Origin of the sequence: Brachybacterium timonense, from assembly GCF_900258505.1 — a bacterium.
GTDB classification, from domain to species: domain Bacteria; phylum Actinomycetota; class Actinomycetes; order Actinomycetales; family Dermabacteraceae; genus Brachybacterium; species Brachybacterium timonense.
Map to the genome: position 1 here is coordinate 346,028 of NZ_LT984895.1, position 57,671 is coordinate 403,698.

The window sequence follows — 57,671 nt, forward strand, 5'->3', positions numbered from 1 at the left end:
CGGTCGGGTGGCAGGAGATCGGCTGAGTCAGCTCACAGCGAGTCCTGCCACGCCTGGTACAGCGCAGCGAATCGGCCGCCGGCCGAGACCAGCTCCTGCGGGGAACCGTCCTCGACCACCCGACCGTCGTGGACGACCAGCACGCGGTCGGCGATCATCACCGTGGACAGGCGGTGCGCGATGATCAGCGCGGTGCGCTGCCCCAGCAGCTTCGTCAGACCCTCCTGCACCATCCGCTCCGAGGGGATGTCCAGCGAACTGGTGGCCTCATCGAGGATCAGCACCTTCGGGTCCGCCAGGAAGGCGCGGGCGAAGGAGATCAGCTGGCGCTGACCGGCGCTGACACGTCCGCCACGCTTGTTCACGTCGGTGTCATAGCCGTAGGGGAGGTCGGCGATGAAATCGTCGGCGCCGATCGCGGCGGCTGCCGCCTCGATCTCTTCGCGGGAGGCACCGGGACGCCCCAGCTCGATGTTGTCCGCGACGGTGCCGGAGAACAGGTACGCCTCCTGGGTGACCATCACGATGTTGCGGGTCAGGTCCTCCATGGAGATGTCCCGCAGGTCCACGCCGTCCAGCGTCACCTGGCCCTCGCTCGCGTCGTAGAAGCGCGAGATGAGCTTGGCGATGGTCGACTTGCCGGCGCCGGTCTGGCCTACCAAGGCCACTGTCTGCCCCGCAGGGATGTGCAGGTCCAGCGGCTTGAGCACGGTCGGGCCGTCCTCCGAGTAGCGGAAGGAGACCTGTTCGAAGTCGATCCGTCCGGTGGCCTCCGCCATCGGGGTCGGATTCTCGGGATCCTTGACGTGGGGCACCTCGGCCAGCAGGGTCGAGATCTTCTCCAGGGCAGCGGCGGCGGACTGGAACGTGTTGTAGAAGTTCGCGATCGCGTCGATCGGCATGAAGAACTGGCGCGAGTACAGCACCAGCGCCACCAGCACGCCGACCTCGAGGTCGCCGGCCAGCACACGGAAACCGCCCACGACCAGCACCACCGCGATCGTCGCGTTGCCGAGGATGCGCAGCGCCGGCTGGTAGATGCCGAAGATCATGATCGAGCGCAGCGAGGCGTTGCGGTAGTCGTCGGTGAGGACGTCGAAGGTCTTCTCGTTGCGCTCCTGCTTGCGGAAGGCCTTCACCGCGCGGATGCCGCTCATGGCTTCCACGAAGTGCACGATCATGCGCGCCGAGTGGGTGCGGATCGCTCGGTACTCCTCGCGGGAGCGTTTCTGGAACCAGATCGTCAGGAACACGCCGGGGATCAGCATCAGCAGCATGACCACACCGGTCACCCAGTCCATGCCGACGATCAGCACGACGGTGAACACCATGGACAGGGCGGAGCCGATCACCACGTTGACACCGGAGTCGAGCAGCTCGCGCAACGCCTCCATATCGGAGGTCTGGCGGGAGACGATACGGCCCGAGGTGTAGTGCTCGTGGAACTCCAGATCCTGCTTCTGGGTGAAGCGGAATACCCGACGGCGCAGGTCCAGCAGCATCCGCTGGCCCACCACGACCGACTGGCGCACATAGCCGAAGGTGAGCACGCCGCCCACGATCGCGGCGCCGGTCAGCAGCGCGGCCGCCATCAGCGCGGGCAGTTCGTCGCCGCGGGCGAGGGCGGGCAGGCCGGTGTCGATGCCCCAGGCGATGATCGCCGGGCCCGCCACGGTCGCGAGCTGAGCGATCACGACCATGATGCCGATCCACAGGAACTGCCACTTCACGGGCTTGACGAGGGAGCCCAGCAGACGCAGGGAACGTCGGCGTGAAGCGCGGTTCTCCTCGGCGGTGAAGGTCTGCTGGCCGTCCTGGTTGTGGTCCTGTTCGGCGGGTTTCTGCGTCGTACCGGTGTTCATCGCTGTCCCGCCTGCCCCTGCAGAGCGCTCAGGTTCAGCTCGCCCGTCAGTGTCTCGATATCCCGGTCGCGCCGGGCCTCCTCCTCCTGGTTGGCGATCACCCAGCGGTACCGGGCGGAGGTGCGCATCAGCTCCTCATGGGTGCCGACGGCCTCGACCTTCCCGTGGTCCAGCAGGGCGACGCGGTCGGCGAGGGCCACGGTGGAGGTGCGGTGGGCGACGATCAGCGTGGTGGTGCCGTCGAGCACCTCTCGCAGGCGCTCGGTGACGCGCTCCTCGGTCTTGGTGTCGAGTGCGGACAACGGATCGTCCAGCAGAAGCACCGTGGGTTTCGCGGCGATGGCGCGGGCCAGGGCCAGGCGCTGGCGCTGACCGCCGGACAGGCTCATGCCCTCCTCGCCGATACGGGTGTCCACTCCCTCGGGGAGGTCGTGGACGAAGCTGGCATCGGCAGTCTCCAGAGCGAGCTCCAGCAGCGCCTCGCGCTCCTCGTCGCTCAGGGACTCGTCGGCCCCCAGCAGCACGTTCGTGCGCACCGAGTCGGAGAACAGGGTCGCGTCCTCGAAGGCGACCGCTGTCAGGCGGCGCAGGTCCATCAGGTCCATGTCGCGGATGTCGACACCGTCGATGGTGATGCGACCGCCGGTGACGTCGTACAGGCGCGGCACCATCTGCAGCAGGGTCGACTTGCCGGAGCCGGTCACGCCGACCAGGGCCATCGTCTCGCCGGCCCGGATCTCCAGGTCGGCGCCGTCGATGACGTCGCTGACATGGTCGGGAGCATCGACGTAGCGGAAGTGGACGTCCTCCAGGCGCACCACACCCTTGGCATCGGCGATGCTCACGGGGACGGGCTTCTCGGGCGAGGTGATGGTGTTGACCTCGTCCATCACTTCATAGTGGCGGTCCAGAGCGGTCACCGTGTTCACAGCCTGACCGAAGAGCATGCCGAGCATCTGCACCGGACCGATGATCAGGGTGGCGGTCGCGAAATAGGAGGCCAGCTGGCCCACGTTCATGTCGCCGCGAGCGGTCAGGTGCAGGCCCACGAAGAGGCTCACACCCAACGCGAACTGGGGGAGCATGAACATGAACATGTTGAAGCGGGCCATGGCGGTGGCCTTCTGCACCTCGGTGGTGCGCAGCTCCTCGGCCTGATGCGTGAAGTCCTCGAGCGCGGTCGGGCCACGGCCGAAGGCCTTCAGCACCCGGATGCCCTGCACGGACTGCTCGATGGTGGTGGCGAGGTCGCCGTTGAGGTCCTGCGAGCGCCGGGAGAGCACCGAGTAGGTGCGGTTGAAGCGGAAGGCGATGATGCCCACCGGCAGTGCGGCGAGGAAGAAGATCAGGGACAGGATCAGGTTCGAGCGGATCAGCAGGAACATGCCGACGATGATCGTGACCGTGCTGGTGGTCAGCATGATCATGCCGAAGGCGACCCAGCGGCGGATCATCGAGATGTCGGAGATGACGCGCGAGAGCAGCTGGCCGGAGCCCCAGCCGTCATGGAACGACACTGGCATGTGCTGCACCTTCTTGTAGAAGTCGGTGCGCATGGTGCGTTCCACCTGGGTGGAGGGGGAGACCGCAAAGGTGCGTCGCAGCCAGATCATGGCGGCCTCGGCCAGACCCAGGGCGAGCACCACGGCGCCCGCGGTCCACACGGCGGCCGCGGTCGGGTCGGTGTTCAGACGGTTGACGATCACCTCGAGCACCTGCGGGATGAGCAGGGCGAGGATCGACGCCGTCAGGGCGCTGAGCAGGCCCAGATAGAGGCGGAAGCGGATGGGACGGACCGTCTGCCACAGGCGGCCCATGGTCGCGAGCATGGGTGGGGTGACCTCGGGGGCGAAGAGGAGGAGTGTGGGCGGGCTCACTAGCCTATCCCCGTCGGGGCGCCTGCGCCTGCCCTGTTCACCCTGCGGATAAGGAGGTCAGCCTCGGGGGGTGGCTGCCCGAGGAGGGGTGGTCAGTCGGCGTCGTCGGCGATCCAGTCGCCGTAGGCGGCGTCTGACAGCAGGGCCGACGCTCCTGCCGAGACGGCAGTGACCGTGAGCACTGCCGGCCATGCGCCGATCTTCTTGGCGAGCGGATGAGAGAGCCCGAAGCCGAGCAGATAGGTGGCGCCGAGCGCCGCGGTGGTCGCGCCACCGGTGCGGGCGAGCCAGGTACGGCCGGCCCAGAGCCCGGCTGCGGCCAGCACCACGCCGCCGAGCGGCCTGATGCCGGTCTCGCGTGCGGTCAGCCAGCCGCCGATGAGGCCGACGGTCACGACCGGGGCGGTGCGGACCTGCTCGGCGGGCTTGAGGGACATACCGGAGCTGCGCGTGGTGCTCATGGGGCGAGCGTAGCCCGTGAAGCCCGTTGAAGCCTCGCCGTGAGGGGCCGGCGCTCGTAGTGCCCCGCAGGCCGTGCCGTGCGCTGCTGTGCGGCAGACTGTGTGCAGATCCCACGCCCAGGAGGCCCCGAATGATCCGCATGCGCACCGACGTCTTCGCCGAGTCCCTCGGCATGGGCACATCGATGGTGGTGCTGTACCCGCAGGCTGCTGCCGGGATCGGCATGGACGGCAGTGACAGTGCGGGCGGGCGCGACGGCGTGCCCGTGCTCTACCTGCTGCACGGTCTGAGCGATGACTGCACCATCTGGGAGCGCCGCACCGCCATCGAGCGCTACGCCACCGAGAAGGGCATCGCCGTGGTGATGCCCGAGGTGCGCCGCTCCTTCTACGCCGACGAAGCCGTCGGCGAGAACTATTGGACATTCGTGAGCGAGGAACTGCCCGCCCTGGTGGCGAGCACTTTCCATGTCTCTACGGCGCGTGAGGACACCTTCGTGGCGGGTCTGTCGATGGGTGGCTTCGGCGCGTTCAAGCTCGCCCTGAACCACCCGGACCGCTTCGCCGCGGCGGCGAGCCTGTCAGGGGTGCTCGATGCCCGCGGTTTCCATCAGGGCGAGCACGGCGGTCATCTCGCCGAACGTGTGTGGGGAGGCAAGCCGCTGGAGGGCACGGCCGACGACCTTATCGGCCTGCTCGAGCAGGCCGACCCGGCGGTGCTGCCGCAGCTGTTCGTGGACTGCGGCACCGAGGACTTCCTGATCGAGCACAACCGGCGGTTTCTCGCTGCGGCCGAGGGCAGGGGTGTGGAGGTCACCTCTCGGTTGCGTCCCGGCGCCCACACCTGGGACTTCTGGGACACCGGCATCCAGGACGTGCTGGACTGGCTGCCGATCCGCGGCTGAGCGCTTCGACCGACGGAAATCCACCGGGGTCATCCGAGTGGCCCGGCGCCCCTAGGCACGGCGCAGACACGCAGAGGAACCGGAAGCGCCGGTCGGAGCCGGTCCCATGCCCGCGGGCACGGTGCATACGCGCTCAGAGCGCCGCGTACAGCGCCACCACAAGCAGTGCGATCAGGACCAGCGCCCCGGTGACCACTGTGGTGATCGACGGGCGGCGCAGAGCCGCGACCTGGAGCTTGGAGCCCTCCGCCTGGACAGCGGCGACCCTGCGTGGCCGCTTCTCGTCCAGCAGGCGCAGCACGGCGTAGACGGTCGCACCGGCGAGCCCCAGCATCAGCGCTGCCAGGATGAGGGCGAGCGAGGGCGGCAGCAGGGGGATCAGACCGAGGATCCCGAGTGTGACCGCCGCCGAGAACACAGTGGTCAGTACTCGCAGCGGATGCATGTCGCGGGCAATCAGCCGGTACCCATCCCACGCCAGGGAAGCGGTCAGGACGAGCCCGACGACCACGGGAACGTAACCGATGAGGGTGCTCATGCAGACACCTCCTTCGTGAGCAGACCGATCGCGAGCTCGTCCAGACTCAGCGCGGTCGCAGACATCAGCATCACGCCGCGCCCCGTCTCCGGCACCCAGCCGCAGAACGAGGCGAAACCACCGGTCATTCCGTTGTGCCAGTGGATCGTCGGCTGGTCGTCCCAGAGCAACTTGACCCAGCACATCGCCGTGTTCTCGTCGGGTTCCTCGAGGAGGACCTCGGTGGCTGCTGACGCCCCGGGCGCCGATCCGTCGATCATGCCCGTGAGGAACACGGTCATATCCGCGGGCGTTGACCGGATGCCGCCGGCGGGCGCGACCCCGCCGAGCGTCCAGTGACCGCTTCGGTGCCCCTGGCGGGTGTGACCTCGCACCGCGCTGTCGCGCAGTCCCTCGGGAGTCACCGGGACATAGGTGGAGCCCATGTCCAGCGGGTCCAGGATCCGCTCGCGCAGCAGGCTCACGTAATCCGTGCCGGCGGCGAGAGCGAGCAGCTGCCCGAGCAGGCCGACCCCCAGGTTCGAGTAGGCCGGCTCTCCCCGATCCGACGGCTTGAGGTCAAGGGCGCCGTCGATCACGTCGTCCACGTCCTGGAAGCCGTGCGGGTCCTTGCGCAACATATTTCGCCACGTCCCGCCCAGCGCCGCGCCCGGGGTCGCCGGAGGCAGACCGGCCGTGTGGGTGGCGAGCTCCTGCAGCGTCACATCCGCGATAGCGGAGCCGCTTGCACGCTCGCCGAGCACATCCTCGACGGTGGTGTCGAGGCGGAGTCCGTCCTTCTCGATGCCGAGCGCGAGGAGGTTCCCGGTGAAACCCTTGGAGACCGAGCCGATCTCGAACTCCGTCGTCTCCTCGACACCGAAGCCGGCGAAGCGGATCGAGCCGTCGGTGTCGATCAGCGTGACCGCGACGCGGCTGTGCCCGTCCAGGTGCTCGCGGACAGCCTCGGCGAGAGCCTCGTCGCCATTGACCTCGCCGAGGCTGCGGGGGCGAGGGAGGGCCAGTGCTCCTGTGCCGAGGATGGCGGCGAGACCAACACCCCCGATGGTCAGCGCCGTGCGGCGGCTCACGGAGTCGGCGGGGTCGGGAGCGGGCCCGGAGTCGCCCGTGCGCGGAGCATGTTCGGTGCTGTCCTCATGGGCAGAGGAGGGTTCGGTCGATTCGTCGGGGGCGGTGTCGTGGTCATGGCGATCGGTCACGAGGCCTCCAGTGCGGTGATGATGGTCAGAAGGGAGCATGTGCGTGCGGGCGGGATGCTCCAGGTGCCGCGCTGTGGCGAGGTCACCCAGCCGCCGGCCTGGAGCGCGGACAGGTGGTGGTAGGCGATGCCTGTCGAGCCCAGGTGCAGCAGGTCGACGAGCTGGGCGACGGTGCGGTCCTCCTCCAGCAGCAGACGGAGGATCGCCAGGCGCAAGGGGTGTCCGAGGGCGTTCAGGGGATCTGCGAGCTCGCTCCAGTCCTGGGCGAGGAGATGATCTGTGGGACGGCCCCACTGGTACTCGAAGCGACCACGTTCCACGGTCGCAGCCACGGCGTAGACGACCCCGCCGCGGTCGGGAAGCTGTGCCTTGAGTGTTTTCAGCGCCCAGAGGGGGGAGCTCGGGGGCTCCTTGTCCGGGGTGGTGTCGACCGCTGGCTCGTTGGTCTTTCGGGCCTCTCCGTCTATGGCGCCCGCCGCTGGGGCGGAGCTCACAGACGGGACCTTGAGCGTGATCGCATCGGAGGGTGCGGTGCCCGTGATCGCTGCTTCATCGAGGCGTTGCTCCACAGCGGCGAGCCTGGCTTCCATCTGTTCGAGCTGCTCGGAGAGCTTCGTGATCGTCCTCTCGCGCTTCTTCTCGCCCATGCTCACCGCCCTCTCCTGCCCTGTTCGCACGTGACGACCCTGATCATATTCCAAATAATCGAGAAGTTCGGAAAAGTTCAATGGGAAACGTTCTCGCAGGTAGTAGAGATGCTGTCGGACGCAGTGTCGGCCCGGTGCCCACACCGGGGACTTCTGGGACCGCGGCATCCAGGACGTGCTGGACTGGCTGCCCATTCACCGGTGACCGGCGCGCCGCCTCGACACAGTCGAGGGTTGGTCGACGATGAGCCGTGGCGCAGCAGCACGGTGCTCAGCGGTTGAGGATCCGCGCCGCCTTCGAGCGTGTGACCTTCTTCGAGGCGGCGATGATCGCCAGCACCACGTATGTGATGGGGCCGATGAACGCGACCCAGGCGCTGAGCGCGATCAAGAGGATCGTCGCGGGGAGCCACTCCTCGGGGATGTAGCCGCGGTCAACGGCCCACGGGTGCACGCCGAACAGCAGTGTGAAGAAGCTGATCATCAGCACGATGTTCGCGGCCCCGAAGAGGATCGCCCGTCCGCCCAAGCGTCGGGCGACCCGGTTGCGTCGTGCGACGATCGCGCCCGCGATGATGCCTGCGAGCGACGGCACGAGCAGGGAGAGGCCGGGAAAGCCGACGAGGGCGAGGAAGCCCAGGATCCATGGGAAGCGCCCGTCGTTCTTCGGTGAGGTGGGGAAGTGCGCCGGAGTGGGATGGGCGGGGAACCGGGCGGCACCCTCCTGGGGAATGCGACCCGGTTGTCCGGCCTGTCCCGGCGGCTGGACCGAGCCTGGTCGTGCGGCAGAACCCGGGTACGGAGCCTGCTGTGGCACCGGTGGATGCTGCGGTGTCGGTCTCGTGTGGCGCACGCGGCCACAGTAGCCGAGTCGATGCGACTGCCCGTCGCGCTGCCGTGGATCACTACGCGTGGTCGCGACACCGGCGGGGAGTCGTCGACGTCAGGTCCGGTGCGCCGCCGCCTGCAGGTCCAGCAGCTGGCCGACGGTCGCACGCATCTGCACGTTCTCGCCCACGATCACCAGGGGCAGTGCCGGGCGACCGCCGTGGTTCGCGAGCAGCTGCGCCGCCTCGTGATCCTGGTGCACGTTCACCCACACGATCGATTCGTGACGGTTGCGCAGAGCAGCCTGCATCCGCGAGGACAGCGGGTCTCCCGGGGCCCACAGCACGATCGCGGTGTCATCGCTGCGCTCGGACATGGCCTGGCGGAACGGGGTGTGCGGGCCGCGACGCAGAGGGCTCGTCCAATACCCCATGAGCAGTGCGAAGGCGGCGAACACAACGGCGGCCACGTCCTGCCCCATGAGCAGGAGTAGAGCGGCGACGGCCAACCCGCCCAGCAGCATGAACGACGGGCGCAGCCAGGCGCGTGCCGGGATGCGGCGTGCACGGGTGGTGGCGTCGGCGGGCGGGGGAGTCATCCGTCCAGGGTAGTCAGCGTCACCGGGCAGAGCGGTTCCACAGCGGTGCAGGGGTCGTTCCGCAGCCTGGCAGTGAGCGCTCAGTCGTCGGCTGTCTTCGCAGCGGATGCTTCGCGTTCCCTCGTCACACTCACGAGGGCGTCGCGCAGCGCGGCCACCGCCGGGATCGCCATCGCGCCCCGCCGGTTCAGCAGTCCGATCGTGCGGTCCTGCAGATCAGGTAGGGCGCGGGCGATGACCTGCTCGCAGCCGTATCCCTCCAGGGCGATCTGCGGCAGCAGTGTCACGCCGCCGCCGTGCACGATGAGGCGCTGCGCCACCGTTGAATCGTCGGTGGAATGGCGGATGTTCGGCTCGAAACCGGCCGTGCGGGCGCTGCTCAGCAGGTTCGCGCGGCAGCGTTCACAGCCAGCGATCCACTGCTCCTCGGCGAGGTCGGCGAGCCGCAGCCCGGGATCCTGCGCGCGCGGATGCGCCGCGGGCAGCACGGCGAGCACGGGATCGCTCGCGAGCGGCGTCCACTCCAGGGCGCCGCCCTCCTCGACTGCGCCGTCGGGGTAGCGGAACACCATCGCCAGGTCGATCTCCCCGTCGTCCAAGGCACGAATCGCATCCGGTGGTTCGAGCTCGTCGAAGGTCACCGTCAGATCCGGTGCGGACTCGTGCAGGCGGGCAAGCGCCGGCGGCAGCAGCACCGCGGCGGCCGACGGGAAGGTGCCGAAGCGGACCGTGCCGCGGCGCAGAGCAGTGAGATCGGCGAGCTCCTCACCGGCGGCTTCGAGCTGGGAGTGGATCGCTTCGGCGTGCACTGCGAGGCGTCTGCCTGCCTCGGTGGGTTCGACGCCGGTGGAGGAGCGCAGCAGCAGCTGGGTGCCGACCTCCTTCTCGAGCGCCGCAAGGTGCTGCGAGACCGCAGGCTGGGTCCACCCCAGCTCGCGGGCAGCGGCACCGAGCGAGCCTTTGCGCACCACGACGCGGAAGATGAGCAGCCGACGCGGATCCATGGGGCTCATCGTACGGGCGTCGCGGCGCGGGCGACGGCGTCGGCGAGCACCACGTCACCGAGACCGGAGCCGAGATTCTGCGCGACCAGCAGCCCGTCGGGTCGCCCATCGCGCAGCAGAGCGCCGGTCGCAGCGGTAGCGCGCGGGTAGTCGGCGCTGAGTTTCACGGGGCGCAGCGCCTCGAACTGTTCGGGGTCATCGGCCACGACCGTGCCGGTGCTCGCCACATCGCGCCCGGCAATGGTCGCATAGTCCAGCGGCAGCAGCGTCGCATCAGGCGCCACCTCCTGCGGCGAGAGCGCGAGCCCGTCGAGCCCGATCGGCAAGCCGGAGATGATCACCCCGGCGCCACGGAGCGCGCTGACGCGATCGGTGGTGGTGCGCAGTTCGAGGTACGGGGTGTGCCGAGCGCACCAGGTGACCAGGTCATCGAGCGCCTCCTGGCGCCTGCCCCACACCGTCAGCGGGCCGCGACCCAGGGCCTCGATCACGCGGGCGTGCGAGCGGGCCTGCACGCCGGTGCCGAAGAACACCGCGGGCCGATCATCCAGGGCCAGGCTCGCCCCGGTCACCGCCGCGGTGCGCAGTGCGGTGAGTTCTCCGGCGGCCATGGTCGCGCGAGTGGAGCCGTCGGCGCCTGAGAGCACCATCAACCCGTCGATCATCTCGGCGCCGCGCTCACGGTTCGACGGCGTGATCACCACCCATTTGACGCCCAGCAGCCCCCGCTCCGGCCACGCCGCCGGCATCGCGTTCGCGAACCCACCCTCCTCGTGCACGACCTGCGACTTCGGGGTGACCGACGCGCTGCCGTCGGCGAGCGCGAGAAGTGTCTCGCGCATGAGATCCACCGCCTGGGCAGGCGAGGGGAGATGTTCGTGGACCTGGGCATCGCTGAGGTGCATCATGCCTCGACGCTACCCAGGAACGCGCCGCGGCACAGGAACCGACCACCATCTGCACCGTGATCCACGGAACTGCGCACCGCTGTGACCAGGTCTAGAGTGCTGGAATCATGTGCCGACTGTTCGCTCTCCACGCTGACCGCCCTGTGACCGCTGACCTCTGGCTGCTCGAGGCGCCGTACTCCCTCGTGCAGCAGTCGCGCTTCAACGCCGACGGCACGGGGCTGGGCTGGGTGGATGAGCAGGGCCAGGCGCAGGTGCTGAAACGGCCCGTCGCTGCTTACCGGTCCGAACGCTTCTCGCAGCTCGCCGCGACGCTCCGTTCCCGCGTGATGATCGCTCATGTGCGATTGTCCTCCGGCACCGTGCACACCGTGGAGAACACGCACCCGTTCCTGCAGGACGGCATCATCACCGCTCACAACGGCGTTCTCGAGGTCACCGACGCGATGCGCCGTCGTGTCACCGAGCTCGGCGCTGCCCGGCTGATCCACGGCTCCACCGACTCTGAGTGGATGTCTGCTCTGGTCACGGCGGAAACCGAGCGGTGCGGCTCGCTGCGCGACGGTGTCGCAGCGGCGCTGGAATGGATCGGTCAGAACGTGCCGGTGTATTCGGTGAACCTGCTGGCTGCTCGCGGTGAGGAGTTGGTGGCGGTGCGTCTGCCCGCGAAGAACGAGCTGTGGGTGCTCGACCGTCGAGCCAGCAACGGGGACGGTGGCGCCGGCGAGGGCAGGCACGAGCTGGAGCAGTCCTCCTCCTCACTGCGCGCCCGCTCCGCAGACCTCGCCGACGTCGGATCTGTGGTGATCGCCTCCGAGCCGATGGATGATGACTCAGACTGGCGCCTCATGGACTCCGGCGAGATGCTGCACCTGGACGGCGAGGGCCACCTGGAGCGTTCCTTCCCCTTCGGCCAGCTCGCGAAACCACTGGACATCGAGGATCTGGGGCTGTCGGCCGCTGCCTCGCAGGCACACGCCGCGCAGGCGCGCGCCCACGAAGCACGTCGCGCCGCGCTCGCCGCCCGGCGCTGAGACCGTTCAGCTGCGGATCGCGTCGATCACCTTGATACGGGTGGCGACGATCGCGGGCAGCGCCCCCGCGAGGATGCCCACCAGGGTCGCCGCACCCATCCCGACCAGCACCGCGCTCATCGGGAAGGGCGGTGCCTCCACGAGCCCCGCCTTCTCGAACTGTTCGATGATGATCGGCAGCCGCAGCAGTGCCACGGCGAGTGTCACGCCGATGGCGCCGGCGATCACGGTGGCGACCACGGACTCCATCATCACGCCCACGAAGATGCGTGCGCCGGTGGCCCCGTAGGAGCGTCGGATGCCGATCTCGCGGATCCGGTAGCGCATGGAGACCAGGGAGATGTTCACCAGGCCCATGGCGCCGAGGATCAGCACGAGCCCGGCGATGCCCGCGATGGCGTAGGAGAGGTAGTCGATGATGTCGGCCTCACCGGCCCAGTCCATGGTGTTCTGGATGCTGACGTCGCCGTCCGGTCCGGGATCGAGCGCGGCCGCCAAGTGGTCGGCCACAGCGAAGGAGTCCTCCGGCGGCACCCAGGCGCTGATCTGCTGGACCTCCGGGGCGCCCTCGGCGCCGGGCAGGCCGCTCGCGGTCTCGAACAGCACCATCGCCTCCATACCCTGAGGCGGCCCGAAGATGCCAGGCACGTCCTTGACCACGCCGATGATCACGGCGCGGGCGGTCTCCGTGGTGCCTTCGGGGCCGTGCAGGCTCACCGGGACCCCGTTCCCGAGCGGAGGGGAGCCGATCTCCTCGTACATGCTCTGGTTGACGACCAGCGCCGGGGCGAGCCGATCTTCGTCCGCGGCGGTGAACCATCGGCCCTCCAGCAGCTTCACGCGGTACATGTCGGCGTAGGCCGGGTCCACGGCCTGCACGGGCAGTGCCCGCACGCCGGTGGACATCTGCACGCGGGTCGAGGTCTCCGAGGACCGGGTCCAGTGTGTGACCTGCAGGGTCTCGAACTCGTCGATGACCTGGGCGGTGTCGTTCGTCCCATCGGCGCGGTGGACAGCGACCTGGATCACGCCGGCTCGTCCGCTCTGTGCCTCGGTCATCTGCTCGAAGGTGGCCTTGAACAGGGACCCGGCGCCCAGCACCGCGGTGAGGGCGAACACGGAGAAACCGACACCGATCAGTGCGAGCATGATGCGGTTCTTGTTCACGCGCAGCTCGCCGTAGGCCTCGACGATCGAGGCGATCAGGCCGGTCATGCGATCACCTCCGTGGGCGGTTCCTGGCCGGGATGCGGTGCGTGCGACGCGCCCTGAGCGCCGTGGCGGACACCCGGGCCGGCCTCCGCCACGCGGGCGCGGCCGGCGCGGATCCCGGCTGTCGCTGCGAGGGCGCCGCGGGCCTGGTCGGTCTCCTCCAGCGGCGTGAGCACGCCGGTGTCCAGCAGGTAGGCGCGGTCCGAGAGCGCGGCGACCTGCAGGTCGTGGGTGATGGTGACCAGGGCCGCTTCCGATTCGCGGGCGATCTCGTCCAGCAGCGACATGACGGCTTCACCGGTGGTGACGTCGAGGGCCCCGGTGGGCTCGTCGGCGAGGATCAGGCGCGGGCGGCGCACCAGGGCGCGGGCCACGGCGACGCGCTGCTGCTCGCCGCCGGAGAGACGGTTCGGTGTCTGGTCGGCACGGGCGGACAGACCCACCCGTTCGAGCATCTCCATGGCGGCGCGCCGACGGTTTCGGAACTGGGCGGCGGTGCCGTACAGCATCGGCATCATCACGTTCTCCAGGGCACTGCGGCCATCGAGCAGGTTGAACTGCTGGAAGACGAAGCCGATGCCGGCGCCGCGCAGGCGCGCCCGGCGGCGGTCGGAGAGCCGTCGTACGTCGAGGCCGTCGAACAGCAGCTCCCCGCTGGTCTGGCGGTCGATCAGACCGAGCTGATTCAACAGCGTGGTCTTGCCGGAGCCGGACCGGCCGACGATGGCGATGTGGTCGCCGGCATGCACGTCACAGGTGACGCCTCTGAGGATGTGCAGTTCGGATCCGTCGGGCAGCCTGACCGAGCGGGTCAGATCCTGCAGCTGCAGGAGCGGGGCGCTCGTCACCACGCCTCCACTCCGTCGGTGCCCCCGTCATTCGGGTCGGTGACGCCGGGGGCCACCTCGAGAATCTCCTGGCCTTCCTCGAGTCCACTGATGACCTCGATCAGCTCGCCGTCGCGCAGTCCGAGCTCGACCGGGATCTCGGTGGGCTCGCCGCCGTCGGCCGACGGGGCGTACACCGTGGCGGACTTCCCCTCACCGATCACAGCGGTGGTGGGGACGGCGAGCACACCGTCGCGAGAGCCGAGGTTGATGGTGATGGGAGCCTTGAGCCCGGGCACGACGCGCACGTCCTCGGGCACGGGGCAGCGCAGCGAGGCCCGCGAGGTCTCGCCGGCTCCGGGGAGCGGCTCGCCCCACTCGTCGTACGCGCCCTCGGGGACAGCGGGGGTGGCATCCTCATCGTCCTCGGTGTTCTCGGAGATCGACGGATCCTGGCAGGTGATCGGTTTCTCGGACGTGGGCAGCTCCGCGGTGGCCTCGATCGTCGTCTCCAGCAGCTGCAGCTGCTGCTCCGGGGTGAGGGAGGCGCTGATCGAGTAGGTGCCGGGGGACAGCGTGGCGACGGTGTCGCCGGTGTTGAGCTGCTGGCCCTCGGTGACCTCGAGGCCCGAGATGATGCCACTGCTGCTGGCACGCAGTGTGAAGTAGTGGTACGTGGGTCCGCTGGGAGCTGGCGCCGCGGCGTCGTCGCCGCCCGCGCCGTCGGCGCCCGCCTCGCCGTCGACGCTTGGGACAGGCGCCTCGATGATCTCCGGCTCCGCCTCGACCTTCACCTGCAGGATCCGGTCGCCCTCGTCGACGACGTCTCCATCCTTCCGCCAGATCTTGTTGACCTCACCGGTCTTCGTGGCGCGCAGCGGGGTGCCGGGATCGGGTTCCACTGTTCCGTCGAGTTTGAGAGTGGAGGAGAGGTTCACCTTTTCGACGGTGGTGACCTGGCCTTCGATGACGGCGACGCCTGGCTGCGCCGTGGGGCCTTCCTCCTCGCTGGTGAAGAAGGCGATCTTCACCAGCGCCGCGGCGATCACAGCGGCGACCAGGAGCCAGAGCGTGGGCAGGACGATGCGGCGGAGCACGGTCATGGCGGCCTTTCGGATGGCGTGAGGTGCACAGCGCAGTGCACAGGCCCGGGACGGGCCGAGGCACTATTTCACACCTGCCCAGGTCCCCGTGGCATCCGACAAAAGTCGTGTTCGTTCCGCGGGACCAGGACCGACAACGTCGAGGACGTCGACACCGACCGCAGAGTCTCGCTCGTCCCGCAGGACGGGGGAGTACCGCATAGGCTCGGAATATGGCTGTCACTGCTTCGACTCCCGACCCGACCGAGGACACGACGCCTGCGGCGACCACGGAGATCTCTGCGACACCCTCGGATCGCAACCAGGTGCCTGACGAGCTGCTGCTGACAGGGCTGCGCCAGCGGATCCTGGAGCGCCGCCTCGGGGTGCGCGCCATCCACGTGCATCGTGAGGGGCGCCGTGAGGTCTCCCACCGCTTCGTGGACGATACGATCGAGAACCTCTACTCGGTCTCCAAGACCGTGACTGCGCTCGCCGTCGGCATCGCCGCCCAGGAGGGGCTGCTCACGGTCGAGGATCATGTTCTGGACCACCTGCCGGCTCCGTCGGGCGGGGCCGGTGCCGGCTGGGATCGGGTCCGGATCCATCACCTGCTGACCATGACCTCGGGTTCCCCGATCACGGTGTTCCTCGATGAGCAGCGCGAGCATCCGGACCTCACGGCGCTGATCCTCGGCACCGATCTGGTGCGCGAACCAGGGAAGGCCTTCGAATACTCGAACGGATCCATCTACCTCCTGTCGCGGATCATCCATGAGCATGTCGGGCAGTCGATGCGTGACTGGCTGATGCCGCGCCTGTTCGAGCCGCTCGGAATCCTCAACCCGCAGTGGTTCACGGATCGCTGCGGCATCACCTGGGGCGCCACCGGGTTGAACCTCAAGAGCGGTCAGATCGCCCGTATCGGCCGTCTCTTGCTGGATCGCGGCTCGTGGGAGGGCCGCGAACTCGTGCCCGGCACCTGGGTTGATCGGATGCACGCCGATGACACCTGGGTGTCCACAGGCGACCGGGTCGAACCCGAGAGCGCTCGCTATGGCTACGGCGTGTGGGATTGCAGCATTGACGGCGCCTGGCGGGCCGACGGTGCCTACGGGCAGATGCTGCTCGTGCTGCCTGAGCAGCGGGCGATGGTGGCGATCACCTCGCACCTGGAGGGCCGCCCCGGCGCGGACATCATCCGGGCCGTGTGGGAGGAGCTGCTGCCGTTGCTGTGAGCGCGGGTGGACGGTCATCCGTGCTCAGAGCGTGTCGGGTCGTGCTCGGCGAAGCGCTGTTGTGAGCGAGGGCGCGGCGCAGGAGAGCTACTGTCGGCTTCCGGACCGCCGCCGGGTCGCATTGGACGTCACAGGCTTGCGATGCGGGTGATCCCGATGGAAAGTCGTGAGAACGCCCCGGGATCCGTGCAGGTCGCCTGCTGGTACTAGCTGGGCGGTGCGTAGGATGAACGAGTCCGTCTCTGCCGAGGTGAATGGTGCCCGTGTGACCATTGAAGAGTTTCTGCGGTTTCTGCTGCGCAATGCCCTCCTGCTGGTGGTAGCGATCCTGGTTGGCGCTGCCGCCGGCTACGGCTATTCACATACGAAGCCTGAAGTTTTCGAGGCATCGGCGCTGGGCTATGTCTCCGCGAGCGGAGAAACGGACCCGGACGGCAATGCGATCACGCAGGCCAGCTCGAACATGCAGTTCCAGTACAACAAGGCGCAGTCGTATCTTCCACTGTTCAACACCCGCGCCGTCGGCCAGAACATTGTGGATTCCACCGGCCTGCCGATCAGCCCCGATGCTGCTGCAGCCTCGCTCCGCGCTTCCTTGGACCCCAACGCCCCGATCATCACGGTGACTGCCACCGCTGGCACCTCTCAACAGGCTCAGCAACTGGCCAACGCTGCCGTGGAGGCAGTCGCCCAGGAGGCTGAACGCCTCGAGACGGGCGGCAATGATGCGGCGCAGGCACAGGTGGTTCTTGTGCCGTATCAGACCGCTAATGCTCCGAGTGCACCGATTGCGCCGGACCGACGGAAGTTCCTCGCGATCGGCGCGGTGGCTGGTCTGGCCATCGCGCTCTCCATCGCGTGGCTGCGCGCCCGCAACGATTCCCGCATCCGTACGGTGAATGACCTTGAGCGTGCTACCGGCATTCCTGTGCTGGGCGTGCTTCCCGCCGGGAAGGATCTCGGGAGGAACAAGGGGACCGGCGTGCTCGTGCAACCCTGCGAGTTCCGTACCCGGGAGGCGCTGCGTAAGCTGCGCACCAACCTGCGTTTTGTGGATGTCGATAACCCTCCACGCTCTGTCGTGGTCACCAGCTCCGTGCCCGCAGAGGGCAAGTCCACCGTGGCGGCGAATCTGGCACGCGTGATCGCCGCGTCTGGGCAACGCACCTTGCTGATTGACGCCGACATGCGTCGTCCCGTGCTTGCCGCCGCCATGGAGGTGGATGACGCAGTGGGCCTGTCCCAGCTGCTCGTCGGCAGCGTGAGCGCGCAGGAGGCGCTGCAGCGTGTCGAGGCTACGCGGCTGTGGGTGCTGCCAGCAGGGCAGATCCCGCCGAATCCGTCAGAACTGCTCGGGTCACGTCGCATGCATGACCTCGTGGCGGAGCTGAGTGAGAGGTTCTTCGTGATCATCGACGCTCCGCCGGTGTTGGCGGTGACCGATGCGCAACTGCTCTCCCGCCACACCGACGGCGCGATTCTCGTGTCGGTTCCGGGAAGGACGCGCGCCGAGGGCATCCGTAAGGCCGTCGACTCGGTGCAGGGCGTCGGCTCCACGGTGTACGGGCTGGTCATGAACCGTGTAAGCACCGGCCGTTTGAAGCGCATAGCTTACGGCGATGCCGAGTATGGCTACTCCTCGTACGGTAGCTACACCTATGGGGCCAGCAAGGGATACGCCTACGCGGTCGTCGAGCCAGACACCGATGCTGAGGTGCTGCCCGATGCGCCCGTCGAGGCCGCACACGAACCGCTCGGGGAGGCGCACGGAGAGCAGGCCTCTTCAACTGCTGGGTCCCGTCCGGATGGGCATGCTGCTCCTATCGCCTCGACGAGCCCCAGCTCGGCATCTGACGCACCCCGTCGGCGTCGAGCGAAACGGGCTGCGATGCCGAACGACAGCGAGTCGTGATGCTTGCTCTCGCTGTCATCATCCCGGTGCACGGAGCGATTGATCCGGTTCTCCCCCTGCTGGAGGCCCTGATCGGCCCCGACGTAGCACAGGAGGATCGTCCCGCACAGGTGATCGTCGTCGATGATGCCAGCCCGTGTCGCGTTCCAGCCGATGCCCTGCCGCGCGGTGTCGATCTGGTGCGGCGTGAGCACAATGGCGGCTTCGGGGCTGCGGTCAACACAGGGTTGCACGCCGCGGCCTTCCCCCAGGCACTGGTTCTGAACTCCGACCTGATCATCCCCCGCGGGTTCGCGCGTACCCTGCTCGAGCACGGCGCGCCCTGGCAGCCAGCGGTGGTCGGCTGTCGTGCCGGCACCCCGGACGGGACCAGCGGCTGCAGCGCGCGTTTCACGCCGAGGATCTCTCACCAGGTTGTGGAATGGCTGGTCCCGTTGGCATCGCAGCATCACCGGCCGGTGATCCAACGCGCTATGGGGAACGACGTCGACTCCGACGCCGCCACCGGAGTCGTTCCTGTGGACTGGGTCTCCGGGGCCGTGATGCTGCTGCCCGTCGCGGAAGTACTGGCCATCGGCGGCTTCGACGAGGGGTACTTCATGTACACCGAAGAAGTTGATCTGCAGCTGCGCCTGCGTCGGGTAGGAGTGCCGACGCTGCTCGATGCCGACGTGGTTGCGGTGCACGAGGGAGGCGGCTCGTCGGGCGGTGAGGCGCGTCGGCGCCTTTGGCTCGTTGGCGCACGCATGCGCTACGCCCGCAAGCACCAGAATGTGCATCTGTTGCGTGCTGGCCTGCTCAGTGCGTCTGTCGTGAACATCGTGTGGAACACGGGCCGCCGGCTCTTCGGCCGTGACGTGAATCCCGTAGCGGTGTTCCGCGAGGAGACCACACTGATCCTCACCGCCGGCAAGGAACTGCCCCGATGACCGCCGCCACCAGACTGCTCCTGATCTCGCCCACCTTCCACGGGTACTGGCGATCGATCGAGGATGCCTTCGCGCGCCGCGGCTACGAGACCAGCACGATCCGATACGACGCATACGACACGGCTGTGGACAAGCTGCGGCTGAAGGCCACTGTGGAGCTGCCGGAGAAGCTCGGGCGGGGCGCTGCCCGCAGGGCGGCGGAGACGCGTCGGCTCACCGATCGAGTGATCGAGGCACTGCGCACCGTGCAGCCCGACAGGGTCGTGGTGATCAAGGGGGATGCACTCGACCACCGTTTCTGGGACGCGCTCGGTAACACTCCACGGATCCTCTGGCTGTACGACGATCTGCACCGCCACGACTACACGCTGGACTTCCTCCGGCATGTGGGGCCCATCGTGGACTATGCCCGCTCCGAGACCGATCGCCTCGCCGCCGAGGGCGTCGACGCGCATTTCGTGGCGAACGCCTTCGATCCACATCGGGTGTCCCCGCCCACCCGCCGCACCGGCGAGGTCGTCTTCATCGGCTCCGGCTACGCGAACCGGTACGAGATCCTCAGCGAGCTCGCGGCGCGCGGTCTTCCTGTGCACGCCTGGGGGAGGGATTTCTCCCGCCACCCGGTGGACCGGCTGCGCACCTTCTCATGGAAGCGGCCTGCTTTGGCGGCGTCACGCGAGGTCCCGCTGGACCGTGCCTACGAGATCCACGCCGAAGGGGCGGCGGCCGTGGCGATCCACGGTCGTCAGGAGGGACACGCGATGCGCACCTTCGAGATCCCTGGGATGGGTGGCGTGCAGCTTGTGGACCGTGAGGACGTCGATCAGTTCTACGACGTCGGCATCGAGGTCGCTCTCTGGCGCGACGTCGATGAGTTGGAGGAGCTGGCCCGGCGTGCGGTCGAGGACCCCGTCTGGGGAGACCGCATGCGAGAGGCCGGGCGGGCGCGCACGCTTGCGGAGCACACATTCGATCACCGGATCGCGGAGGTGGATGCCCTGTGGCACTGATCCATGCGACGAGTCTCGAGCGCTGGCAGGACTGGCAGCGTTCCCGTCATCCGCTGCGTCGTGCCAAGCACAGCACGCTGGATGCGGTGCGCCGTCTACGAGGCCGTCACGAGCATGAGCCGGAGCGCTACGCGCTGCACTCCGTGGACGGGGAGGGGAAGGAGCGAATCCTCATCGCGGTGGACTCCGTGTCCCCGACGTCCCGGGCGAGCCTGCTCACGGCGCTGCCGTACCTGCGCAGCGGCGTGGACATCCTCGCCCCCGCAGACGTCGAGTTGCCGGAGCTTGCGGGTCGAAAGGCCGCGCGCACCGAGCTCGCCGATGCCGAGGCGCTGACGGGACGAGGCATCAGAGCGATCACCTCTCTCGGCTGGCATCTCGGTGCGGGGCGTTTGGCGCATGACTGGGCCGCGAGCCACGGGATCGCCTCCACGATCGTGCAGCATGGCGCCCTGACCCCGTACGCACCGCCGCTACCGCCAGAGTCCACCCTGTTCGCGTGGACCATGGAGGATGGCAACTTCTACCGTTCGAGCCGCCGCGACGTCGACGTGCGCGTGATCGGCTCGCAGCTGCTCTGGCAGGCGTCCCGGGAGGATGTGCGGGCAGGTGCCACGGCGAGTGCGCAGGAGCACCCGGATGAGGACCGGTTGGTGTTCCTGGGGCAGATGCACGGCGCGGAGCTGCCGCGCCGCATCACCGCCGGTGCGGCCATCGATCTGTGCCGGAAGGAAGGCGCTCTATACCGACCCCATCCGATGGAGACCGACGTCGTCTCTCGCACGACCCACCGGGCGATGCAACGGGCCGGCATCGAGTTTCAGGACTCCTCGATCCCGCTGGCCACTATGTCCAACCCGGTGGTGGCGGTGTTCTCCACCGGCGTGCTGGAGGCCGCGGTGCGCGGCGTCCCCGCTTGGGTCCACGCCCCGAAGGCGCCCGTGTGGGTGGAGGAGTTCTGGGATCGCTATCGGATGTCCCGCTTCGGCGGCTCCGAGCCGACCCGCGGACCCGAAATCGGCGCCGACGAGCCGGCCCGACTCCTCGCCCAGCATCTGGAAGGTGTCGCATGACCGCTCTCGCTCTGATCCCCGCCCGAGGCGGGTCCAAGGGGATCCCCCGTAAGAACCTGCTGCCCGTCGGTGGCCGCCCGCTCATGACCTGGACCATCGCTCAGGCTCTGGATGCGGGGGAGGACGTCATCGTCGCCGTCTCGACGGAGGACGCCGAGATCGCGGAGGTTGCCCGCGCTCACGGGGCTCGCGTCATCGACCGCCCCGTCGAGCTCGCAGCGGACACCGCCCCCACCGAGCCGACGATCCTGCACGCCATGGACGTGATCGAGGCCGAGGGCGTGGAGCTCGACGCGGTGCTGCTGCTGCAGGCCACCTCGCCTGTACGCAAGCCAGACACCATCCGTCGGGCACTCGCCCAGTTCCGGGCAGGCACCGCGGACTGCCTGGTCGGCGTGGTCCCGAACTCTCCGTTCTACTGGCACCTGCCCGAGGGCGTCGGCGAGTCAGCCAGGGCTGACTATGACGTCACCGCACGGCCCCGCCGCCAGGAGCTCACGCCCCACCAGATGCACTACTTCGAAAACGGGTCGCTCTACGTGACGGCTCCCCACATCTACCGCACGTGCAAGAACCGAATCGGCGGACGCGTCGACCTGTTCGTGCTCGACGAGATGGAGGGCGTGGACATCGACACGCTCACCGATGTCGCCGCAGCTGAGAGCATGCTCGCCCGCATGGGATGGAGGACGTCATGATCTTCGAACGGGCCATCTCCCCGTACACGATCGACACCGAGGCGTCCGTGCTCGAGGCGCTCGGACGGATCAACGACAATCGAGCCCGTGTCGTCTTCGCCGTCGACACCCACGGCGTCGTCCAGGGTGCCCTCACCGATGGCGATGTGCGCCGCTGGCTGGTCGCGCAGACCGCCCCGGACCTGTCCCGGCCCGTCGCGGAAGCACTGAACTCGTCGATCGTCTCCGTGCGCGAGGGCACCCCGGTGGATCGCATCACCGCTATGTTCCGTCCCGGTGTGGACCGTATTCCCGTGGTCGATGACCGCGGGCGGCTCACCGCGATCGCGAGCCCCGGCGACCACACCCTCACCATCGGGCGCCACACCATCGGCGCAGGCCATCCCGCCTATCTGATCGGTGAGATCGGCAACAACCACCAGGGCGACGTCGAGCTCGCCAAAACCCTCGTCGATCACTGCAAGGCGGCCGGGGTCTCCGCCGTGAAGTTCCAGCTGCGCGAGATGAGCGCCCTGTACCGCTCCGGCTCCGGCACCTCCAGCGAGGGTGAGGACCTAGGCCCGCAGTACACGATGAACCTGCTGGCCAAGTACTCCCTCGGTGTCGAGGACATGTACCGGGTGTTCGACCACTGCGCGGACGTCGACCTTGACGTGCTGTGCACGCCGTGGGACATCCCCTCGGCCGACGCCCTGCAGCGCTACGGCATCCCCGGCTACAAGATCGCCTCCGCAGACCTCACCAACCATGAGCTCCTTGCCCATGTGGCCGACTTCGGTGCCCCAATGATCGTCTCCACCGGCATGAGCACCGAGCAGGAGATCACCACCTCAGTGTCGGTGCTGCGCGAGCACGGCGCCGCTTTCGCCCTGCTGCAGACCCAGTCCACGTACCCCGCGCCCTTCAAGGACGTGAACCTGAAGTACATGGACCGGCTCGCCGAGCTCGGCGACTGCCTCGTGGGCTACTCGGGCCATGAGCGCGGCTGGCATGTGCCGGTCGCGGCGGTCGCGCGCGGAGCGAGCATCATCGAGAAGCACGTGACCATCGACAAGACCCTCGAAGGCAACGACCACAAGGTGTCGCTGACCCCCGGCGAGTTGACCGCCATGGTCCAGCAGATCCGGGACGTCGAGGAAGCGCTCGGCTCCGACACCGCCCGCGAAATCTCCACCGGCGAGCTCATGAACCGCGTGAACCTCGCCAAATCACTGGTGGCCGCCCGCGATCTGCGCCAGGGACAGGTCGTCACAGATGCCGACATCGAGGTGAAGTCCCCCGGTCGCGGCCTGCAGCCCGACCGCCGGCCAGAGCTCGTGGGTATCACCCTCGCCCGTGACGTGGCTGCTGGTGACTTCTTCTATCCCGGCGACCTCGCCGGACGCACCGACACCAGCCACCAGTACAGCTTCCATCGCCCCTGGGGCCTGCCGGTCCGCTTCCACGACTTCCGCTCCCTGCTGGAGGCCGCTGAGCCGGACTTCCTGGAATTCCACCAGTCCTATAAAGACATGGATCTCAGCCCCGGTGACTTCTTCCAGCCGGGGGAGCGCCTACCCCAGTTCTTCACCATCCACGCGCCAGACCTGTACGCCGGGGACTTCCTCATCGACCTGGCCTCCCCGGACGACGCGATCTGGGAGCGCTCCATCCGCGAGGTGCAGCGGGTGATCGACCAGGCCCACCAGCTGCGCGAGCACTTCACCTGTGAGCAGGACCCGATCGTCATCGTCACCATGGGCGGGTTTTTGCCCGATCGCCACGTGGCCCGCGAGGAGCGGTACCCGATGTACGAGCGGATCCAGAAGGGTCTGGAGCGGATCGATGAGTCCGGCGTGCGGCTGACCGCCCAGACCCTGCCGCCGTTCCCGTGGCTGATGGGCGGGCAGCAGTTCCACAATCTGTTCATGGACCCCGAGGACACGGTCTGGTTCTGCGAGAACCACGGCCGTCGCCTCACCTTCGACGTCTCCCACACGAAGCTCGCGGCGAACTTCGCGCAGCGTCCCTTCAGCGAGTACATCGACGCGATGGGCCCGTACACCGAGCACCTGCACGTCGTGGATTCGGTGGGCGTGGACGGCGAGGGCGTCCAGGTGGGGGAGGGCGAGGTGGACTTCCGTGACCTGGCCGAGCGCATGGACCGACTCGCCCCGAACGCCCCGTTCATTCCGGAGATCTGGATGGGGCACGTGAACAACGGCGAGGGCTTCTTCACGGCCCTGGATCGGCTGCAGGAATGGTTCTGAGCAGCTCCGCGGGCACCCCGGCCGCAGGCGAGGAGGGCCTCGCCCTGTGGTGCTCTCCCGTGGCAGACCTCGGTGGGGTCGCCCGGCACATCCTGGACGTGCTCACCGCTGGCGTGCCCGGGTGGCGGATCATGCTGGTCTGCCCCGACGGGCCGCTCGCACAGCGGGCGCGCGACCTGGGTGCCGCGGTCATGACCGCTCGGGTCTCACCGGCCGACGGGGCACGCTGCGCCGTCCGGGAGCTGCGCCGCATCCTGCAGCGGCTCCGCCCCGACCTGCTGCACACCCATCTCGCCTTCGCTGATCTGGTCGGCGTGGCCGCCGTTGCCGGCTTGCGTTCCGGGCAAGGGCAGAGGATCCGGTTTGTCTCGACCGAGCATGGGATCGCAGGGGCACAGGGCTACTACCAGTCCTCGCGTGCTGCGGCGGTGATGAAAACGGGCGCGCATCGTGCCCGCCTGCACCGCACGGACGCGGTCATCGCCGTCTCCGATTCCACTCGCGAACAGATCCGTACCCAGTGGGGGAGCGGCGCGCCAATCACCGTAGTACGCAATGGCGTGGTGGTTCCCGCCGAGGCAGAGCGCACGCCGGGGCTGCGGGTGCTGTCTCTGTCGCGCCTCGCGCCAGAGAAGCGGATCGACCGGCTCATAAAAGCCTTCGCACGGGTGGCAGCGGAACACCCAGAGGCACGCCTCACGATCGCCGGCACCGGACCCGAGGAGCAGACACTGCGATCCCTCGTAGCCGCATCAGGCCTACAGAGCATGGTGGAATTCCCCGGATACGTTGAGGCCGCCTCGGCGTTGGCATCGCATGACGTTCTCGTCCAGCTCTCGGACTGGGAGAACCTCTCCTACACGCTGCTGGACGCCGTCGCCCACGGGCTCGGCGTGGTTGCCACCGACGTGGGCGGGAACGCGGAGATCCTGCCCTCCCGCTGCCTGGTGGACGGGGCGGATCCGCACGCCGTTGCCACAGCGATCACCAGGCAAGGTCTCGAGATTTCCGTGCGACCAGATCGTGCGGAGTCTCGCCTCGGCCCGGTCGCTGAGATGTGCTCGGGCATTGCCCACGTGTACTCGGGGGTGTTCCGATGAGCATGACGAGCACGCCCCGTGGCATGGGCATCGAGCACCGCATCGGCGAGGGGATCCGTCAGGATCTGCGGCAGAGCGTGCAGGCGGTCGGGTCGATCCGCATCCCGGAGTTCCTGCTGTTCTTCCTGCTGGTGACGCATTCTGTGCTGCCGATCCCCTCCATCGGGTTCCCGATCGCGAATCTGCTCATGGTGGCGGCCGTCGGTCTCGCGCTGCTGCGCCGCCCGACCCACTCACTGGAGCGCGTGGAGTGGATCATCCCGGTGATGGTCCTGGGACTGTTCTATGTGTGTGCCCTATCGATGTTCGCTGAACCCACCGAGTTCGCCGCCGACTGGCAAGGCCGGGCGCTTCGCATCGCCGTGACGTTCGTGTTCGCTCTGGTGATCGGTTCGGGCCGGATCTGCCTGCGCTCAGGCCTTCTTGGATACACCGCGGCACTGATCCTCAACGTGCCCCTCTTCCTTGCAGGTCTGCTTCCCGCCCCGTATGGGCAGTACCTCACCGGATTCATCGGCGACAAGAACGTGGCGGGCATGGTCTACTGCATCGTCGGGCTGCTGGTGCTTGCGGTGGTGCAGCGTCGCTGGCCGCAGATCGCGCTGGTGGTTTTCTTCACCTCAGCCCTGTGGCTCACCGGGTCGCGCACGTCCCTGGCGGCGTTTGGTGCTGGCCTGGTGTGGATCCTGATTTCGCCACGGCTGCCGGTGCTCGGCAAATGGCTACTCGGCGCGGGGATCTACTTCGTGGTGGAGCTCCTGTCCGAGGACTATTCGCGGATCGGCACGTTCTCCGATCGCGAGGGGTCGGACCTGCTGCGTTCCCGTATCGATGCTGCGGCGGAGATCCGCGTGCGCGAGGCAGGGTTTTTCGGTGAGGGCCTAGGAGAGGCGTATGTGGTCTTCCCCGATGATCCGCTGAAGTCGTGGTTCTTTCACAACTCGTACTGGTCGGCCTTGGTGGAAGGCGGCTGGCCGTGGCTCATGGTTGCGCTGCTGTTGACCGTTCTTGTGGCCCTGCGTCCGTTCTCGCAGCAGCTCTCCCGTGAGGAGATGATCACCCAGGCCGCAGGGATTGCCCTGCTCGTGTGCGCGACGCGTCTGGGTGAAGTGTTCTTCACGATCAGCTGGGCCCTCGTGCTCGGAGCAGCGATCCGCTTTGGTCCGCAGGCTGGTGGTGGGGGCACTGCGCCCAGCGGGCGGAAACAAAATAGCCTGAACCGTGGTCGGAACAGATCCGCACCTGAAGCCGCTGCGGCGAGGTGGCGATGACGAACAGTCGAGAGCGAACCGTGACCCCACCCCGGATCGCCATCGCCACGAACAACGGCGATATCGGCGGAGGTGAGGTCATGCTTCTGAACATCGCCGGGGCGCTGCGCGAACTCGGCATGCGCGTCCTTGTGGTGGGGCCGCGGGAACCTGGGGACCTTGTGGCCGAAGCCGCCGCTCGTGGATTCGACGTCGAGATCCTCCCAGCATCTGGCCGTCTCCAGTGGATGCTCGCTCTGCGCGCGTGGCGTCGGCGGAATCGCCGGGTGCCGCTGTGGTGCAACGGTCTGGTCCCGTCTGCCGCCACCTCGTTGCTCGGGCCTCGGCTGGTGCATCTGCACATCATTCCGACGGGGACCCATGCGATCCTCGCGGCGCTGGCACGTATCGGTGCACGACGCACGATCGTGATCTCCCGTTTCATGGCGAGCAGGGTCCGCGGCCGCACCATGGTGCTGGAGAACTGGACCGAGGAGATCCCCTTCGTTCCCCACGAGATGCCGACGAGCGGAGAGGTGCGTATCGGGTTCCTCGGTCGCCTCACGCGCGACAAGGGCGTGGACGTTCTCGCTGAGGCCATCACCGCGCTCGACCTGGGGCAGGGACGGAGTGCTCGGCTGGTGCTCGCTGGGGAGAACAGGTTCGGGACCACTGAGGACGACCGGATCATCGCGCAGGCACTGGCGCCGTTGGGCGATGCCGTCGAGCACCTCGGATGGGTCAGCCGCGAGGATCTCTTCTCCTCAGTGGACGTGGCGGTGTTCCCCTCGACATGGGACGAACCCTTCGGCCTGGTGGCCGCCGAGGCCATGGCCGCTGGAGTGCCGTTCGTGATCTCCGACGCTGGCGGCCTCGTCGAGGTGGCCGGGCTCGAGCATCCGTGGATCGCGCGCCGTGGTGATGCTGAAGATCTCGCCAGAGTTCTGAAGACGGTGATCGGGTCGTCGTCGGAGGCGAGGGACCGCGCCTCGAAACACGCGAGAGGGCGATGGGAATGCCTCTTCTCCCCGAGAGCCGGTGCTGAGCGGGTGAGGCGGGCTCTTCTGGCCCTTCCCCGCGAGGCAGGCCATGAGGACCGACGGATGGAAACACTATGAGCGCCGTTGACCTCAGCGTCGTGATCCCTGCATGGAATGCGGAGAAGACGCTCTCCGCACAGCTGGATGCCCTCGCTGAGCAGAGGAGCGGGATCACCTGGGAAGTCATCATCGCGGACAACGGGTCTCGGGACGGCACGAGGGCACTGGTCGAGCATCGAGCTGCGGAGTTCCCAGTACCTCTACGCGTGGTCGACGCGTCAGAAAGACGCGGCGCTGCTCACGCCAGGAACCGTGGCGTTTCTGAGGCACGTGGGGAAACCATCGCTTTCTGCGACGCCGATGATCGAGTCGGCGAGGGGTGGATCCACGCGGCACACTGTGCGGTGCAGGATCTTGACGTTGCAGGCGGAACGCTGAGAGAGCTGCGGGATCCCTTCGACCCCAAGGCGCCCTCTGTCGGCTACGGGGCCTTCACGAGGACTGCAGCTGGAGGCTTCGGTGTGCTCACCTGCAACATGGTGATACGCCGCGAGACGTTCCTGGATGTCGAAGGATTCAGCACGCAGTTGCCCGCATACGGTGGCGAGGATTCGGAGTTTTCGCTGAGGCTGGGCAAGAGCGGCGCGCGAGTCGGCCTAGCTCCCGCGATGGTCGTGTTCTTCCGGTCGACGACGGACGTCCGCACCGCGCTGCGCAAGGTCTATCTCGGATCGAAGGCCGAGGTGATCATCTGGCGAATGCATCCGGATCTGTTCCCGGTCCAGCAGTCGCGGACCATCCTGCTGCGGGAAGCACTCGGGCTTCCTATCGCCGCTGCGCAGACCTGGAGCAGGCGAGGCAAGCGTCCGGCAGCCAGACTGCTGGTGCGCTTCGCCGCGCATCTGTCGATGTTTCCGCGATGGAAACGTCATGTCCCGGAACCGCCGGGTTCCAAATCAGACCCCTCGCCGAGAGCTCCGGGAAAGCAGGAGAAGGCATGACCACACCGATCGCTTCCCTGATCATCCCGAGCTATCGCGGTGCAGCGCGCCTTCCGGCTCTTCTCGACTCTCTCGCCGCCCAGGAGAACGCCCCCGCCTTCGAGGTGATCGTGGTCATCGACGGCGTCGACGACGGCTCAGTCACCCTGCTCGAGAACGAGACCCGGCTCGATATGAAGCCGATCGTGTTCCCCAAGAACCGCGGGCGCGTTGCCGCCTTGAACGCGGGTTTCGAAGCGTCTCGCGGCGAGATCCTGATCCGCTGCGACGATGATCTCGTCCCCGCACCCAACTACATCGCCCAGCATGTTCGCGCACATCAGGGCAGGGAGGTCGCAGTCATCGGCCTCTACCGCAATGTCTACGACCCCACCCCCTACGCCGAGGCGTACGGAGTGGCGATGGACGCAGTGTTCCGCGCGGACGCGTATCGGACTTCCCCCGAGCTCATCTGGCGTTACTGGGCGGGAAACTGCTCGGTCACGCGGAGCACGTGGGAGACCGTCGGGCTCTACGATGCGCAGTACCGGCTGTACGGCTGGGAGGATATCGACTACGGATACAGGATCCACGAAGCGGGCGTGCCAGTGATCCTTGACCCGTCCTTGGAGACAACCCATCGAGTCGCAGCGGTGACGACGCAGGAACGGACGCGTCGCGCCGCGCACGCGGCGTCCGCACGACGTATCTTCGAGACGAAGCACCCTGATCATCCGCTTCCCAATGCCGTTCCTGGGGACGGGCTGTGGAATCTGTTGGTCCGAGCCAGCGCGAAGACAGTTGCGCGATGGCCCGCACGCCTCGGAGCTTCCGTGGACCGGATCCTCCCACTCGTCCCCAAACCTGTCGGGACGAAGCTCGTTGCTCTGGCCGTCGAGTCCTCAGCGGTCGGCGGATACACGAGGACGTCATCAGCGAAGGAGGTGTTCTGACGGTGAAGATCGCCATCGCCCACGACTACCTCACCCAGCGCGGGGGAGCGGAGCGCCTGGTGCTCTCGATCTGCCGAGCCTTTCCGGACGCGGAGGTCCACACCCTCTTTTACGAGCCCGATCAGACCTACCCCGAATACCGGGACATGAAGATTCGCACGAGCCCGCTGAACCGTATCGGGATCTTCCGCAGGGATCCGCGGCTTGCACTGCCTCTGCTCGCCTTCTTCGCCTCGCGGATGAGGATCGACGCAGACGTCGTGGTCGCCTCCTCCTCCGGATGGGCGCACGCCTTCCCGGCCAGTGGGCGGAAGATCGTCTACTGCCACTCGCCCGCCCGCTGGCTGTACCTGCCCGAGGACTATCTCGGCGAGGCGAAGCCCTGGGATCCCAAGCGTCTCGCGCTCACCGTGCTCACCCCGCTCCTGAAGCGTTGGGACCAGCGTGCCGCCCGCACCGCCGACCAGTACCTCGCAAACTCCTCCGTGGTGCGCGAGCGGATCCGGCGGGTCTACGGGATCGACGCTCCGACCCTGTTCCCGCCGTTCAGCCCCGACGTCGCCGAGGGCCAGCAGGAGCCGATTTCGGAGCTCGCCGGCTGGGCGGGGGACGACGGCACCGACGCCGGCCACTACCTGGTCGTCTCCCGCCTGCAGCCCTACAAGCATGTGGACCGCGTCATCGAGGCGTTCCGCTCCATGCCCGACAAGCGCCTGCTCGTGATCGGCAAGGGCCCCGAGCGGGACCGCCTGCACGCGATCGCGCCGGCCAACGTGCGCCTCGTCGAAGGCCTCAAGGACGCGCAGATGCGCTGGGCCTACGGGCACGCCCGAGCGCTCATCGCCGCGAGCCACGAGGACTTCGGCCTCACCCCCCTCGAGGCCGGCGCGCACGGCGTGCCGGTCGTGGCGCTCCGCGCCGGGGGCTACCTCGACACCATCCGCGAAGGCCTGAACGGGGTGTTTTTCGAGGCTGCCGAGCCGGGGGCGATCGCTGATGCGGTACGGGCGCTCGACGGCGCCGCGCTCAAGGGCGCGGGGATCCGCGTGCACGCAGCGGCGTTCGCGGAGGGCCGCTTCATCGAGGCGATCCGAAATCGTGCCGGACTCGCGGGCACGGGAGATATGTCGTGAACCGCCTGAGGATTGCGGTCGTCGCCGCGGGGGATCCGGCAGACCCCCGCGTCTGGTCCGGCACTCCGCGAGGAGTCTTCGACGGCGTGCGTGCGCTCGGGCATGAAGCAGTCGCCGTCGATGCCCTCCCCGCAAGAGGCAGGAGCGCCCGAACACGTGCGCGCATCGCAGCGAAGCGCTGGCTCGGCGGCGGCCCTCGGCTCCGGCCGCGCACCGCGATGGCAGCGGCGTACTTCGGGGAGGAGTGGGGCCAGGCGCTCGCCGCAACTGCTCGCGATCGCATGCGCGACGAACGATTCGACGCGATCCTGCAGCCGTCGGACGGCTGGATCACCCCGGACGGCGACGTCGCGATGTTCATCGACATGACCTCGCACCAGGACATCGCGGTGCGGGAGTTCGGGACGGGCGGCATCGCGGACCCGCGCATCGACGCGAGCCGCGAGAGGGGCGCGATGGATGCATATGCGCAGGCTGCCGCGGTATGCGCCGCGACGCCGTGGGCAGCGCGCTCCGTGATCGAGGACTACGGGATCGACTCGGCGAAGGTCCACGCCGTCGGCATCGGGGGCGGCGGGCTCCCGATGGGGGAAGCGCTCGACCGGGACTGGGCCGCGCCCCGCTTCCTCTTCGTCGGCACGCAGTGGGTGCGGAAGAACGGGCCGACGGTGCTCGAGGCCTTCCGACGTGTCCGGGAGCGTCATCGCGAGGCTGAGCTCCACCTCGTCGGCGACCACCCCGACCTGACCGAGGCCGGCGTCATCCCGCACGGCTTCCTTCGGAAGAACGATGCGCAGGCGCAGCAACGGCTCCGCGACCTCTATGCCGACGCGACATGCCTGGTCGTCCCCGGGCGATTCGAGGCGGCGGGGATCGTCTATCTCGAAGCCGCGGCGGCGGGGATCCCTTCGATCTGCGCGACCGTTGGCGGCGCCCCCGACTTCGTGGGTCAGTACGGCCGCAGCGTCGCACCGGGAGACCCTGACGCGCTCTCCACGGCGATGCTCGAGCTCTGCGACCCCGAACTCGCCCGGACGCTCGGCACCGCCGCGAAGAGACGCGCGCCCGAGTTCACGTGGGAGCGAGTCGTGCAAAGGATGCTCGTCGCGCTTGGCCACGGGGACGGGAAGACCGAGCCGCACTGGACCAGCGCGAGAGGTGTTGATGAACGATGACGGAGCCACAGCCTGTTGCACGCACGGCCGAAGACAAGCAACTTCTGCGCCATCGCGTGCGCGCGTCGCTCTTCCAACCTCTCGGACACGCTGCGGGCGTGCCCGCAGTGCACATCACGTCGCCGCTCACGAGAGGCGGGAACTATCTGTACTACTGGCTGTGGGCGCACACGAATTCCCTCGCGGGGGAGAAGTCGCGGGTGCAGCACCATGACGTGATCGACGAATGGTTGCGGGAATTTCCGCTACTCGACGCGCTGACCGTGCGAAAGTCGATTTTTCTCAATGTCTTCGCGCAGTGGGTGAGCGGTCACAAGCATGAATTCGACATGGACTTCGATCGCGAGGCGCTCACCGGTTTCTGCCGTGAAGTGGTGGCGAGCTCGGCTCGCTTCCAGCACCGGCTCTCCGTTCTGCGCCAGCAGATCGACGATGGCACGTGCGTCCTGAACGTCCGTCGAGGCGACTACTACGCGAATCCCGATCTCACGCCCATCTACGGGATCGATATCCGCAAGCACGTACGTGAATCCTTCGAGATCCTAGAGAGCGAAGGGCGCACTGTCTCGAAAGTGCTCTTCGTCTCCGATGATGTTGCGTGGTGCGTCGAGAATCTCGCCGAACTCGTGCCCGCGGAGCACGGCGTCATCGATGATCGCAGATCCATGTTTGACGACCTCGCGGCGCTGGCAACCGCCCCCCAGCTTATTCTCGCGAACTCGACGTTCTCCTTCTGGGGAGCATTCATCGGTGACGCCCTGGCACCGGAGCGAGTGGTGATCGCGCCCTCTAGGCACCTGATCGCCGACGACGGGACGCCCTACTCCGCAACCTTCGACCCGCGTTGGCGACGGACGACGGCCGAATGAGCGCAGCTGATCCGAGCGGCGGCGCCGACGAGCCTCTCGAGTCCCCGGTTGCCGACGGTGCGGGAGGAACTGCCGCGCCTGAGAGCGTCGGGCGCCGGGCCGCGCGCGGTTTCGCATCGATGACGGCCGTCCAGCTCGTGCGTTTCGTCGTCCTCACGGGGTCGATGGTCGTGATGAGCCGGTTGCTGACGCCGCGCGAGTTCGGACTCGTCGCGATGGTGACAGCGGTCATCGGCATCGCCGACATGTTCCGCGATATGGGCCTGTCCACGGTCACGATCCAGGCGAAGGAGCTCTCACGGGCGCAGCGCGACAACCTGTGGTGGGTGAACGCTTCCATCGGGGCTCTGCTCAGCTGCGCGATCGCGCTCGCCTCTCCGCTGATCGCGTGGGCGTACGGCGTCGCGGCGCTCCTTCCCATTGCCTTGGTCATGTCACCGATATTCCTCGTGAACGGGATGACGACGCAGTACCAGGCGAACCTCCAGCGCGAACTCCGCTTCACGAGCATGGCGCGGATATCGATAGGCAGCCAGGTGATCAGCGCTCTGGTGGGCATCGTGAGCGCTTATTTCGGAGCGGGCTACTGGGCCATCGTCGCCCAGAACCTCACCGGAGCTCTGCTCGGTCTCGTGATGACCGCGACGGCCGCGGGCTGGATTCCTGGCCGATACGTGCGAGGCTCCGGCACCTGGGGCCATGTGAAGACCGGATGGCAGTACTTCGCCAGTGCGATTCTCTTCTACGTCGAATCGAATGTCGATTCCGTGGTCATCGGTCGAGTCTTCGGCGCGGAGTCCCTGGGCGGATACAACCGCGCAGTCCAGCTCGTGCGTGTTCCCCTGAACATGATCTCCGGCGCCGCCGGATCCGTGCTCGTTCCCGCGATGGCTCGAGTCCAGGATTCCGACGAGAAGCTCAGGCGAGCGCTCCGGCTCCAGTTCATCGCCACTGGCTATCCGATCCTCGCGGTCGTTCTCGTCGTCGTCACGGTTCCCGATTCGCTGCTGTCCCTCGCGTTCGGCTCGCAATGGCTGCACCTCGGGGCGATCCTCTCGTGGGTCGCGGTGGGTGCCGGAGTCTCTAGGCTGATCAGCGGCGTCGCCGGGGGGCTCACTGCGCGGGGGCTCGCGAAGGATCTGGCGCGGCTGTCTCTGCTCAACGCTCTCGTGGCGGTCGTGATCGCGATCGTCGGCTCCGTCTTCGGCGTGGTCGTCATCGCGGCGGCGATCGCGGTTTATATCGCGGTCTCGTGGCCCTTGGGGCTTGTCATCCTGCATCGGCGTACCGGAATTGCGATTCGCGACGTCCTTGGGGCAGGACTGCGGCTCGAGACGGCAGGCGTCGTGGGAGGCATATGCGGCACAGCCCTGTTTCCCCTGCTTCCCGGCATGCCCGCGTGGGCTGATGTCCTCGTCGCAGGCATGGGAGCTAGTGCGTTCGTCGGTGCCCTCTCGATGGTCCCTGGTTATCGGAGAGATTTCAGGGAGGGCCTTGGCCTCGTGGAGCATTTCCGCTCGCGCCGATGAGCACGTGAAATCACGACAATCGAATTCTTTGGGAGACTGGCGGTGAAGGATGCTTGGGTGTAGGACCGTTCCGAGGTGATGGAGACGTATCGATGCAACCCAGACTCGTCATCGTCCAGACCGAGCCGTTCGGCTCGGCGGGCGACCGCGTCCAGATCGTCGACAAGACTCTGACCGGTCTCACGGCCTATGCGCGCTCATGGCCCGGCGAGACCGTCGTCATCGCGCGGCCGCGCCCGATCGCGGACTCCGCGGTCCAGACGGTCTCGCGAACCGCGGACCTTCCCTTCAACGTCGAACTCGTCGAGGACCCCGCCGCCGCCTCTGCTATCACCGGTGCGGATGCTCTGCTCGCGATGCACCAGCCGTCCCACGCCCCGCTCATGGCCCGCGGCGCCCGCAACGTCGTGTGGTTCGCCGAATTCCCACTCGCAGAGCGGATTCTCACCGCTTCGATCGGTGCGAGCGTGCTGGATCGTGCCCGGAGCACGGTCGGCTGGCTGCGGCAGGCTCGGCTGCTCCGGCGTATGATCACGGAATCCGCTGGGCTGCAGTCCAACGGCTATCCCTCCCACCTCGCGTACGGCCCGCTCTCGCCGAACCCGATGCTCTACTTCGACACCCGTGTCCGGTCCGCGATGATCAGGCGGCCGGGCGATGAGAGCCGGGGCGGCTCTGCGCCCACGGGCGCGCTGCGTCTCGGCTTCTCCGGTCGGCATATCCGAGCGAAGGGCGCAGACCACGCGATCGAGCTCGTGCGCCGACTGGACGCACGTGGGGCAGCCGTGACGATGGACGTCTTCGGCGAGGGGGAGCTGACCGCCGAGCTCCGTCGGCGCACGTCAGCGCTTCCCGTCCGCTTCCACGGGTCCGTCCCGTTCGACGAGGAATGGGTTCCCTATGTCCGCGAGCATGTCGACGTCATGGTGCTTCCGCACATCCAGGGCGACCCGTCGGGCACCTATCTTGAGTCCGCAGCCTTGGGAGTGCCCGTCCTCGGATTCGCGAACCGCGCGTTCGCGCCGCTCGTCGAGCGCCACGGAGTCGGATGGGCCGAGCGCGTCGGAGACGATGCCGCGCTCGAGGCGGAGGCGCGTCGGCTGCTCGAGCAGCCCACGGCGATTCCGGAGGCCGGCGCGCGAGGCATCGCCTTCATGGAGCAGCACACCTTCGAGTCCGAGTTCGCCCAGCGCATGCGCCACATTCGGGAGATAGCTGACGTCTGACTGTGTCTGAGACCCCATTGAACCGGGCCGAATCGGACATTACCCTCTCGTAAGTAGAGGGAACTACAGAAAGTTCTCGGACGAACCAGCCGCAGCGCCCGCGCGGGTGCTCGCCGACGCACGACGGGAGATACGCGGATGTCGAGCACCATGACCAGAGTCGAGTCCGCGCCGTCATCGAGCGCGGATGAGACCGACAGGTCGGAGCTCGCAACGCGCCGCCCCGCGCGCGCCCGGCAGCGTCGCACGCAGCGCCGCTGGGGGATCGCCGGTCTCGTTGCCGCCGACACCCTCGTGATCGCCATCGCGATGCTGATCGCGTTCATCGTGCGGCAGCGGTCCCTCGGCCGCGCCGCCGACCTGCAGGCGAACGTCCTCGACTCGGCGGCGCTCATCGCCGTCGGCTGGATCGCCGCGATCGCGCTCTCCGGCGCCTACTCGGCCCGGCTCCTCGCCACCGGCACCAAGATGTTCCACCTCATCGCGCAGGCGAGCTTCGCCGCCGCCGGGATCGTCGCAGCCGGAGTGTTCCTGCTGAACATCGAGCTGTCCCGCGTGTTCTACGTGGTGTTCTTCCTCGTCGGCCCGTTGCTGCTGCTCATCGAACGGTACGCGGCCCGCAAGATCCTCGGCCGGATCCGCCGCGGCGGCCGCTTCCGCACCACCGTGATCGCCGTCGGCCCCCTCTCCCATGTCGACGGGATCGCCCGCACCCTGCAGCGCGAATCCTGGCTCGGCTACGACGTGATCGGCGCGATCACCCCCGACGGCGACCCGCGCACCCGCACCGTCAACGACATCCCCGTCCTTGGCCACGAGGACGACCTGCTCGAGATCCTGCACTGCGAACAGCCCGGCGTGCTGCTGTTCACCGCGGGCGCCACCGGGACCGCAGAGCAGTTCCGCCGCACCGCGTGGAAGCTTGAGGACCACGCGATCGACGTGATCGTCGCCCCCGCCATGACCGACATCGCCCCGGACCGGGTCGAGCTGCGGCCCGTCGCGGGCCTCCCGCTCGTGCACATGGACCGCCCCCGCGCCCGGGATTCCTTGCGCTGGACCAAACGAGCCTTCGATATCGTCGCTGCCGGAGTGGGCCTGCTGCTGATCAGCCCCCTCCTGCTGATCATCGCGGTCGTTGTGAAGCTGCATGACGGAGGCCCTGTTCTGTTCACCCAGGAGCGCGTGGGCCGTAATGGCGAGGTCTTCGACTTCTTGAAGTTCCGCTCCATGGTCACCAACGCTGAAGAGGTGCTCGCGGAGATCCGTGCCTGCGAAACCCAGGACAAGGGCAACAAGGTCATGTTCAAGATGAAGAACGACCCACGCATCACAGCCCCGGGTCGTTTTCTGCGCCGCTACAGCCTTGACGAGCTTCCTCAGCTGGTCAATGTGCTGCGTGGCGATATGAGCCTGGTGGGCCCCCGCCCCGCCCTCGTGCATGAGGTCAGCGCCTACGACGAGGATGCGCGCCGCCGTCTCAGCGTGCGTCCCGGCATCACCGGGCTCTGGCAGGTCTCCGGCCGTTCTGAGCTTTCCTGGGAGGAGACCGTCCGTCTAGACCTCTACTACGTGGACAACTGGTCCTTCCTGCAGGACCTGCAGATCCTCGTCCGTACGGTGAAGGCCGTACTCGCGTCCGATGGCGCCTACTGAGTCCGATGGGAGCCCGCCTGACGTGACCCCGCGCACCACCTGGCGTGCGGCACGTGCCGTGGCGGTTGCCGTGCTCCTCGTCTATGTGGGAGCCGCTGCCTGGCTGCTCCTGACCACCGATGGGTGGGCAGTGAACCGGCTGAACGTCCTGATCTGGACCATCACCGTTGGGCCAGCTGGCCTGCGTCTGCCGATCACTCCGGAACAGTTCGCCGTGGTGGCCAACGTGCTTTTATTCATCCCGGCGTTCACTGCGCTCGCTCTCCTGAGACCGAGCTGGTGGTGGGTGCTGGCGGGCGCAGGAGCCTCGGGCGCCGTGGAGCTCTACCAATACCTCGGCGGCTCTCGAGACGCCAGCCTCGCCGACCTCGCAGCGAACACCCTCGGCACGGCGCTCGGCGTCGGCCTGGGCTTGTGGATCAGCCGGGCCGCACTGTTCAGCCCCGAAGCCGCCCGATCGAGGAGCCGAGCACTCGCCTCCCCGCTCGACCGAGCCGGCCCACCCAGTCCCGCGCGAGATCCACTCGCGTCGGTACCCTGCCCAGACGAAGCGCCAGATGATCGGGATTGACATGCATCGCCGACCACAGCACCGCCACATGCTCACGTACTCCCCGCGCGTCCCGCAGGCGAGCGAACCACACGGCCGTCGAGTTCTCATGCTCATGCAGAGCCGTCCACAGCCGTGCCTGAGGAAGGCCAACCACGTCACCCTCACGACCTGTGGCGATCGCCAGCGGTACGACGGCATCGAGCCGCCGGGCGAGTGCCTCGACCGCCATCCTCTTGTCATCCGAGGCGCTGTGCCAGGCCCGCTCGACGTCCCCGGATGCTTCATGTCTTCCCGTGCGCGCTGCGTGGACCAGCATGATCAGGCGCTGCCCAATGAGCGAGGGCACAGCAATGGGGCGACCGCCGTGTTCCACGAGCACCCGCTCGGACCACAGTGCCTCGAAGGTCGCGGCGGGATCTCGATGCAGGCCAGGGAACCATCGGTGCAGATCAACCGTGCCCCAGACGGGGTGGTAGTAGGTGGCGGCGTGCGCGAAGACGCTGCCGTGCTCGAACGTGGTCATCCGCTGCCAGGAGGCGCCCTCGAGCGCGTCGACCATTGCCTCGACGCCTGCCGGATCCACCAGCAGATCGCAGTCGGTGGAGGGCCGACGCCCTCGTGTCAGCGCAGGATCCCAGGCCACGCCCTTGACGTGGAGGACGCGGACGTCCGCATGATCAGCCAGCGCCTGCAGCGCCCCATGGGCCAGGCGCAGGCGGACCGCCATCGGGATCTCGGGTGCGCTCACCATTTCATCGTAGAAGGTCACGCCCCTTCTGGTCGGGTGAGACGAAAGTCTGGCATGCAGGAGACTGAAAACGTCCGGGACCGAACACGTGAGGGAGGAGCCTGAGCATGTGGGAGCTGACCCCCCGCATCCAGCATTACGCCTGGGGTGACACCGCGGTGATCCCCGACTTCCTCGGAGCGGGTCGTGACGGGCAGCCGTGGGCGGAGGCCTGGTACGGAGCGCATCCGACCGCGCCCGCGACACTCGAGGACGGCACCGGTCTCGATGCGGCGATCGCTGCTCGCCCCCGTCGGCTCCTGGGCGAGGGGATCGAGCGTGCATTCGGGCCGCGCCTGCCGTACTTGCTGAAGCTGATTGCCCCCGATAAGCCGCTCTCGCTGCAGGTCCATCCCACCAGGGAGCACGCCGCGGAGTCCTTCGCCGCGGAGAACGCGGCGGGTCTGGACATCGAGGACCCGCGCCGGAACTACCGCGACGACAACCACAAACCGGAGATGGTGCTGGCGCTGACCAAGTTCGAGGCCCTGTGCGGCTTCCGCACTCCCCGCCGCGCACAGCAGGTGCTCACCGGCTTGGACACGGTTCTCACGGATCGGTTGTACGGGCTCTTGCGCGAACAGCCCACAGCCGCCGGCATGCGCGCGGCGTTCCGCACCCTGGTCTCCTCGACTATGCGACCCAGCCCCGATCAGGTCGCCGACGTCGCTCGGGCCAGTGCCGAACGGCTCGCCGCAGGCCGCTCGCCGTCGCCCCGTATCGATGCGACTGTCGCGCGCCTGCACGAGAGCTTCCCCGGTGATCCGGGCGTCGTCGCGGCCATGCTGCTGAACCCGGTGACGCTCCAGCCTGGTGAAGCGATGTTCGTCCCGGCCGGTGCGATCCACGCGTACCAGTCCGGTTTCGCTGTCGAGATCATGGCCTCCAGCGACAACGTACTGCGCGCTGGCCTGACCCCGAAGAAGGTGGACGCCGACGAGATGCTCCAATGCGTCTCCGTGGTCGCCGCACCCCCGATCCGTATCGCCCCCGAATCACTCACCGACCGCACCGTCGCCTACTACGCACCGGTCGACGATTTCGAGCTCACAATCACCACGCTCAAGGACGTTCCCGGATCGTTCCAGCCCCGCCACGTGGTGCCCGGCTCAGGCCCGCGCATCCTGCTCTGCCTCGAAGGAGACGCCCTGGTGGAGAGCGACTCCGGGCGTCGACGACTCGGCACCGGGCATGCCCTGTTCGTCCCCGCTGATGCCCGCGCCGTCCGGCTCGGCGGGCACGGCCGAATCATCCAGGCGTGTGTCCCGTGAGCACGGTCTATCGGCTCGCGAGCATCGTTCACGAGCCGGACATCGATGACCCTCGCGCGCTGTGGGTCGCGCCCGTTCCGGAGGGGCCGGTGGCGCGATTGGATGGTGTGGGGCCGCTGATCATTGACCTGCTCATGGAGAGCCCGATGAGTACCGACGAGCTCCTGCAGCAGATGCGCGCCATGCTCCCGGACACCCCCGCCGACGCTGACGAGACGGTGCGCACCTTCCTCGACTCGCTTGTCGGCTCAGGGATCCTCACTCGTGAGGAGCCCGCGTGACGACCTCCGATGACATGCCCGCTCTCGGCCAGGTCGAGGTTGCGAGCACAGCCATGCGCGAACTCGTGCTCGACCTGCCGGGCGGGCCGCTCGCACTGCAGATCTCTGAGCCCGGCACCGAATTGGCGTCAGACCTCACGGCAGAGCTTCGCCGACTCTGGTCCCATGTCCTCCTGGACCCCGCGCCCGGCGGCGACATCGAGACCCTCGAGATTGCGGCCCCCTCAGCTCTGCCCGTCGGTACTGAAAACGCCGAGGCTGCTCGGGCCCGCCTCGAGCGGGTCACCTACGACGCGTCTGGGCGCATCACCCGCGCTGTGCTTCCGCGGCTCGTCGGCTCCCGGGTGTTGCTGCACGCCGGAACTGTTCAGCGAAAGGACGGCGGCGTCACCACGGTGATCGGCCCCTCCGGTGCTGGCAAATCCACCGCGATCAGCATGCTGGGCCGTGGGGAGGTCTATCTCAGTGACGAGCTGAGCATCATCGACCCCGACACCTTCGCGATCACCGGCTATCCCAAGCCGGTCTCGCGGGTGGCTACCGCCGGACATAAGTGCGACGTCGCTCTGTCCGAGCTCGGGCTGACGCCTGCGCGTACTGCCGGACCCCCCGATCAGATCCTGCTGCTCAACCGCGACCCAGCGCGCACCGCACCCGCGGAGCTGACCCGCTGCCCGATGGCCACGGCGATCGTGCGCATCATCGAACAGTCCAGTTCGATGTGGCTGGTGCCGCGACCTCTCGAAACGCTGGCCCGACTGCTCGACTCCGTTGGCGGAGCCCTCGAGGCGCACTACTGCGAGGCCAGTGACCTTCCGGAGCTCCTGCGCGACATCCCCGCCGCGAGGCATCAGGACTGGGCGGTCATCGACGGCACCGGGCCTGAAACATCCGAAAGCCCTGCCAGCATCGAGGGTCCCGAACTGCAGCAGTGTGCGATGACAACCGGGTCAGCGGCGGCGCCGTGCGAGGTGGATGGCGGACACGAGATTCCGGCACTCACAGACACCGTGACCGTGGCACCGTTCTACCAAGCGCTGCTCACGCAGGACGGCACGGTCATCCTGCTGGAGATGCGCGCTGCCCACCTCACCGGGCTCAACGCCCTGGTATGGGAGCTCCTCGTCGAGAGTGGCCCGATGACAGGCCATGACGTGGCGTCCGCGCTCATCGCCGCCATCGGCCCGCACCCGCAGGCCCAGGAGTTCACCCTGCAGGCACTGCATCAGCTGGGCGCTGACGCGCTCATCCGCTCCTGCTGATCGGGCTGCTCTGTGCCCTCGTCGTCGGCGGCATGCGGGTCCGCGATCTCCCCATCGTCGATCGCACCCTGGATCTGATCAAGGATCTCCTGCCCGAACTCCAGGACCCTGCCGCCACCCGTGACCGGGCCGCCGGCGGTCATGCGGTCGGCGCCGAGCAGCATCGCGCTAGGAGTGCCGTGCAGCTCGAGGACGTCGGAGATGTTGCCCTCGAGGTCATGCATCGGATCACCGCCGGCACGGTCGATTGCCTCCTGGGGGAGTCGGTCGAGTTTCTGCACGTACACCACTTGCACATGCACCAGACCTCCGAGAGCCTCGCGCCACTGCGGCACCGTGTCCAGCACGCGCACACAGGGTCCACAGCCATAGGACAGCATCAGCAGCAGGACTGCACGCCCCGTGGCGAGTTCACGCAGGGACATGCGCGAGCCGTCGGCCGCCTCGAGCATTCCGTAGGGGATCGGCTGGCGCAGGTAGTCGAGCTCCTCAGCCTGCTCGCCCTCGTCCAGCGGGCCGGCCGCGACAGGATCGGTCTGCTCAGCCCTCGCACTCCGGACACCGCCCAGCACGAACACCGTGATCGCGCAGGCCACCGCGAGCGCCAGCGTCCAGCCGAGCAGCTGGAGCGGGGCCGTCGTCACGGCCGCCGCGATCGCGCCTGTCGCCGCAGCGATCACCCCCACCAGAGCCGTGGCCGTCAGCAGAATGTTGCGCAGCAGCGTGGCGCGAGAAACCGTCGGCGAGGCGATCGTGCCGAAGCATGAGCACTCCACCTGTTCCTCGAAGGTGAGCGCCCGCGCGATGATCACCAGGTACGCGACCATCAGCAGCGCGACACCGACCGAGACCACGACCTGCAGCGGCACGATCGGTACCCACAGCAACGCCGCGGCCACGAGCTCCACGACCGGTACGGCGATCGCCGCCAGCGGATGCAGCCCCCGCAACGGAAGTCGCAGCGAGGTCATCGCATCCACGGTCTCGGTGCGCGCCGGAAGCTTCGCCAATCCAGACACCAGGAGTGTGAAGGTCAGGATGATCGGTGCGGCGACCAGAGGGGACATCATGGGTGCTCCTGAGAGGACGGGGCCGGTCCATCGATGAAGACAGCCAGATCAGGCGGGGCGATGAGGTCGGCCAGGATTTCGACGTTCTGCTCGATCGTGGCGGCGGCCTGTGCTGCGGCCTCGGGCCCGCGCTGGAACGGATCCAGCACGCCGGGGCGATCAAAACTGTTGCGGGCCCAGGCGGCGACATCTCGGCGCGTCACCGCCCGGTCATTGACCTGTCCGCCCAGGCGGGGCAGCGAGGTCAGCAGCCCGATCCGATCCACAGCGTCGGGCCGCTCCTCGATCAGGGGCCGACGGTGCTGACGCGACATCACCAGCACCAGATCGGCATCGAGATCCATTGCTTCCACCTGGCGGCCACCGTCGGCCCGCGGGGTGATGCCCCGCCGGCGCAGCTCGGCGGCCATCGGCGGATCCATGGGGCGGCCCTCGAGCGCGGTCACCCCGGCGCTTGCGACCGTCAGGTCGGGCAACAGCCAGGCGGCGAGGCGTTCCGCAAAGGGGGAGCGGCAGATATTCGCGGTGCAGACAAACAACACCGACTGCACCGGCCCATCGGCCCGGCGCGCCGAGAGGCGATGCTGTGGTGTCACATCGCCCAGGGTACGGCGCCGTTTCGGCCCTCGCCTGGCAACCGACCGGGAACTATCGTGAAGCCATGTCGACCGATGACGCCCCTGACACCGACGCCCGCCCTGCGGCACCGTCCGCCACAGCCCAGGCCCGGCAGCAGGCCGCCCACACGATCGCCGGTGCACGGGCTCTGTACGACAGCGGCGCCACCCGCAGCATCGATGCCCGACTGGCGGTGCTCGCCACCCTCGATAAGGCGCTACGCATCCAGCGGCAGAACCTCCTCGACGCCGTCTACCGAGACCTGCGCAAAAACCCCACGGAGGCGACCCTCACCGAGCTCGGCGTGCTGCACCAGGAGATCGCGCACGTGCGCAAGCACCTGAAGGGCTGGGCCAGGCCACGCAGTTTCAGCCCCGGGATCACCCTCGCGCCCGCCTCCGGGCGCCTCCAGCATGAGCCGTACGGTGTCGCCCTGGTGATCTCCCCGTGGAACTACCCGGTGAGCCTGTCGCTCGCCCCGGTGGTGGCCGCGATCGCCGCCGGCAACACGGTGGTGCTGAAACCCTCTGAGCTTGCTCCGGCCACCTCGGCGGCGCTCGCCCACCTGGTGCGTACTCACCTGGACCCGAACTGGGTGCAGGTCGTCGAAGGCGGCGTGGACGAGACCACTGCGCTCCTCGAGGAGCGGTTCGACGTCATCCTCTACACCGGCAACGGCACGGTTGGGCGGATCGTCGCCCGCGCCGCCGCTGAGCACCTCACCCCCACGATCCTTGAGCTCGGCGGCAAGAGCCCCGTGTTCGTCGACGATGACGTGGACCTTGCGACGGTGGCGCGCATCATCGCCTGGGGAAAGTTCACCAACGCGGGCCAGACCTGCGTAGCGCCCGATTATGTGCTTGCCCGCCCCGAGACCCTGGACCGGCTCGAGCCTCACCTGCGCCGTGCCGTGCGCGAGCTGTACGGCAAGGACCCGCGCCGCTCCCACGACTACGGCCGCATCATCAACGAGCGCCACTTCGACCGCGTGCTCGGCCTCATGGATCCCGTGCGCTGCACCGTGGGCGGTCCGGAAACAGCCGCTCGCGCCGAGCTGTACATTCCGCCGACGGTCATGGTCGACGTCGACCCCTCCGACGCCGTCATGGACGAAGAGATTTTCGGGCCCGTGCTTCCGCTGCTGGCCGCGGACGGCCCCGATGACGCGATCCGCTTGATTCGCGCCGGCGAGAAGCCCCTGACCGCCTACGTGTTCTCTGGTTCGCCCGAGGTGGAGGAGGCCTTCGCTCAGCGCACTTCGTCAGGGTCGCTCGCCTTCGGGCTCACGCTCGCGCATGTGGGCTCGACGACGATGCCGTTCGGTGGGGTGGGAGAGTCCGGCATGGGCGCCTACCACGGCCGCGCCGGGTTCGAAGCCTTCGGGCACCGCAAACCGGTCGTGTCCAAGCCGGTCAGGTTCACCACGTTGTCGATGGTCTTCCCGCCGTACGGCCCGCTCAAGCGTCGGCTGATCCCGCGCCTGTTCGGCTGACTGGCCGCAGCGAATCGCGCACCACCAGGCGCGGCGCGTCGATGGAGCGGTGTACGGGGCCCGCCTGCGCCCCGCGTTCGCGCATTCCACGCAGGATCCTCACGGCTTCCTCACCGAGCACGGCGGGGGAACGCTCCAGCGTGGAGAGGCGCGGTGACCGCATCACGAGGCCTGGAGTGCTCTCCCAGGAGACCAGGCCGACGTCCTCGGGCACTCGCAGGCCGCGCTCGGTCAGGCCGTGAAGCATCGCGAGTGTGATCATCTCGTCCTCGCAGACGATCACGTCGGGCAGGCCCAGCTGCACCAGCTGGTTCAGGCGCTCATCGATCTGGTCGGCCAGATGGCCGTCGGCGGGTGTTACGGGAGCTGCAGGCACGATGGCAATGCCAGCTGTGTCGCTGGCCTGGAGGGCTTTCTGGCGTGCGGCATCGTGCTCGAACTCGCTGACAGTGCGCACGTAGGCCAGGGAGCGGCAACCCATGGCTGCGAGATCTGCGAGCAGGGTCGCCATCGTCTGCTCGTCGTCAATCTCGACGGTCGAGACGGGGGCGCTGGTGGGTGGGCGCCCGATGAAGACCGCAGGCAGGCCCAGGGAGTGCACGAGACCGGGGCGCGGATCCTCGAGCCGCGGGTTCACGAGGACCACGCCGTCCACCCGGGACTCGCCATGCCACTGGCGGATCGCGCGCAGTTCATCCTCGAAGGTCTCCACCATCTTCAGCACCAGCGCCACCGGCGAGCCGGCGAGCTCACGTTCGATGCCGGTGATGAGGTGCAGGTAGAACGTGTCCGAGGGGATCACTTCGAAGGACGTGGTGATCACCAGCCCCAGGGCGTTCACCCGTGACGTGGACAGCGCCCGCGCGGCGGCCGAGGGGACCCAGCCCATCTCGTCGGCTACAGCTTTGATCCGCTCGCGCGTCGCAGGAGCAAGACCGGGCCGCCCATTGAGGGCGAAGGACACCGCAGTGCTGGAGACACCTGCCGCATGTGCGATGTCAGCGATGGTGGGGCGGGACATGGCGCAATGATAGTTCTCACCTGCGGGGTTAATCGCTTAAGCTCGAGAGCGTTGCGCACAGGGCGCAACGCACGGACGCGCTGAGTGACGATCCTCGGGCAGGACGGACGGTCCCGGCAGATCCAGGCTCTGCCGATATCCTGTCCGGAGCTCGAAGAGCACCAGTGCGACCGGATGCAGGACCACGACCGACAACGAGGTAGACCGGTGGATCAGCTCCAGGGCGAGGACGCCCTCCTCCCGCGCTTCGGCGCGAACTACACCCCGCGGCGCGGATGGTTCCACTCCTGGGACGATCTGGACCTCGGACAGATCCGCGAGGACGTGCAGGCACTCGCCGAGCTCGGACTCGATCACCTGCGGATCTTCCCGCTGTGGCCGACGCTGCAGCCCAATCGCACCCTCATCCGCTCCGCTGCGATCGCCGACGTTCTGGCTGTGGCCGACGTGATCGGGGAAGCGGGCCTCGACGTCTCCGTGGACCTGCTGCAGGGCCATCTGTCCAGCTTCGACTTCCTCCCCGCCTGGGTGAGCACCTGGCATCGCCGCGGCCTGTTCACCGATCCCGATGTGATCGACGCCCAGCACCAGCTCGCCCGTGCACTCGCCGCGCCACTTGCGGAGCGCCCCCATGTCCTGGGTCTCACCCTGGGCAATGAGATCGGCCAGTTCGCCGCACCCCGACACCCCGACACCTACGTCACCTCGACCGACGAGGCCTACCGGTGGAACCGAGACCTGCTCGCCACCCTGGAGCAGGTCTTCCCGCGCGGCCGCCACCAGCATTGCTTCGACGACAACCTGTGGTTCGTGGACGACCACCCCTTCACGCCGGCCGCAGCGGTGCAGCTCGGAGCCGAGACCACCGTCCACTCCTGGGTGTTCGGCGGCGCCGCGCAACGATTCGGCATCGACGCCCCCGAGCTCCATCTCTTCGGGCGTTACCTGCTGGAGATCGCCGACATGTGGCACCACCACCTGGACGTGCCGGCAGAGCGCACCGTGTGGCTGCAGGAGATCGGTGCCCCCACCCCGTGGGTCTCGCCCGATCGCGCCGCCGAGTTCCTGGCCGGAAGTGTGCGCGCTGCGCTGGGGTTCCCTAGACTGAGCGCCGTGACGTGGTGGTGCTCACATGACGTGTCCCGGGAACTGGCCGACTTCCCTGAAGTCGAGTACACCCTGGGGCTCATCGACGCCCGTGGTGAGGTCAAACCCGCAGGTGTTGCGATGCGTGATCTCATCAGTGAGGTGCGTGCCGAGCGCCCTGTCGACCACGCGCACACCGACGCCCCCGTCGGCCCCGAGCCACTGCTCGTGCTGGGCCTCGCCCGCGACGGCTCCAATCGCTCCATCACCGATACCGCCTCGGACGTCTTCGGCCGTTGGATGGCCGACGCGCTCGACGGCGTGATCCGTCCGCTGCGCGCAGCGGACTGATGGGCAGGGTCTGCCGACGCAGCAGCCAGTATCGCGTCGGCCCATGACCCACCGCTGCACCCACGCTGCACCGCATCTGTCCCCGAACCACCGCACCGAACCCGACTCGAAGAGGTGTCTGACCATGTTCGACAATCGCTCCACCAGCGAAGGCCGCGTCCATCGCTTCCTGCGCGAGATGCTCCCCGAGCGCCGCAATCTCGACACGGCGCCGCTGACCATCTCCGCGTGGGAAGTGCCGGACGAGCCGGTGCCCTTCGCCGAAGCCGTCGGCCAGGAATACACGCCGATCAACGTGGGCGACCGCTGGGGCCGCCCCTGGTCCACGCTGTGGCTGCACGTCACCGGCACAGTGCCGGAAGCGTGGAGCACCGGGGATGACCGTGACGTGGAGCTGCAGCTGGACCTGTCCTTCACCAACTCGCCGGGTTTCCAGGCTGAGGCCCTGATCTGGACGCCTGAGGGCGAGACCATCAAGGCGATCAACCCGCTGAACCAGTACCTCACCCTGGAGCCGGGCCAGGACGTCGACCTGTACCTCGAGCTGGCTGCTAACCCGTCGGTCTCCGGCAACTGGGTGTTCGCCCCCACTCACCTGGGCGACAAGGCCACCGCCGGTGAGGACCCCATCTACGACCTCACCCAGCTGCGCCTGGTGTGGCGCTCGAAGGACATCTGGGAGCTCGAGCAGGACGTGCGCGCCCTGTTCGAGCTGATGGTCGCCCTGCCGGAAGAGACCACCCGCCGCCAGGACATCCTGCGCACCCTCGAGGACGCCCTCGACGTGGCCGACCCCGACGACCTGCACGCCACCGCGCCCGCAGCACGTGAGGTACTGCGCCGCGAACTGGACAAGCCCGCGAATGCGTCGGCCATGACGGTGGTGGCCACCGGCCACGCGCACATCGACTCGGCATGGCTGTGGCCCGTGCGGGAGACCATCCGCAAGTGCGCCCGCACCTTCTCCAACGTGTGCTGGTTGCTCGAGCGTTACGACGACCTCAACTTCTCCTGCTCCTCCGCGCAGCAGTACGAGTGGATCCGTGACTTCTACCCGGGCCTGTTCGAGCGCATCAAGGGGCACGTGAAGAGCGGCCGCTTCATCCCCGTGGGCGGCATGTGGGTCGAGTCCGACACCAACATGCCGGGCTCCGAGGCGATGGCTCGTCAGTTCATCCACGGCAAGAGCTTCTTCATGAACGAGCTCGGCGTGGAGACCCGCGAAACGTGGCTGCCGGACTCCTTCGGCTACTCCGCCGCGCTGCCGCAGATCTGCGCGGCCGCGAACAACACCCACTTCCTCACCCAGAAGGTGTCCTGGAACCAGTACTCCACGTTCCCGCACCACACCTTCTCCTGGGAGGGCCTGGACGGCACCACACAGTTCACCCACTTCCCGCCGGCCGACACCTACAACGGCATGCTGAACGCCGCCGAGCTGCTGCGCGTCGAGCAGAACTTCAAGGACAAGGGTCGCTCCCACTACGGCCTGACCCCGTCCGGCTGGGGTGACGGCGGTGGTGGCCCCACCCGGGAACACATCGCCTCCGCCAAGCGCTTCAAGAACCTGGAGGGCACCCCGAAGGTCGAGTGGGCCAGCCCCACGGAGTTCTTCGAGAAGGCCCAGGCCGAGTACGGCGAGCACCTGCCGCGCTGGAACGGCGAGCTGTACCTCGAGCTGCACCGCGGCACCTACTCCTCGCAGATCCCCGGCAAGCAGGGCAACCGCCGCTCCGAGGCGCTGATGCATGACGTCGAACTGTGGTGCGCCACCGCCGCGCGACTGGACACCTCCTTCACCTACCCGGCGGAGGAGATCCACTCGCTGTGGTCGCGCGTGCTGCTTCTGCAGTTCCACGACATCCTTCCCGGCTCCTCCATCGCCTGGGTGCACCGCGAGGCCGAGCAGAACTACGAAGGCATCGCCGCCGACGGCGAGAAGCTGGTCGAGGCCGCCCTGGCCGCGATCGCCCGCACACAGGGCGTTGAGACCGAGCCGGCCGTGGAGATCACCGGCATCGGCGCGGACCGCCCGCGCGTCTTCGACCTGCGTGCGACGGCGGCCGGCGACGGCTCCGCACAGGCAGTGTCGGTGGACCGCAACGGCGACACGATCACCCTGGACACGCCCGCCCTGCACGTCGAGATCGACGAGGGTGGCCGCCTCACCAGCCTGCGTGAGGGTGCCGATGGCCGAGAAATGATCGCCCCCGGGGCCGGCGGCGCCGTACTCCAGCTGCACCGCGACACCCCGAACGCCTGGGACTCGTGGGATATCGACGAGTTCTACCACCGCATCCGTCGGGACCTGCCGATCGTCGGCGCCCCGGAGCTGGAGACCGACGAGGATGGCACCGTGCGCGTGCGCGCCACCTACCGCACCCGCGGCGAGGACGTGCTCACGCAGGAGCAGCCTCACCCGGAGCATCCGGCCAACGGCGCTGGCTCGGAGATCACCCTGACCTACTCCGTTGCCCCCGGCGCGGAGGCCCTGGGCGTAGACCTCGACATCGACTGGCACGAGCGCAAGAAGGTGCTCAAGCTCGCCTTCCCGCTGGACCTGCGGGCGCCGCGGATGAGCTCGGAGATCCAGTTCGGGCACATCGACCGTCCGATCCCGGTGAACACTCTGGAGGACTTTGGCCGCTTCGAGACCTGTGCCCACCGGTGGGTGCGGGTCCAGGAGGGCCGCGGCACCGAGGCAGCGTTCGCACTCGCCAATGACTCCAGCTACGGGCACGACGCGCGGCGCCTGCTGCGCGAGGACGGCGGCACCACCACGGTGGTGCGTGCCACGGTGATCCGTGCGGCCATGTTCCCCGACCCCACGGCGGAGGAGGGCCATCACCGCATGCGGTACGCGGTGAAGCCGTCGGCCACGATCGCGCAGGCGATCCAGCTGGGTGAGGACCTCAACCAGACTGCCCGCACCGTGCCCGGTGGCCAGGAGCTGCAGCCGCTCGCCGTTGTCAGCGGCGGCGAGGGCGAGACCACGGCGCGTGTGCAGACCGTGAAGCTTGCCGAGGACGGCTCCGGTGACGTGATCGTGCGCTTGTACGAGGCTGAGGGTGAGCGCACCACGGCCACGGTGCAGGTGCCCGGCGCAGCCCGCCTGGTGGCGACCGACCTGCTCGAGCGTCCGCTCGGGCCGGACTCGGTGCTCGCTCACCGAGCGCAGGAGGCGCAGGGCGAGGCGATCACCCGCACCCTCAGCCCCTTCGAGATCATGACGGTGCGCGCGAGCTTCTGACCGCGCCGCGCGGGGGCGTGTCGGACTGCGCCGCGCGGGGGCGTGTCGGACTGCGCCGCGCGGGGAGTGGCCGGTTGAGTGGCCACGCAGGGACGTATTCGTGCCGCCTCTTATACACATCTGACGCTGCCGACGACCTACCATGTGCAGATTTCCGCCCGCGCCGTTTTACACAACAAACACCGCCGACAAGCTTCATCTTATGAGGCTGTGCTGNCCGCACAATGGACTTATGTTTCCCGCCTCTGCTGCTGCGCCAGCCCTGACCGTGCTCACCCAGAACATCCCCATGCCCTCGCCATCCACGCCCCCGCCCCACCCCCACCCTCGCCAGCACCCCCGCCACGCACCCCCGGCCCGGGCGGTGCTTATCCTGCTGGGGTGATGTCCGAGCCCGCAGCAACCCCCGATCCCGTCCGACGCAAGCCGCTGCTGGCGGTGCTGCTGATCCCGTTGTTCATGGCCCTCGTGGCCGTGAGCGTGATCAACGTGGCGCTGCCCGCAATCGGGGAAGGCTTGGCCACAGATTCCATTGGCCTGCAGTGGGTGCTGTCTGGGTATGCGCTGGCCTTCGGCGTGCTGCTGGTGCCTGCCGGGCGCCTGGGTGATGCCACGGGCCGCCGACGGGTGTTGCTGGTGGGCGTCGCCCTGTTCACGCTTGGCTCGCTGCTCGCGGGATTCGCCCCCGACGTCGGCTTTCTCAACGTCGCCCGGATCCTGCAGGGGCTGGGGTCTGGCCTGCTGAACCCGCAGACCGTCGGCCTTATCCAGCAGCATTTCCGTGGCCAGGACCGGGCGCGGGCTTTTGCACTGTTCGGCACCACGGTGGCGGTAGCCACCGCGCTCGGCCCCGTGCTCGGTGGTCTGCTGATCCAGATGCTCGGCCCGGAGCTCGGCTGGCGGTGGATGTTCTTCATCAACGTGCCCGTGGGCCTCGTGGCGCTCATCGGGATCACCCGGTTCGTGCCCGATGACCGGCAGCAGCGCGGGAAGCGGGCCGATCTCGACCCCGTCGGCACTGCGCTGCTCACCGTGGCGATCCTGGGGGTCATGCTGCCGTTTCTCGAGCGCGGCGCCGGCGCGATGGTGTGGTTCGCGCTGCCGGTGGGTCTGCTGGTGATGGGCCTGTGGTGGGCGTGGGAGGACCGGTACAAGACCGCTGGTCACACCCCGATGGTGGACACCGCGATCTTCACCAACCGGGCGTTCCGCAACGGCATCGTGATCGTGTCCGTGTACTTCCTGGGCGCGACCAGCATCTGGATCATCGTGGCGCTGTACATGCAGATCCACCTCAAGCACACGGCATTCGAGGCGTCGGTGATCGGGGTGCCGTCCTCGGTGGCGGCAGCGTTCGCGTCGCAGATCGCAGGCAGGTATGTGCTGCGGTTCGGCCGACGGATGGTGATCGCGGGCTTCGCTGTCGCATTCGCGGGCCTTGCGCTCACGACCCTGACCGCGATGGGGGTGGAGAAAGCGGGGCTGAGTTTCTGGCTGCTCGCTGCACCGCTCACCCTGATCGGCGTCAGCCAGGGCATGACGATCTCGCCGAACCAGACCCTCACCCTGAACTCGGTGGACCCGCGCTACGGCGGGGTGGCGGGCGGCATCCTGCAGCTGGGGCAGCGTGTGGGTGCAGCGATCGGCACCGCCCTGATCCCCGGCATCGTGTTCGGCCTGACCGAGGGCGGCTACCCGTGGGGCGACGCATTCACGGTGGCCATGTCGATCATCATGGCGTTGACGGTCGCCGCGCTCGGCGTGAGCGTGATCGACCGCCGACGGGAGAGGTCCACCACGGGCTACGAATGACCCGACTAGGGCCGACGGTGTGCGGCTGCTCGGTGAGGCGCTGTTTCCCGGCCCTCCGGTGAGGCGCTGGCGCCCGGCCCTCCGGTGAGGTTGGTGCCCGGTCAGGCGTCGCCGAGTCGCATCCAGGCGTCGCCTCGCACCCGCAGCCACAGCGACACTGCCCGGCCCACGAGGAACAGCAGCGTGCAGGTGATCCACACGGCGGCAAGGCCCCACAGACCCGGTGGCTGCACAAAGCCGACGGCGATCGCGAAGGGCAGCACCGCCATCATGGTCACGAGGACGGCCCGCGCCAGGTACGGGGCGTCACCGGCGCCCATCAGCACACCGTCGAGTACGAACACGTACCCGGCCACCGGCTGGCACAGAGCCAGCACCCACAAGGCCACTTGCAGGTTCTCCTGCACGGCCGGGTCGGGGGAGAACAGGCTCGGCGCCGCATAGGCCAGCCCGAGCAGCAGCACAGAGGTGATGCAGCCGGCCGCGACGCCCCACGTGATCAGCCGCGAGGTCACCTGCCGCACGGAGATAGCGTCGGCCGCTCCGAGGTAGCTGCCGGTGAGGGCCTGCCCGGCGATCGCGAGCGCGTCGAGGGCGAGAGCGAACAGGGAGAAGACGGTCAGCGCGAGCTGATGCGCGGCGAGCTGCACCTCGCCGAGCCCCGTGGCCGCCCAGGTGCCCACGAGCGCCACGACGCGCAGCGACACGGCGCGCACGAACATCGGCACTGATTCCCGACCGGCGCTCGAGATGGCCGCGAGCTTCGGCCGCAGCCCCACGCCGTGTCGACGTGCACCGCGGGCCACCACGGTGAGCAGCGCGAACGCCATGCCCCATTCACACAGCACCGTGCCGATGGCGCTGCCGACGATGCCTAGGTTGAGGCCGAAGATCAGCAGGGCGTTCAACGGCACGTTCAGTGCTGCACCGATCCCAGCCACGATCAGCGGGATGGTGGCCTTCTGCAGGCCGCGCACGAGCCCGGTGGCCGCCTGCGTCGCGAGCATCGCGGGCAGACCGACGGCACTGATCAACAGGTAGACGCGTGCCTCGCGCAGCACATCGGGTCCGGGCCCGAACAGCCGCAGCAGCGGGTCGCCGGTTGCGAGCAGCACGAGCAGCGCGCCAGCGCCGATGCCGAGCCCCAGCCAACACGCATCGACACCGCGGGCCACCGCGTCGCGGATTCGCCCCGCTCCGAAGGCGCGTGCGACCGATGCCGTGGTCGAATACGCCAGGAACACGGAGAGGGCGACCACCGTGGTCAGCACCACGGAGGCGAGCCCCAGCCCGGCGAGCGACACCGTCCCGACACGGGCCACGAATGCCGAATCGACCAGCACGAACAGCGGCTGCGCCACGAGCGCGCCGAGGCTCGGCAGGGCGAGCTGGAGGATGCGGTGGTTCAGGGAGGGGCCGGGCTGCGGCGGTGTGGGCGTCACGCCGACACGCTTCGGCTTGGCGACGGGCTCTGCGGGCAGGAGGTAGCATCGGGCGGCAAAAACGGCATGCGACCAGGGTAGTGAGCGGACGACACGACCGACGACCCGGCCGCGTCAGGCCCTGCGTCGGAGCACACCGCGGTGACGCAGCGCGAGCGCGAGGATCAGCAGCAGGGCGGCGCTGAACAGCCGGGAGGGGGATTCCTCCCGGTTCAGCACCAGCACGGGTGACGTGGGCAGCGTGAGCCCTGCAGCGTCGACGTCAGCCGCCCGACGTCCCCACATGTGGTGTCTTCCCACATGGCGATGACGACTGTCAGGGGCCTGTGAGAGAGTTCCCGCTGGGGGATCAGGAACTGCCGACCACGTCGGGCGCCCGTCGATCGTCCGCAGCATCAGTGATGTCCCGCCCCCAACCGACGCCGCCCACGGCCGTCCACGGCCGAACCAACGGGGAGCCTTCATGCACCGCCTGTCCAGCCTGAGCCTCAGCAACCGGTCCTTCATCGCGCTCGTCTGTGTCGTTGTCTCGATCTTGGGTGCCATGTCGATGCTGACCCTGCGCCAAGAGCTGATCCCGTCGGTGACGTTGCCGCAGATCCGGGTGGTCACCACCGCCCCCGGCTCCTCCCCGCAACAAGTGCGCGACCGGATCTCCGCGCCGGTGGAGAACGCGGTGCGGGGTCTGGAGAACGTGGAGGGCACCAGCTCCACCTCGCAATCCAGCATGTCGATGGTCACCGTCGAGCTGAGTTACGGCACCGATATCGCTCGCGCCTCGAATCAGGTTGATGCGGCGTTGAATCGCATCGACTCGGAGCTGCCGGAGGACGCGGACCCAGAGGTGGTTGCCGGTGGCACGGGGGATATTCCCGCCGCCGTACTGTCGGTCTCCTCGGATCTTGAACCGTCGGTGCTCTCGGAGCGCCTGACCTCGAGCGTGGTTCCGGAGCTGGAACGGATCGACGGGGTTTCCGGCGTGATTGTCGTCGGCGCCCCGGAGCAGATCGTGCGGATCACCCCGGATGAGCAGGCGCTTGCCGAGCGGGGCCTTACCACCGATGCGATCTCCACCGCCCTGGATGCCAGCGGACTGTCGGTGCCGGGCGGCACCGTGGTGGATGGCGAGCGCAGCCTCGACGTCTCCATCGGCGTGCCGATGGAGTCCGTGGACGCGTTGAAGCAGATGGTGCTGATACCACCGGAGGGCACAGAACCGGACCCCACCGCGCCGGTGACCACCCTTGAGGACGTCGCCACCGTGGAGCAGACCGAGCAGGACGCCACCTCGATCTCCCGCACCAACGGCCGCGAGTCCCTCGTGCTGGTGGTGAACTCGACCGTCGACGGCAACGTGGTGGATGTGTCCGACGCGGTCAGCGCCACCCTCGACCGTGAACTGCCGGGCATCGGCGGTAACGCCACCAGTGACGTCGTCTTCGACCAGGCGCCCTTCATCCAGGAGTCCATTGTGGCGCTCGCCGAGGAGGGGCTGCTGGGCCTGATCTTCGCGATCGGCGTGATCCTGCTGTTCCTGCGCGCCGTGCGGCCCACCGTGGTCACCGCGATCTCTATCCCGCTGTCGCTGCTGATGGCGTTCGTGGGGATGCTCGTCTCGGGTTACACGCTGAACATGCTCACCCTGGCGGCGCTGACGATCTCCATCGGCCGTGTGGTGGATGACTCGATCGTGGTGATCGAGAACATCATGCGCCACCTCAGCTACGGGAAGCCGCGCCTGCGCGCAATCACCGATGCGGTGCGTGAGGTGGCCGGCGCGATCACCGCCTCCACCCTCGCCACCGTGATCGTGTTCCTCCCGGTCGCGGTGGTGTCCGGTATGGCCGGTGAGCTGTTCCGTCCGTTCTCCCTCACCGTGGCGATCGCGATGCTGAGCTCGCTGATCGTGGCGCTGACGATCGTGCCGGTGCTCGCCTACTGGTTCCTGCGCCCGCCGAAGGCCGTACGTGACCTGGACCCCGACGATGAGAAGGCTGTGGCCGCGGTGGCAGATGCCGCCGAAGCGAAGGAGAAGCGCTCCCTGCTCGCCCGCGCCTACATGCCGGCCCTCGGCTGGGTGCTGCGCCACCGCATCATCACGGTGCTGCTCGCCGTGGGGGTGTTCGCCGGCACGATCGCCCTGGTGCCGCTCATGAAGGTGAACTTCCTGGGCGACAGCGGCCAGAATATTGCGGCCTTCACCCAGACCCTGCCGGCCGGCACGAGCCTGGAGGACTCCTCCGCGAAGGCCACCGAGGGAGAGGACGCGCTGCAGGACATCGACGGTGTGCAGACCGTCCAGACCACGATCGGCGGCTCCCAGTTCGGCTTCGGCGGCGCCGAGAACGAGATCACCTACCAGATCACCACCGATCCCGACGCCGACCAAGGAGCGCTCGCCGACCAGATGCTGGCGGCGCTGCAGGACCTGCCCGAGGCCGGTGAGATCGAGGACTCCATGGGCGGTGGCGGCATGACCGGAGGGAACTCCGTGGACGTGCTGGTCACCGGGCCGACGCCGGAGGACCGCCAGCAGGCCGTGGACGACATCATGGCCGAGCTGGACCCGACGCCGTCTTCTATCAAGGACGTCACCACGGACCTTGAGGGCGAGCAGCCCACGGCCCGGATCACCGTGGACCGTGAGGCGGCCGCGCAGCGCGGGCTCACCGAAGAGGCCGTGGTGGGCCTCGTCGCGCAGCAGATATTCCCCGGGGCCATCGGCACCATCACGATCGGTGACGCGGAACTGGACATCTACGTCACCCAGGGGGAGCGCCCCGAGACCTTCGCGCAGCTGCGTGACCTGCAGATCGCCGGATTCCCGCTCACCGATGTGGCGAGCATCGACGAGGTGCTCGAACGTCCGACGATCGCCACGCAGGACGCCCAGGAGACTGCGACGGTGACCATCACCCCGTCGGGTGATGACGTGCGCGCCGCGCGGTCCGATGTGGAGTCCGCTATCGACTCGGTGACTCTGCCTGAGGGCGTGCAGACCTCCATCGGTGGCACCGCTGCGGACATCGACGACACCTTCGGCCAGCTCTACATCGCGCTCGCCGCGGCGGTGATGCTCACCTATGTGCTGCTGGTGTGGATCTTCAAGTCGCTCGTGCAGCCGCTCGTGCTGCTGGTGTCGATTCCGTTCGCGGCCACCGGTTCTTTCGGTCTGCTGATCCTCACCGGGGTGCCGCTCGGCCTGCCGTCGATGATCGGCCTGCTGATGCTGATCGGCATTGTGGTGACCAACGCGATCGTGCTGATCGACCTGGTGAACCAGTACCGGCGCAACGGGCTTGGCCTGGATGAGGCGCTGATGGTCGGTGCGCAGAAGCGCCTGCGGCCGATCCTCATGACGTCGGCCGCGACGATCTTCGCGCTGGTGCCGATGGCGCTGGGTGTCACCGGCAACAGCGGCTTCATCTCACAGCCGTTGGCTGTGGTGGTGATCGGTGGCCTGGTCTCCTCCACGCTGCTGACGCTTGTGATCGTGCCTGTGCTGTACCGCATCACCGAAGGGCCGGGGGAGAAGCGTCGCCTGCGTGAGGAAGAGCGTGCAGCGCGGCGCCGACGCGAACGCGAGGCCCGCCAGCAGGCGGAGACTCGACGTGACGCCGCAGCCCAGCGCACACAGTGCGAGACGTGCGGCGCGGAACCGTCGGCGGTCGCGGCGGCCGACGCTGCTCAGCAGGCAAGCGGCACGCGCAACTCTCGGAGGGGCACGCAGAAGGCACCTGGCGCTCGCCGCACCCTGAAGGAGCGCGGCGGTCTCATCGCCCTGCTGCGATCGCGCGGCCGACGGGACTGACGCCACGGGCCGGGCGAATCGGCGCGACAGGCCCCTGACCTGCCCGTCTACCATGACCGTATGGCCGAGGACGCTCCGTTCGCGCCGGAGAGCAAGCCCCGTGGGTTCTCCCCGGCGGTGCTCGAGCACGGTCATCGTTGGGCTCCTCAGAAGAACGGGGACACCGGGAGCGGTGGCTGGCAGGATCTACAGAACACGGCGGTGATGAAGCTGCTGTGAGGGGGCAGCCTCCGCTTGGTAGTTTCGGCCTGTGACGGCTTCTGAGGCATGGGCTCTTCCCGAGGGCGACGGCCTCCATGGCGCGGCTCAGGGTCCGCGCCTGGATCAGCTGCGTCTCGCACTGCGGCCACCGGAGCTTCCACTGCCCACACCCCGCACCGCCGCCCAGGCCGCCACGCGGATCCACGACCTGATCAGCGCTGAGCGTCTCGCGGAAGCACAACGACAGCTGGACCGTGCCGCATCCCTGCCCACCACGGACCGTGACCGCGTGCGGCTCGCCCGCGCCGGACTGCGCTGCGCCCGCCGCAGGGGTGGCCGCGAGGAGCTGCAGGAGTCACTC

50 protein-coding genes and 1 pseudogene (2 of these 51 running past the window's edge) are annotated in these 57,671 nt (G+C 68.2%); 32 read left to right on the plus strand and 19 right to left on the minus strand.

Translation table 11 applies throughout. The features are described from left to right. A protein-coding gene (locus tag C8271_RS01440; RefSeq protein ID WP_106505816.1) for a serine hydrolase domain-containing protein crosses the window boundary here: on the plus strand, positions 1 to 26 show its 3' portion. 1,801 nt of this gene lie to the left of the window's left edge; 26 of the gene's 1,827 nt are visible here — the last part of the coding sequence; its start codon lies off the left edge, out of view; its stop codon occupies positions 24 to 26. Between the two features lie 6 nt (positions 27 to 32). Here the strand turns inward: C8271_RS01440 and C8271_RS01445 are convergent, their stop codons facing one another. The 3 genes from C8271_RS01445 to C8271_RS01455 form a co-directional block, all read right to left on the minus strand. After that, the gene (locus C8271_RS01445; RefSeq protein ID WP_106505817.1) at positions 33 to 1,862 is read right to left on the minus strand and encodes an ABC transporter ATP-binding protein; all 1,830 of its coding nucleotides are present in this window, start codon (positions 1,860 to 1,862) and stop codon (positions 33 to 35) included. Beyond that, the gene (locus C8271_RS01450) at positions 1,859 to 3,691 is read right to left on the minus strand and encodes an ABC transporter ATP-binding protein (protein WP_106507788.1); all 1,833 of its coding nucleotides are present in this window, start codon (positions 3,689 to 3,691) and stop codon (positions 1,859 to 1,861) included. Before C8271_RS01450 ends, C8271_RS01445 begins: the two co-directional genes overlap by 4 nt. Before the next feature lie 140 nt (positions 3,692 to 3,831). Next, a complete protein-coding gene (locus tag C8271_RS01455; protein WP_245920723.1) occupies positions 3,832 to 4,200 on the minus strand; it encodes a hypothetical protein in 369 nt (122 codons plus the stop codon). A gap of 131 nt (positions 4,201 to 4,331) precedes the next feature. Here C8271_RS01455 and C8271_RS01460 point away from each other — a divergent pair, with 131 nt between their 5' ends. Next, entirely contained in the window at positions 4,332 to 5,105 is a 774-nt protein-coding gene (locus tag C8271_RS01460) for an alpha/beta hydrolase (RefSeq protein WP_106505819.1), read from the plus strand. 133 nt (positions 5,106 to 5,238) lie between these two features. On the opposite strand, the gene C8271_RS01465 is transcribed toward C8271_RS01460, so the two are convergent. From C8271_RS01465 to C8271_RS01500, 7 genes are all read right to left on the minus strand, one after another. Continuing rightward, positions 5,239 to 5,643 carry a hypothetical protein gene (locus C8271_RS01465; protein WP_106505820.1) on the minus strand — a complete coding sequence of 135 codons (405 nt, stop codon included), beginning with the start codon at positions 5,641 to 5,643 and terminating at the stop codon, positions 5,239 to 5,241. Continuing rightward, positions 5,640 to 6,842, minus strand: coding sequence for a serine hydrolase domain-containing protein (locus C8271_RS01470; RefSeq protein WP_170957759.1), 1,203 nt, complete (start codon positions 6,840 to 6,842; stop codon positions 5,640 to 5,642). Before C8271_RS01470 ends, C8271_RS01465 begins: the two co-directional genes overlap by 4 nt. Beyond that, complete coding sequence (locus C8271_RS01475) at positions 6,839 to 7,489, minus strand: ArsR family transcriptional regulator (protein ID WP_106507789.1); 651 nt, start codon at positions 7,487 to 7,489, stop codon at positions 6,839 to 6,841. Before C8271_RS01475 ends, C8271_RS01470 begins: the two co-directional genes overlap by 4 nt. A 271-nt stretch (positions 7,490 to 7,760) precedes the next feature. Then, positions 7,761 to 8,306 carry a hypothetical protein gene (locus tag C8271_RS01485; protein WP_106505822.1) on the minus strand — a complete coding sequence of 182 codons (546 nt, stop codon included), beginning with the start codon at positions 8,304 to 8,306 and terminating at the stop codon, positions 7,761 to 7,763. 126 nt (positions 8,307 to 8,432) lie between these two features. Then, a complete protein-coding gene (locus tag C8271_RS01490) occupies positions 8,433 to 8,915 on the minus strand; it encodes a hypothetical protein (protein WP_245920725.1) in 483 nt (160 codons plus the stop codon). A gap of 80 nt (positions 8,916 to 8,995) precedes the next feature. Beyond that, a complete protein-coding gene (locus C8271_RS01495) occupies positions 8,996 to 9,919 on the minus strand; it encodes a LysR family transcriptional regulator (RefSeq protein ID WP_106505823.1) in 924 nt (307 codons plus the stop codon). Positions 9,920 to 9,924: 5 nt separating this feature from the next. Continuing rightward, positions 9,925 to 10,827, minus strand: coding sequence for an ornithine cyclodeaminase (locus C8271_RS01500; RefSeq protein WP_106505824.1), 903 nt, complete (start codon positions 10,825 to 10,827; stop codon positions 9,925 to 9,927). Positions 10,828 to 10,934: 107 nt separating this feature from the next. On the opposite strand from C8271_RS01500, the gene C8271_RS01505 reads away from it, so the two are divergent. Next, positions 10,935 to 11,861, plus strand: a complete 927-nt coding sequence (locus C8271_RS01505) for a class II glutamine amidotransferase (protein WP_106505825.1) — start codon at positions 10,935 to 10,937, stop codon at positions 11,859 to 11,861. A gap of 6 nt (positions 11,862 to 11,867) precedes the next feature. Here C8271_RS01505 and C8271_RS01510 read toward each other — a convergent pair whose 3' ends face one another. From C8271_RS01510 to C8271_RS01520, 3 genes are read right to left on the minus strand one after another with little or no spacing between them, the layout of a single operon-like run. Then, a complete protein-coding gene (locus C8271_RS01510) occupies positions 11,868 to 13,076 on the minus strand; it encodes an ABC transporter permease (RefSeq protein ID WP_106505826.1) in 1,209 nt (402 codons plus the stop codon). Continuing rightward, positions 13,073 to 13,924: an ABC transporter ATP-binding protein gene (locus C8271_RS01515; protein WP_106505827.1), complete on the minus strand. Its 852-nt coding sequence runs from the start codon at positions 13,922 to 13,924 to the stop codon at positions 13,073 to 13,075. The genes C8271_RS01510 and C8271_RS01515 overlap by 4 nt, the downstream gene beginning before the upstream one ends. Then, a complete protein-coding gene (locus C8271_RS01520; RefSeq protein WP_106505828.1) occupies positions 13,918 to 15,003 on the minus strand; it encodes an efflux RND transporter periplasmic adaptor subunit in 1,086 nt (361 codons plus the stop codon). Before C8271_RS01520 ends, C8271_RS01515 begins: the two co-directional genes overlap by 7 nt. A 212-nt stretch (positions 15,004 to 15,215) precedes the next feature. Between C8271_RS01520 and C8271_RS01525 the strand changes: the two genes are divergently transcribed. The 19 genes and pseudogenes from C8271_RS01525 to C8271_RS14045 all read left to right on the plus strand — a co-directional run. After that, positions 15,216 to 16,220 (plus strand): serine hydrolase domain-containing protein, encoded by a 1,005-nt coding sequence (locus tag C8271_RS01525; RefSeq protein WP_106505829.1) that lies wholly within the window; start codon positions 15,216 to 15,218, stop codon positions 16,218 to 16,220. 226 nt (positions 16,221 to 16,446) lie between these two features. Then, complete coding sequence (locus C8271_RS01530; protein WP_245920727.1) at positions 16,447 to 18,132, plus strand: tyrosine-protein kinase domain-containing protein; 1,686 nt, start codon at positions 16,447 to 16,449, stop codon at positions 18,130 to 18,132. Next, positions 18,132 to 19,061, plus strand: a complete 930-nt coding sequence (locus tag C8271_RS01535; RefSeq protein WP_106507792.1) for a glycosyltransferase family 2 protein — start codon at positions 18,132 to 18,134, stop codon at positions 19,059 to 19,061. The genes C8271_RS01530 and C8271_RS01535 overlap by 1 nt, the downstream gene beginning before the upstream one ends. Next, on the plus strand, positions 19,058 to 20,071 hold the full coding sequence (locus C8271_RS01540) for a CgeB family protein (RefSeq protein ID WP_106505830.1): 1,014 nt from the start codon (positions 19,058 to 19,060) through the stop codon (positions 20,069 to 20,071). Before C8271_RS01535 ends, C8271_RS01540 begins: the two co-directional genes overlap by 4 nt. Further along, positions 20,062 to 21,144, plus strand: a complete 1,083-nt coding sequence (locus tag C8271_RS01545; protein WP_106505831.1) for a hypothetical protein — start codon at positions 20,062 to 20,064, stop codon at positions 21,142 to 21,144. Before C8271_RS01540 ends, C8271_RS01545 begins: the two co-directional genes overlap by 10 nt. After that, the gene (locus C8271_RS01550) at positions 21,141 to 21,842 is read left to right on the plus strand and encodes an acylneuraminate cytidylyltransferase family protein (RefSeq protein WP_106505832.1); all 702 of its coding nucleotides are present in this window, start codon (positions 21,141 to 21,143) and stop codon (positions 21,840 to 21,842) included. The genes C8271_RS01545 and C8271_RS01550 overlap by 4 nt, the downstream gene beginning before the upstream one ends. Then, a complete protein-coding gene (locus C8271_RS01555) occupies positions 21,839 to 24,091 on the plus strand; it encodes an N-acetylneuraminate synthase family protein (protein WP_106505833.1) in 2,253 nt (750 codons plus the stop codon). Before C8271_RS01550 ends, C8271_RS01555 begins: the two co-directional genes overlap by 4 nt. Then, entirely contained in the window at positions 24,082 to 25,191 is a 1,110-nt protein-coding gene (locus tag C8271_RS01560; protein WP_106505834.1) for a glycosyltransferase family 4 protein, read from the plus strand. The genes C8271_RS01555 and C8271_RS01560 overlap by 10 nt, the downstream gene beginning before the upstream one ends. After that, the gene (locus tag C8271_RS01565; RefSeq protein ID WP_138774500.1) at positions 25,188 to 26,462 is read left to right on the plus strand and encodes an ABC transporter permease; all 1,275 of its coding nucleotides are present in this window, start codon (positions 25,188 to 25,190) and stop codon (positions 26,460 to 26,462) included. Before C8271_RS01560 ends, C8271_RS01565 begins: the two co-directional genes overlap by 4 nt. Further along, positions 26,459 to 27,559, plus strand: a complete 1,101-nt coding sequence (locus C8271_RS01570) for a glycosyltransferase family 4 protein (protein ID WP_106505836.1) — start codon at positions 26,459 to 26,461, stop codon at positions 27,557 to 27,559. The genes C8271_RS01565 and C8271_RS01570 overlap by 4 nt, the downstream gene beginning before the upstream one ends. After that, positions 27,556 to 28,482: a glycosyltransferase family 2 protein gene (locus tag C8271_RS01575; RefSeq protein WP_106505837.1), complete on the plus strand. Its 927-nt coding sequence runs from the start codon at positions 27,556 to 27,558 to the stop codon at positions 28,480 to 28,482. Before C8271_RS01570 ends, C8271_RS01575 begins: the two co-directional genes overlap by 4 nt. Continuing rightward, the gene (locus C8271_RS14040; protein ID WP_245920729.1) at positions 28,479 to 29,414 is read left to right on the plus strand and encodes a glycosyltransferase family 2 protein; all 936 of its coding nucleotides are present in this window, start codon (positions 28,479 to 28,481) and stop codon (positions 29,412 to 29,414) included. The genes C8271_RS01575 and C8271_RS14040 overlap by 4 nt, the downstream gene beginning before the upstream one ends. Before the next feature lie 2 nt (positions 29,415 to 29,416). Beyond that, positions 29,417 to 30,547 carry a glycosyltransferase gene (locus C8271_RS01585; protein WP_245920731.1) on the plus strand — a complete coding sequence of 377 codons (1,131 nt, stop codon included), beginning with the start codon at positions 29,417 to 29,419 and terminating at the stop codon, positions 30,545 to 30,547. Beyond that, entirely contained in the window at positions 30,544 to 31,722 is a 1,179-nt protein-coding gene (locus tag C8271_RS01590; protein ID WP_106505840.1) for a glycosyltransferase family 4 protein, read from the plus strand. The genes C8271_RS01585 and C8271_RS01590 overlap by 4 nt, the downstream gene beginning before the upstream one ends. A 215-nt stretch (positions 31,723 to 31,937) precedes the next feature. Continuing rightward, the gene (locus C8271_RS01595) at positions 31,938 to 32,591 is read left to right on the plus strand and encodes an alpha-1,2-fucosyltransferase (protein ID WP_170957760.1); all 654 of its coding nucleotides are present in this window, start codon (positions 31,938 to 31,940) and stop codon (positions 32,589 to 32,591) included. Further along, complete coding sequence (locus C8271_RS01600) at positions 32,588 to 34,120, plus strand: lipopolysaccharide biosynthesis protein (protein WP_106505842.1); 1,533 nt, start codon at positions 32,588 to 32,590, stop codon at positions 34,118 to 34,120. The genes C8271_RS01595 and C8271_RS01600 overlap by 4 nt, the downstream gene beginning before the upstream one ends. Before the next feature lie 92 nt (positions 34,121 to 34,212). Beyond that, complete coding sequence (locus C8271_RS01605; protein WP_106505843.1) at positions 34,213 to 35,346, plus strand: glycosyltransferase; 1,134 nt, start codon at positions 34,213 to 34,215, stop codon at positions 35,344 to 35,346. Between the two features lie 138 nt (positions 35,347 to 35,484). After that, on the plus strand, positions 35,485 to 37,002 hold the full coding sequence (locus C8271_RS01610; RefSeq protein WP_245920733.1) for a sugar transferase: 1,518 nt from the start codon (positions 35,485 to 35,487) through the stop codon (positions 37,000 to 37,002). Beyond that, a pseudogene (locus tag C8271_RS14045) lies at positions 36,989 to 37,405 on the plus strand (VanZ family protein); the annotation flags it as partial. The gene C8271_RS01610 and the pseudogene C8271_RS14045, both read left to right, overlap by 14 nt. Positions 37,406 to 37,439: 34 nt before the next feature. Here C8271_RS14045 and C8271_RS01620 read toward each other — a convergent pair. After that, the gene (locus C8271_RS01620) at positions 37,440 to 38,324 is read right to left on the minus strand and encodes a nucleotidyltransferase family protein (protein ID WP_245920735.1); all 885 of its coding nucleotides are present in this window, start codon (positions 38,322 to 38,324) and stop codon (positions 37,440 to 37,442) included. 86 nt (positions 38,325 to 38,410) lie between these two features. On the opposite strand from C8271_RS01620, the gene manA reads away from it, so the two are divergent. The 3 genes from manA to C8271_RS01635 are packed head-to-tail and all read left to right on the plus strand — an operon-like array spanning position 38,411 to position 41,156. Beyond that, positions 38,411 to 39,613, plus strand: coding sequence for a mannose-6-phosphate isomerase, class I (gene manA / locus C8271_RS01625; protein ID WP_106505845.1), 1,203 nt, complete (start codon positions 38,411 to 38,413; stop codon positions 39,611 to 39,613). Then, positions 39,610 to 39,894, plus strand: coding sequence for a PqqD family peptide modification chaperone (locus tag C8271_RS01630; RefSeq protein ID WP_106505846.1), 285 nt, complete (start codon positions 39,610 to 39,612; stop codon positions 39,892 to 39,894). Before manA ends, C8271_RS01630 begins: the two co-directional genes overlap by 4 nt. Beyond that, positions 39,891 to 41,156, plus strand: coding sequence for a hypothetical protein (locus C8271_RS01635; RefSeq protein WP_106505847.1), 1,266 nt, complete (start codon positions 39,891 to 39,893; stop codon positions 41,154 to 41,156). Before C8271_RS01630 ends, C8271_RS01635 begins: the two co-directional genes overlap by 4 nt. Here C8271_RS01635 and C8271_RS01640 read toward each other — a convergent pair. After that, a complete protein-coding gene (locus C8271_RS01640) occupies positions 41,120 to 42,226 on the minus strand; it encodes a MauE/DoxX family redox-associated membrane protein (RefSeq protein ID WP_212591312.1) in 1,107 nt (368 codons plus the stop codon). The genes C8271_RS01635 and C8271_RS01640 overlap by 37 nt on opposite strands. After that, complete coding sequence (locus C8271_RS01645) at positions 42,223 to 42,822, minus strand: arsenate reductase/protein-tyrosine-phosphatase family protein (protein ID WP_170957761.1); 600 nt, start codon at positions 42,820 to 42,822, stop codon at positions 42,223 to 42,225. The genes C8271_RS01640 and C8271_RS01645 overlap by 4 nt, the downstream gene beginning before the upstream one ends. 65 nt (positions 42,823 to 42,887) lie before the next feature. On the opposite strand from C8271_RS01645, the gene C8271_RS01650 reads away from it, so the two are divergent. Beyond that, the gene (locus tag C8271_RS01650; protein ID WP_106505848.1) at positions 42,888 to 44,336 is read left to right on the plus strand and encodes an aldehyde dehydrogenase family protein; all 1,449 of its coding nucleotides are present in this window, start codon (positions 42,888 to 42,890) and stop codon (positions 44,334 to 44,336) included. On the opposite strand, the gene C8271_RS01655 is transcribed toward C8271_RS01650, so the two are convergent. Next, positions 44,302 to 45,357 carry a LacI family DNA-binding transcriptional regulator gene (locus tag C8271_RS01655; protein ID WP_106505849.1) on the minus strand — a complete coding sequence of 352 codons (1,056 nt, stop codon included), beginning with the start codon at positions 45,355 to 45,357 and terminating at the stop codon, positions 44,302 to 44,304. The genes C8271_RS01650 and C8271_RS01655 overlap by 35 nt on opposite strands. 207 nt (positions 45,358 to 45,564) lie before the next feature. Between C8271_RS01655 and C8271_RS01660 the strand changes: the two genes are divergently transcribed. From C8271_RS01660 to C8271_RS01670, 3 genes are all read left to right on the plus strand, one after another. Next, positions 45,565 to 46,794, plus strand: a complete 1,230-nt coding sequence (locus tag C8271_RS01660; protein ID WP_106505850.1) for a glycoside hydrolase 5 family protein — start codon at positions 45,565 to 45,567, stop codon at positions 46,792 to 46,794. Between the two features lie 124 nt (positions 46,795 to 46,918). Beyond that, a complete protein-coding gene (locus C8271_RS01665; protein ID WP_106507796.1) occupies positions 46,919 to 50,044 on the plus strand; it encodes an alpha-mannosidase in 3,126 nt (1,041 codons plus the stop codon). A gap of 384 nt (positions 50,045 to 50,428) precedes the next feature. Beyond that, positions 50,429 to 51,856, plus strand: coding sequence for an MFS transporter (locus tag C8271_RS01670; protein WP_106505851.1), 1,428 nt, complete (start codon positions 50,429 to 50,431; stop codon positions 51,854 to 51,856). 101 nt (positions 51,857 to 51,957) lie between these two features. Here C8271_RS01670 and C8271_RS01675 read toward each other — a convergent pair whose 3' ends face one another. Both C8271_RS01675 and C8271_RS13795 read right to left on the minus strand, forming a co-directional pair. Beyond that, positions 51,958 to 53,298 (minus strand): MATE family efflux transporter, encoded by a 1,341-nt coding sequence (locus tag C8271_RS01675; RefSeq protein WP_245920738.1) that lies wholly within the window; start codon positions 53,296 to 53,298, stop codon positions 51,958 to 51,960. A gap of 114 nt (positions 53,299 to 53,412) precedes the next feature. Continuing rightward, the gene (locus C8271_RS13795; protein WP_170957762.1) at positions 53,413 to 53,583 is read right to left on the minus strand and encodes a hypothetical protein; all 171 of its coding nucleotides are present in this window, start codon (positions 53,581 to 53,583) and stop codon (positions 53,413 to 53,415) included. A gap of 178 nt (positions 53,584 to 53,761) precedes the next feature. Between C8271_RS13795 and C8271_RS01680 the strand changes: the two genes are divergently transcribed. The 3 genes in view from C8271_RS01680 to C8271_RS01685 are tightly spaced (at most 60 nt apart) and all read left to right on the plus strand, a layout consistent with a single transcriptional unit that may run on beyond the window. Beyond that, complete coding sequence (locus tag C8271_RS01680) at positions 53,762 to 57,109, plus strand: efflux RND transporter permease subunit (protein ID WP_106505852.1); 3,348 nt, start codon at positions 53,762 to 53,764, stop codon at positions 57,107 to 57,109. A 60-nt stretch (positions 57,110 to 57,169) separates the two neighbouring features. Continuing rightward, positions 57,170 to 57,328: a hypothetical protein gene (locus C8271_RS13800; protein WP_170957763.1), complete on the plus strand. Its 159-nt coding sequence runs from the start codon at positions 57,170 to 57,172 to the stop codon at positions 57,326 to 57,328. A gap of 31 nt (positions 57,329 to 57,359) precedes the next feature. Further along, positions 57,360 to 57,671: the 5' portion of a hypothetical protein gene (locus C8271_RS01685; protein WP_106505853.1), read on the plus strand. 1,620 nt of this gene lie beyond the right edge of the window; only the first 312 of its 1,932 coding nucleotides appear in the window; the start codon lies at positions 57,360 to 57,362; the stop codon falls past the right edge of the window.

Excerpts from the sequence above, each read along its gene's own strand:
- C8271_RS01445 (WP_106505817.1), bottom strand. The coding sequence starts at position 1,862 with ATGAACACCGGTACGACGCAGAAACCCGCCGAACAGGACCACAACCAG.
- C8271_RS01450 (WP_106507788.1), bottom strand. The coding sequence starts at position 3,691 with ATGCTCGCGACCATGGGCCGCCTGTGGCAGACGGTCCGTCCCATCCGC.
- C8271_RS01455 (WP_245920723.1), bottom strand. The coding sequence starts at position 4,200 with ATGAGCACCACGCGCAGCTCCGGTATGTCCCTCAAGCCCGCCGAGCAG.
- C8271_RS01460 (WP_106505819.1), top strand. The coding sequence starts at position 4,332 with ATGATCCGCATGCGCACCGACGTCTTCGCCGAGTCCCTCGGCATGGGC.
- C8271_RS01465 (WP_106505820.1), bottom strand. The coding sequence starts at position 5,643 with ATGAGCACCCTCATCGGTTACGTTCCCGTGGTCGTCGGGCTCGTCCTG.
- C8271_RS01475 (WP_106507789.1), bottom strand. The coding sequence starts at position 7,489 with ATGGGCGAGAAGAAGCGCGAGAGGACGATCACGAAGCTCTCCGAGCAG.
- C8271_RS01490 (WP_245920725.1), bottom strand. The coding sequence starts at position 8,915 with ATGACTCCCCCGCCCGCCGACGCCACCACCCGTGCACGCCGCATCCCG.
- C8271_RS01495 (WP_106505823.1), bottom strand. The coding sequence starts at position 9,919 with ATGGATCCGCGTCGGCTGCTCATCTTCCGCGTCGTGGTGCGCAAAGGC.
- C8271_RS01500 (WP_106505824.1), bottom strand. The coding sequence starts at position 10,827 with ATGATGCACCTCAGCGATGCCCAGGTCCACGAACATCTCCCCTCGCCT.
- C8271_RS01505 (WP_106505825.1), top strand. The coding sequence starts at position 10,935 with ATGTGCCGACTGTTCGCTCTCCACGCTGACCGCCCTGTGACCGCTGAC.
- C8271_RS01510 (WP_106505826.1), bottom strand. The coding sequence starts at position 13,076 with ATGACCGGCCTGATCGCCTCGATCGTCGAGGCCTACGGCGAGCTGCGC.
- C8271_RS01520 (WP_106505828.1), bottom strand. The coding sequence starts at position 15,003 with ATGACCGTGCTCCGCCGCATCGTCCTGCCCACGCTCTGGCTCCTGGTC.
- C8271_RS01525 (WP_106505829.1), top strand. The coding sequence starts at position 15,216 with ATGGCTGTCACTGCTTCGACTCCCGACCCGACCGAGGACACGACGCCT.
- C8271_RS01530 (WP_245920727.1), top strand. The coding sequence starts at position 16,447 with ATGAACGAGTCCGTCTCTGCCGAGGTGAATGGTGCCCGTGTGACCATT.
- C8271_RS01535 (WP_106507792.1), top strand. The coding sequence starts at position 18,132 with ATGCTTGCTCTCGCTGTCATCATCCCGGTGCACGGAGCGATTGATCCG.
- C8271_RS01540 (WP_106505830.1), top strand. The coding sequence starts at position 19,058 with ATGACCGCCGCCACCAGACTGCTCCTGATCTCGCCCACCTTCCACGGG.
- C8271_RS01550 (WP_106505832.1), top strand. The coding sequence starts at position 21,141 with ATGACCGCTCTCGCTCTGATCCCCGCCCGAGGCGGGTCCAAGGGGATC.
- C8271_RS01555 (WP_106505833.1), top strand. The coding sequence starts at position 21,839 with ATGATCTTCGAACGGGCCATCTCCCCGTACACGATCGACACCGAGGCG.
- C8271_RS01560 (WP_106505834.1), top strand. The coding sequence starts at position 24,082 with ATGGTTCTGAGCAGCTCCGCGGGCACCCCGGCCGCAGGCGAGGAGGGC.
- C8271_RS01565 (WP_138774500.1), top strand. The coding sequence starts at position 25,188 with ATGAGCATGACGAGCACGCCCCGTGGCATGGGCATCGAGCACCGCATC.
- C8271_RS01570 (WP_106505836.1), top strand. The coding sequence starts at position 26,459 with ATGACGAACAGTCGAGAGCGAACCGTGACCCCACCCCGGATCGCCATC.
- C8271_RS01575 (WP_106505837.1), top strand. The coding sequence starts at position 27,556 with ATGAGCGCCGTTGACCTCAGCGTCGTGATCCCTGCATGGAATGCGGAG.
- C8271_RS14040 (WP_245920729.1), top strand. The coding sequence starts at position 28,479 with ATGACCACACCGATCGCTTCCCTGATCATCCCGAGCTATCGCGGTGCA.
- C8271_RS01600 (WP_106505842.1), top strand. The coding sequence starts at position 32,588 with ATGAGCGCAGCTGATCCGAGCGGCGGCGCCGACGAGCCTCTCGAGTCC.
- C8271_RS01605 (WP_106505843.1), top strand. The coding sequence starts at position 34,213 with ATGCAACCCAGACTCGTCATCGTCCAGACCGAGCCGTTCGGCTCGGCG.
- C8271_RS01610 (WP_245920733.1), top strand. The coding sequence starts at position 35,485 with ATGTCGAGCACCATGACCAGAGTCGAGTCCGCGCCGTCATCGAGCGCG.
- manA (WP_106505845.1), top strand. The coding sequence starts at position 38,411 with ATGTGGGAGCTGACCCCCCGCATCCAGCATTACGCCTGGGGTGACACC.
- C8271_RS01640 (WP_212591312.1), bottom strand. The coding sequence starts at position 42,226 with ATGATGTCCCCTCTGGTCGCCGCACCGATCATCCTGACCTTCACACTC.
- C8271_RS01650 (WP_106505848.1), top strand. The coding sequence starts at position 42,888 with ATGTCGACCGATGACGCCCCTGACACCGACGCCCGCCCTGCGGCACCG.
- C8271_RS01655 (WP_106505849.1), bottom strand. The coding sequence starts at position 45,357 with ATGTCCCGCCCCACCATCGCTGACATCGCACATGCGGCAGGTGTCTCC.
- C8271_RS01665 (WP_106507796.1), top strand. The coding sequence starts at position 46,919 with ATGTTCGACAATCGCTCCACCAGCGAAGGCCGCGTCCATCGCTTCCTG.
- C8271_RS01670 (WP_106505851.1), top strand. The coding sequence starts at position 50,429 with ATGTCCGAGCCCGCAGCAACCCCCGATCCCGTCCGACGCAAGCCGCTG.
- C8271_RS13795 (WP_170957762.1), bottom strand. The coding sequence starts at position 53,583 with ATGTGGGGACGTCGGGCGGCTGACGTCGACGCTGCAGGGCTCACGCTG.
- C8271_RS01680 (WP_106505852.1), top strand. The coding sequence starts at position 53,762 with ATGCACCGCCTGTCCAGCCTGAGCCTCAGCAACCGGTCCTTCATCGCG.
- C8271_RS13800 (WP_170957763.1), top strand. The coding sequence starts at position 57,170 with ATGGCCGAGGACGCTCCGTTCGCGCCGGAGAGCAAGCCCCGTGGGTTC.